The 56,495-nt window shown below is 48.0% G+C and carries 60 protein-coding genes (2 of these 60 running past the window's edge); 27 read left to right on the forward strand and 33 right to left on the reverse strand.

Annotation, left to right across the window (positions count from 1 at the left end; all coding sequences use genetic code 11):
- The 15 genes from mnmG to glmS form a co-directional block, all read left to right on the forward strand.
- On the forward strand, positions 1-1,543 hold the 3' portion of the coding sequence (gene mnmG, locus AB4875_RS01765) for a tRNA uridine-5-carboxymethylaminomethyl(34) synthesis enzyme MnmG (protein WP_368374317.1). Its footprint begins 350 nt before the window's first position; 1,543 of the gene's 1,893 nt are visible here — the last part of the coding sequence; the start codon falls outside the window, past its left edge; the stop codon is at positions 1,541-1,543.
- Positions 1,544-2,170, forward strand: coding sequence for a 16S rRNA (guanine(527)-N(7))-methyltransferase RsmG (gene rsmG, locus AB4875_RS01770; RefSeq protein ID WP_368374318.1), 627 nt, complete (start codon positions 1,544-1,546; stop codon positions 2,168-2,170).
- A gap of 36 nt (positions 2,171-2,206) precedes the next feature.
- Complete coding sequence (locus tag AB4875_RS01775) at positions 2,207-3,016, forward strand: ParA family protein (RefSeq protein ID WP_368374319.1); 810 nt, start codon at positions 2,207-2,209, stop codon at positions 3,014-3,016.
- Positions 3,009-3,935 (forward strand): ParB/RepB/Spo0J family partition protein, encoded by a 927-nt coding sequence (locus tag AB4875_RS01780; protein ID WP_368374320.1) that lies wholly within the window; start codon positions 3,009-3,011, stop codon positions 3,933-3,935. Before AB4875_RS01775 ends, AB4875_RS01780 begins: the two co-directional genes overlap by 8 nt.
- A gap of 244 nt (positions 3,936-4,179) precedes the next feature.
- Complete coding sequence (locus tag AB4875_RS01785; protein WP_368374321.1) at positions 4,180-4,599, forward strand: ATP synthase subunit I; 420 nt, start codon at positions 4,180-4,182, stop codon at positions 4,597-4,599.
- Positions 4,600-4,637: 38 nt separating this feature from the next.
- Positions 4,638-5,576, forward strand: coding sequence for a F0F1 ATP synthase subunit A (atpB, locus tag AB4875_RS01790; RefSeq protein WP_368374322.1), 939 nt, complete (start codon positions 4,638-4,640; stop codon positions 5,574-5,576).
- Between the two features lie 43 nt (positions 5,577-5,619).
- Positions 5,620-5,859: a F0F1 ATP synthase subunit C gene (gene atpE / locus AB4875_RS01795; protein WP_368374323.1), complete on the forward strand. Its 240-nt coding sequence runs from the start codon at positions 5,620-5,622 to the stop codon at positions 5,857-5,859.
- Positions 5,860-5,912: 53 nt separating this feature from the next.
- Positions 5,913-6,383: a F0F1 ATP synthase subunit B gene (locus AB4875_RS01800; protein WP_368374324.1), complete on the forward strand. Its 471-nt coding sequence runs from the start codon at positions 5,913-5,915 to the stop codon at positions 6,381-6,383.
- Between the two features lie 12 nt (positions 6,384-6,395).
- Entirely contained in the window at positions 6,396-6,932 is a 537-nt protein-coding gene (locus AB4875_RS01805; RefSeq protein WP_368374325.1) for a F0F1 ATP synthase subunit delta, read from the forward strand.
- A gap of 31 nt (positions 6,933-6,963) precedes the next feature.
- Complete coding sequence (gene atpA, locus AB4875_RS01810; RefSeq protein ID WP_368374326.1) at positions 6,964-8,508, forward strand: F0F1 ATP synthase subunit alpha; 1,545 nt, start codon at positions 6,964-6,966, stop codon at positions 8,506-8,508.
- Between the two features lie 51 nt (positions 8,509-8,559).
- A complete protein-coding gene (gene atpG, locus AB4875_RS01815; protein ID WP_368374327.1) occupies positions 8,560-9,420 on the forward strand; it encodes a F0F1 ATP synthase subunit gamma in 861 nt (286 codons plus the stop codon).
- Positions 9,421-9,484: 64 nt separating this feature from the next.
- Complete coding sequence (gene atpD / locus AB4875_RS01820; protein ID WP_368374328.1) at positions 9,485-10,882, forward strand: F0F1 ATP synthase subunit beta; 1,398 nt, start codon at positions 9,485-9,487, stop codon at positions 10,880-10,882.
- Between the two features lie 39 nt (positions 10,883-10,921).
- On the forward strand, positions 10,922-11,347 hold the full coding sequence (locus tag AB4875_RS01825) for a F0F1 ATP synthase subunit epsilon (protein ID WP_368374329.1): 426 nt from the start codon (positions 10,922-10,924) through the stop codon (positions 11,345-11,347).
- Between the two features lie 117 nt (positions 11,348-11,464).
- Positions 11,465-12,835: a bifunctional UDP-N-acetylglucosamine diphosphorylase/glucosamine-1-phosphate N-acetyltransferase GlmU gene (glmU, locus tag AB4875_RS01830; RefSeq protein WP_368374330.1), complete on the forward strand. Its 1,371-nt coding sequence runs from the start codon at positions 11,465-11,467 to the stop codon at positions 12,833-12,835.
- Between the two features lie 33 nt (positions 12,836-12,868).
- A complete protein-coding gene (gene glmS, locus AB4875_RS01835) occupies positions 12,869-14,698 on the forward strand; it encodes a glutamine--fructose-6-phosphate transaminase (isomerizing) (RefSeq protein WP_368374331.1) in 1,830 nt (609 codons plus the stop codon).
- Between the two features lie 399 nt (positions 14,699-15,097).
- Here the strand turns inward: glmS and AB4875_RS01840 are convergent, their stop codons facing one another.
- From AB4875_RS01840 to AB4875_RS01855, 4 genes are all read right to left on the reverse strand, one after another.
- Positions 15,098-15,664, reverse strand: a complete 567-nt coding sequence (locus tag AB4875_RS01840) for an isochorismatase family protein (protein WP_368374332.1) — start codon at positions 15,662-15,664, stop codon at positions 15,098-15,100.
- 498 nt (positions 15,665-16,162) lie between these two features.
- Entirely contained in the window at positions 16,163-16,453 is a 291-nt protein-coding gene (locus AB4875_RS01845) for a hypothetical protein (RefSeq protein WP_368374333.1), read from the reverse strand.
- Positions 16,454-16,541: 88 nt separating this feature from the next.
- On the reverse strand, positions 16,542-16,799 hold the full coding sequence (locus tag AB4875_RS01850; RefSeq protein ID WP_368374334.1) for a hypothetical protein: 258 nt from the start codon (positions 16,797-16,799) through the stop codon (positions 16,542-16,544).
- A 35-nt stretch (positions 16,800-16,834) separates the two neighbouring features.
- Positions 16,835-17,230, reverse strand: a complete 396-nt coding sequence (locus AB4875_RS01855) for a hypothetical protein (RefSeq protein ID WP_368374335.1) — start codon at positions 17,228-17,230, stop codon at positions 16,835-16,837.
- Between the two features lie 328 nt (positions 17,231-17,558).
- Between AB4875_RS01855 and AB4875_RS01860 the strand changes: the two genes are divergently transcribed.
- Positions 17,559-18,569, forward strand: coding sequence for an integron integrase (locus tag AB4875_RS01860; RefSeq protein WP_368374336.1), 1,011 nt, complete (start codon positions 17,559-17,561; stop codon positions 18,567-18,569).
- 196 nt (positions 18,570-18,765) lie between these two features.
- On the opposite strand, the gene AB4875_RS01865 is transcribed toward AB4875_RS01860, so the two are convergent.
- The 5 genes from AB4875_RS01865 to AB4875_RS01885 all read right to left on the reverse strand — a co-directional run bounded on the left by AB4875_RS01865 (position 18,766) and on the right by AB4875_RS01885 (position 22,899).
- On the reverse strand, positions 18,766-19,482 hold the full coding sequence (locus AB4875_RS01865; protein WP_368374337.1) for a tellurite resistance TerB family protein: 717 nt from the start codon (positions 19,480-19,482) through the stop codon (positions 18,766-18,768).
- 24 nt (positions 19,483-19,506) lie between these two features.
- The gene (locus tag AB4875_RS01870) at positions 19,507-20,181 is read right to left on the reverse strand and encodes a Bax inhibitor-1/YccA family protein (protein ID WP_368374338.1); all 675 of its coding nucleotides are present in this window, start codon (positions 20,179-20,181) and stop codon (positions 19,507-19,509) included.
- A complete protein-coding gene (locus tag AB4875_RS01875) occupies positions 20,181-20,579 on the reverse strand; it encodes an HPF/RaiA family ribosome-associated protein (protein WP_368374339.1) in 399 nt (132 codons plus the stop codon). The genes AB4875_RS01870 and AB4875_RS01875 overlap by 1 nt, the downstream gene beginning before the upstream one ends.
- Positions 20,580-21,088: 509 nt before the next feature.
- Positions 21,089-21,925: a hypothetical protein gene (locus tag AB4875_RS01880; protein WP_368374340.1), complete on the reverse strand. Its 837-nt coding sequence runs from the start codon at positions 21,923-21,925 to the stop codon at positions 21,089-21,091.
- Between the two features lie 77 nt (positions 21,926-22,002).
- Entirely contained in the window at positions 22,003-22,899 is an 897-nt protein-coding gene (locus tag AB4875_RS01885; RefSeq protein WP_368374341.1) for a LysR family transcriptional regulator, read from the reverse strand.
- Between the two features lie 117 nt (positions 22,900-23,016).
- Between AB4875_RS01885 and AB4875_RS01890 the strand changes: the two genes are divergently transcribed.
- Together AB4875_RS01890 and AB4875_RS01895 are read left to right on the forward strand one after the other, a co-directional pair.
- On the forward strand, positions 23,017-24,114 hold the full coding sequence (locus AB4875_RS01890; protein ID WP_368374342.1) for an NADH:flavin oxidoreductase: 1,098 nt from the start codon (positions 23,017-23,019) through the stop codon (positions 24,112-24,114).
- Between the two features lie 212 nt (positions 24,115-24,326).
- Positions 24,327-24,614 carry a YkgJ family cysteine cluster protein gene (locus AB4875_RS01895; RefSeq protein ID WP_368374343.1) on the forward strand — a complete coding sequence of 96 codons (288 nt, stop codon included), beginning with the start codon at positions 24,327-24,329 and terminating at the stop codon, positions 24,612-24,614.
- On the opposite strand, the gene AB4875_RS01900 is transcribed toward AB4875_RS01895, so the two are convergent.
- The 5 genes from AB4875_RS01900 to AB4875_RS01920 all read right to left on the reverse strand — a co-directional run bounded on the left by AB4875_RS01900 (position 24,611) and on the right by AB4875_RS01920 (position 28,355).
- Positions 24,611-25,228 carry a TPM domain-containing protein gene (locus tag AB4875_RS01900; RefSeq protein WP_368374344.1) on the reverse strand — a complete coding sequence of 206 codons (618 nt, stop codon included), beginning with the start codon at positions 25,226-25,228 and terminating at the stop codon, positions 24,611-24,613. The genes AB4875_RS01895 and AB4875_RS01900 overlap by 4 nt on opposite strands.
- 57 nt (positions 25,229-25,285) lie before the next feature.
- Positions 25,286-26,020, reverse strand: coding sequence for a TPM domain-containing protein (locus tag AB4875_RS01905; protein ID WP_368374345.1), 735 nt, complete (start codon positions 26,018-26,020; stop codon positions 25,286-25,288).
- Positions 26,020-26,631: a LemA family protein gene (locus AB4875_RS01910; protein WP_368374346.1), complete on the reverse strand. Its 612-nt coding sequence runs from the start codon at positions 26,629-26,631 to the stop codon at positions 26,020-26,022. Before AB4875_RS01910 ends, AB4875_RS01905 begins: the two co-directional genes overlap by 1 nt.
- A 95-nt stretch (positions 26,632-26,726) precedes the next feature.
- Positions 26,727-27,557, reverse strand: a complete 831-nt coding sequence (locus AB4875_RS01915; RefSeq protein WP_368374347.1) for an ATP-grasp domain-containing protein — start codon at positions 27,555-27,557, stop codon at positions 26,727-26,729.
- A gap of 108 nt (positions 27,558-27,665) precedes the next feature.
- Complete coding sequence (locus AB4875_RS01920; protein WP_368374348.1) at positions 27,666-28,355, reverse strand: DUF2959 domain-containing protein; 690 nt, start codon at positions 28,353-28,355, stop codon at positions 27,666-27,668.
- 121 nt (positions 28,356-28,476) lie between these two features.
- On the opposite strand from AB4875_RS01920, the gene AB4875_RS01925 reads away from it, so the two are divergent.
- Together AB4875_RS01925 and AB4875_RS01930 are read left to right on the forward strand one after the other, a co-directional pair.
- Complete coding sequence (locus AB4875_RS01925; RefSeq protein WP_368374349.1) at positions 28,477-29,064, forward strand: TetR/AcrR family transcriptional regulator; 588 nt, start codon at positions 28,477-28,479, stop codon at positions 29,062-29,064.
- A gap of 34 nt (positions 29,065-29,098) precedes the next feature.
- Positions 29,099-29,938 (forward strand): redoxin domain-containing protein, encoded by an 840-nt coding sequence (locus AB4875_RS01930; protein WP_368374350.1) that lies wholly within the window; start codon positions 29,099-29,101, stop codon positions 29,936-29,938.
- A gap of 32 nt (positions 29,939-29,970) precedes the next feature.
- Here AB4875_RS01930 and mtgA read toward each other — a convergent pair whose 3' ends face one another.
- A complete protein-coding gene (mtgA, locus tag AB4875_RS01935) occupies positions 29,971-30,666 on the reverse strand; it encodes a monofunctional biosynthetic peptidoglycan transglycosylase (RefSeq protein WP_368374351.1) in 696 nt (231 codons plus the stop codon).
- A gap of 387 nt (positions 30,667-31,053) precedes the next feature.
- Complete coding sequence (locus AB4875_RS01940; protein WP_368374352.1) at positions 31,054-31,920, reverse strand: LysR family transcriptional regulator; 867 nt, start codon at positions 31,918-31,920, stop codon at positions 31,054-31,056.
- A gap of 93 nt (positions 31,921-32,013) precedes the next feature.
- On the opposite strand from AB4875_RS01940, the gene AB4875_RS01945 reads away from it, so the two are divergent.
- From AB4875_RS01945 to AB4875_RS01960, 4 genes are all read left to right on the forward strand, one after another.
- Positions 32,014-32,514 (forward strand): lactoylglutathione lyase family protein, encoded by a 501-nt coding sequence (locus AB4875_RS01945; protein ID WP_368374353.1) that lies wholly within the window; start codon positions 32,014-32,016, stop codon positions 32,512-32,514.
- Positions 32,515-32,975: 461 nt separating this feature from the next.
- Positions 32,976-33,164 (forward strand): hypothetical protein, encoded by a 189-nt coding sequence (locus AB4875_RS01950; protein ID WP_368374354.1) that lies wholly within the window; start codon positions 32,976-32,978, stop codon positions 33,162-33,164.
- A gap of 402 nt (positions 33,165-33,566) precedes the next feature.
- Positions 33,567-35,015 (forward strand): SLC13 family permease, encoded by a 1,449-nt coding sequence (locus AB4875_RS01955; protein ID WP_368374355.1) that lies wholly within the window; start codon positions 33,567-33,569, stop codon positions 35,013-35,015.
- A gap of 108 nt (positions 35,016-35,123) precedes the next feature.
- Positions 35,124-36,872 carry a Na/Pi cotransporter family protein gene (locus AB4875_RS01960; RefSeq protein ID WP_368374356.1) on the forward strand — a complete coding sequence of 583 codons (1,749 nt, stop codon included), beginning with the start codon at positions 35,124-35,126 and terminating at the stop codon, positions 36,870-36,872.
- Between the two features lie 162 nt (positions 36,873-37,034).
- On the opposite strand, the gene AB4875_RS01965 is transcribed toward AB4875_RS01960, so the two are convergent.
- The 11 genes from AB4875_RS01965 to AB4875_RS02015 all read right to left on the reverse strand — a co-directional run bounded on the left by AB4875_RS01965 (position 37,035) and on the right by AB4875_RS02015 (position 46,857).
- Positions 37,035-37,328 (reverse strand): putative quinol monooxygenase, encoded by a 294-nt coding sequence (locus AB4875_RS01965; RefSeq protein ID WP_368374357.1) that lies wholly within the window; start codon positions 37,326-37,328, stop codon positions 37,035-37,037.
- Between the two features lie 43 nt (positions 37,329-37,371).
- A complete protein-coding gene (locus AB4875_RS01970) occupies positions 37,372-38,355 on the reverse strand; it encodes an alpha/beta hydrolase (RefSeq protein WP_368374358.1) in 984 nt (327 codons plus the stop codon).
- A gap of 166 nt (positions 38,356-38,521) precedes the next feature.
- Positions 38,522-39,637, reverse strand: coding sequence for a helix-turn-helix domain-containing protein (locus tag AB4875_RS01975; protein ID WP_368374359.1), 1,116 nt, complete (start codon positions 39,635-39,637; stop codon positions 38,522-38,524).
- Positions 39,638-39,703: 66 nt separating this feature from the next.
- A complete protein-coding gene (locus AB4875_RS01980) occupies positions 39,704-40,522 on the reverse strand; it encodes an SDR family NAD(P)-dependent oxidoreductase (protein WP_368374360.1) in 819 nt (272 codons plus the stop codon).
- Between the two features lie 142 nt (positions 40,523-40,664).
- On the reverse strand, positions 40,665-42,230 hold the full coding sequence (locus AB4875_RS01985; RefSeq protein WP_368374361.1) for a flavin-containing monooxygenase: 1,566 nt from the start codon (positions 42,228-42,230) through the stop codon (positions 40,665-40,667).
- Positions 42,231-42,279: 49 nt separating this feature from the next.
- Entirely contained in the window at positions 42,280-43,122 is an 843-nt protein-coding gene (locus tag AB4875_RS01990; protein ID WP_368374362.1) for an SDR family NAD(P)-dependent oxidoreductase, read from the reverse strand.
- Positions 43,119-44,090: a metal-dependent hydrolase gene (locus AB4875_RS01995; RefSeq protein WP_368374363.1), complete on the reverse strand. Its 972-nt coding sequence runs from the start codon at positions 44,088-44,090 to the stop codon at positions 43,119-43,121. Before AB4875_RS01995 ends, AB4875_RS01990 begins: the two co-directional genes overlap by 4 nt.
- Positions 44,091-44,578: 488 nt before the next feature.
- Positions 44,579-45,196 carry a LysE family translocator gene (locus tag AB4875_RS02000; RefSeq protein WP_368374364.1) on the reverse strand — a complete coding sequence of 206 codons (618 nt, stop codon included), beginning with the start codon at positions 45,194-45,196 and terminating at the stop codon, positions 44,579-44,581.
- A 244-nt stretch (positions 45,197-45,440) separates the two neighbouring features.
- Positions 45,441-45,827, reverse strand: a complete 387-nt coding sequence (locus tag AB4875_RS02005) for a hypothetical protein (protein ID WP_368374365.1) — start codon at positions 45,825-45,827, stop codon at positions 45,441-45,443.
- Entirely contained in the window at positions 45,814-45,984 is a 171-nt protein-coding gene (locus AB4875_RS02010) for a hypothetical protein (RefSeq protein WP_368374366.1), read from the reverse strand. Before AB4875_RS02010 ends, AB4875_RS02005 begins: the two co-directional genes overlap by 14 nt.
- Before the next feature lie 405 nt (positions 45,985-46,389).
- Entirely contained in the window at positions 46,390-46,857 is a 468-nt protein-coding gene (locus AB4875_RS02015; protein ID WP_368374367.1) for a hypothetical protein, read from the reverse strand.
- A gap of 322 nt (positions 46,858-47,179) precedes the next feature.
- Here AB4875_RS02015 and AB4875_RS02020 point away from each other — a divergent pair, with 322 nt between their 5' ends.
- Positions 47,180-48,199 (forward strand): AraC family transcriptional regulator, encoded by a 1,020-nt coding sequence (locus AB4875_RS02020; protein ID WP_368374368.1) that lies wholly within the window; start codon positions 47,180-47,182, stop codon positions 48,197-48,199.
- Positions 48,200-48,214: 15 nt separating this feature from the next.
- On the opposite strand, the gene choxAB is transcribed toward AB4875_RS02020, so the two are convergent.
- The 3 genes from choxAB to AB4875_RS02035 all read right to left on the reverse strand — a co-directional run bounded on the left by choxAB (position 48,215) and on the right by AB4875_RS02035 (position 52,265).
- Entirely contained in the window at positions 48,215-49,840 is a 1,626-nt protein-coding gene (gene choxAB, locus AB4875_RS02025; RefSeq protein WP_368374369.1) for a cholesterol oxidase, read from the reverse strand.
- Between the two features lie 10 nt (positions 49,841-49,850).
- Positions 49,851-51,350: a flavin-containing monooxygenase gene (locus tag AB4875_RS02030; RefSeq protein WP_368374370.1), complete on the reverse strand. Its 1,500-nt coding sequence runs from the start codon at positions 51,348-51,350 to the stop codon at positions 49,851-49,853.
- A gap of 183 nt (positions 51,351-51,533) precedes the next feature.
- The gene (locus AB4875_RS02035) at positions 51,534-52,265 is read right to left on the reverse strand and encodes a lipoprotein intramolecular transacylase Lit (protein ID WP_368374371.1); all 732 of its coding nucleotides are present in this window, start codon (positions 52,263-52,265) and stop codon (positions 51,534-51,536) included.
- 201 nt (positions 52,266-52,466) lie between these two features.
- On the opposite strand from AB4875_RS02035, the gene AB4875_RS02040 reads away from it, so the two are divergent.
- Both AB4875_RS02040 and AB4875_RS02045 read left to right on the forward strand, forming a co-directional pair.
- Positions 52,467-53,327: a CPBP family glutamic-type intramembrane protease gene (locus tag AB4875_RS02040; RefSeq protein ID WP_368374372.1), complete on the forward strand. Its 861-nt coding sequence runs from the start codon at positions 52,467-52,469 to the stop codon at positions 53,325-53,327.
- 228 nt (positions 53,328-53,555) lie between these two features.
- On the forward strand, positions 53,556-55,013 hold the full coding sequence (locus AB4875_RS02045; protein WP_368374373.1) for an NAD-dependent succinate-semialdehyde dehydrogenase: 1,458 nt from the start codon (positions 53,556-53,558) through the stop codon (positions 55,011-55,013).
- 30 nt (positions 55,014-55,043) lie between these two features.
- On the opposite strand, the gene AB4875_RS02050 is transcribed toward AB4875_RS02045, so the two are convergent.
- The 3 genes in view from AB4875_RS02050 to AB4875_RS02060 are tightly spaced (each overlapping or abutting the next) and all read right to left on the reverse strand, a layout consistent with a single transcriptional unit that may run on beyond the window.
- The gene (locus tag AB4875_RS02050) at positions 55,044-55,739 is read right to left on the reverse strand and encodes an LrgB family protein (RefSeq protein ID WP_368374374.1); all 696 of its coding nucleotides are present in this window, start codon (positions 55,737-55,739) and stop codon (positions 55,044-55,046) included.
- Positions 55,736-56,083 carry a CidA/LrgA family protein gene (locus AB4875_RS02055; protein ID WP_368374375.1) on the reverse strand — a complete coding sequence of 116 codons (348 nt, stop codon included), beginning with the start codon at positions 56,081-56,083 and terminating at the stop codon, positions 55,736-55,738. Before AB4875_RS02055 ends, AB4875_RS02050 begins: the two co-directional genes overlap by 4 nt.
- Positions 56,083-56,495: the 3' portion of a disulfide bond formation protein B gene (locus tag AB4875_RS02060; RefSeq protein ID WP_368374376.1), read on the reverse strand. 82 nt of this gene lie beyond the right edge of the window; the window shows 413 of its 495 coding nt (coding positions 83-495); its start codon lies off the right edge, out of view; the stop codon is at positions 56,083-56,085. The genes AB4875_RS02055 and AB4875_RS02060 overlap by 1 nt, the downstream gene beginning before the upstream one ends.

A 56,495-nucleotide genomic window follows, 5' to 3' on the forward strand; every position in this document is an offset into this window, starting at 1 on the left:
TCTAGCTATTTTCCAACAGGCTGTCGATGATCTTATTGTTGAGAACGATGAAGTTCGCGGCGTAGTAACGAATATCGGCTTGCGGTTTTATAGTAAAACTGTGGTTTTGACTGCGGGTACCTTTCTTGGCGGCAAAATTCATATAGGTTTAGACAACCACAGCGGTGGCAGGGCCGGCGATCCGCCATCATTAGCTTTAGCGCAAAGATTGCGGCAACTGCCGTTTCGGGTTGACCGACTAAAAACCGGTACTCCACCAAGAATTGACGCTAAAACTGTTAATTTTGATGGCCTGGAAGCGCAATGGGGGGATACTCCCAGACCCGTTATGTCTTATTTAGGTAATCAAGGGCAACACCCAGAACAAGTTTGTTGCTGGATTACCCATACCAACGAAGAAACCCACGCGATTATTCGTGGTGGCTTAGATCGCTCTCCCATGTATACCGGCGTTATTGAGGGAATTGGTCCACGGTATTGCCCGTCGATAGAAGACAAGGTTCACCGCTTCGCGGATAAAAATTCACACCAAATATTTATCGAACCAGAAGGCTTAAACACCCATGAGCTGTATCCAAATGGCATATCAACAAGTTTACCTTTTGATGTTCAGCTTAACTTGGTTAGATCAATAAAGGGCTTTGAAAACGCCCATATGACCCGGGCAGGCTATGCCATTGAATATGATTATTTTGAACCACGAGATCTAAAATACTCATTAGAAACAAAATTTGTTGCTGGTCTATTTTTTGCCGGCCAGATTAATGGCACCACTGGCTATGAAGAGGCGGCTGCGCAAGGTTTGTTGGCGGGGGCTAACGCCGCGCTACTCGCTCAGGGACGCGATGCTTGGTGTCCTCGTCGAGATGAAGCCTATATTGGGGTGCTGGTCGACGATTTAATTACCATGGGTACCCGCGAACCGTATCGCATGTTTACCTCTCGGGCAGAATATCGCTTGTTATTACGCGAGGATAACGCTGATTTACGTCTAACTGAAAAAGGCCGTGAGCTCGGTCTAGTCGACGATACCCGCTGGGCAGCATTCTCTGATAAGCGCGAGAATATTGAGCGTGAACGGTCTCGCTTGGCATCTTATTGGGTACAGCCGGGCAGTGCAGCCGCAGGGGCGCTAGACGCAAAAATAGAAAAACCGCTGAGCCATGAATACAATTTGTTAGAGCTCCTAAAGCGGCCTGAATTAAAATACGCCGATATAGCCGCATTAGTGGCCAGCCCCGACTCCCCTGTCTGCGATCAGGTAACAGAGCAGATTGAAATCGGGGTCAAATATGCAGGGTATATCGATAGACAAAAAGAAGAGATCGAGCGTTTGCGACGTTACGAGAACACCGGATTGCCGCTCGATTTCGATTATGCGGTTATCGAAGGGCTCTCTAATGAAGTTAAGCAAAAACTAGGTGATACCCGTCCAATGACTTTGGCGCAGGCATCTAGAATTCCCGGTGTTACCCCGGCGGCAGTATCTTTGTTATTGATTTACTTAAAAAAACGCGGATTGTTAGATAGGAAATCAGCCTGAGTGGAAGGAATTAAATCAAGGCTGCTGGCGGGAACAGCAGAATTAGGCCTAGTCGTTAGTAATCAACAATCGGAACTATTGATTAACTACCTGATTTTATTACAGAAATGGAATAAGGCCTATAATCTCACGGCCATTCGCGATCCAGATGCGATGGTCAGCAAGCATCTTCTCGATAGCTTAAGCATAGCGCCGTATCTGCAGGGCAACCGTTATTTAGACGTCGGCACGGGCGCGGGTTTACCGGGTATACCACTGGCAATTCTATATCCTGATAAACAATTTTCGCTATTGGACAGTAATGGTAAAAAAACCCGGTTTTTGATTGAGGCGCGTCAGCAACTGAAGCTTCTCAATGTTAGTATTCATTCTGAGCGTGCAGAGCTTTTTCAGCCAGAAGAACCCTACGATGGTGTTTTGTCACGAGCATTCGCCTCCTTGCTCGATATGGTTAACGGCTGTGAAAAGCACTTAGCTCCGGGTGGCCGCTTATATGCCATGAAGGGAGTTTTTCCTGATACAGAGTTGAGTCAGCTTCCAAAACACTTTATCGTCGAGCATTCATACTCGTTGTCGGTGCCAAATGTAGACGAAGATCGCCATTTGTTGGTGCTCGGCCGTTGCTAATTCATTGGCTTCAAAGTAGAAATTAAGGGAAAGCCCGTGGCCAAGGTATACGCAATTACCAATCAGAAAGGTGGTGTCGGCAAAACGACGACTAGCGTAAATTTGGCCGCCTCTTTGGCAGCAACTAAACGCCGTATTCTATTGGTTGATCTTGATCCACAGGGAAATGCCACAATGGGATGTGGTATCGACAAAAGTAGTCTTGAATATTCTGTCTACGATGTCTTGGTCGCTAGTAAGCCGGTCACAGAGTGCATTGTAGAGGCTCCGGACTTCGGTTTTTCAATACTCCCTTCAAACCAAGACCTCACAGCCGCAGAGGTAGAGTTAATCAATGAAATCGGTCGGGAATTTCGTCTTCGAGAGGCACTCGCCGTGGTTGCTGATCAATACGATTATATATTGATCGACTGTCCACCATCATTGAACATGCTCACTGTGAACGCCTTAGCGGCGTCAACCGGTGTCGTTATTCCAATGCAGTGTGAATATTATGCGCTGGAAGGCCTAAGTGCCTTAATAAATACCATTAATCGAGTCAAGCAGCTAATAAATCCAAGCTTAGAAATTATGGGGATATTGCGGACAATGTATGATGGCCGCAATAGTTTAACTAACCAAGTGACCGACGAATTACGCCGCCATTTTGGTGATAAGGTTTACAGCACGGTAATACCGCGAAACGTGAGATTGGCTGAAGCACCTAGCCACGGACTGCCCATTTTATTTTATGATAAGCAATCTAAGGGCGCTTTGGCCTATTTAGCATTAGCCGGAGAGATATTACGGCGATCGGCGGCTACTGACATTAGCGCCAATACACAGGCTGAACATATTCATGGTTAAAAAAAGAGGATTGGGGCGCGGCCTCGACGCACTGCTTGGGGCTTCAGCGACACCGGTAGCGATAAATCCGGAAGTAGATCTCGCTCAAATTGATAGCGCAAATAATGCTCAGCCTGATTCTGCAGCGCCAGCGACCGATGGAACCCTGCGTAATTTACCAATAGAGTTTATGCAGCGTGGGCGCTATCAACCGCGCCGCGATATGCAACCAGAAGCGCTGGAAGAACTCGCTAATTCAATACGCTCACAAGGCATTATGCAGCCGATAGTGGTCCGCCCGATTGAGGGTGGTCGCTATGAAATTATTGCCGGCGAACGTCGCTGGCGCGCATCTCAGTTGGCCGGCTTAGACTCAGTGCCGGCACTGATTCGGGACGTTGCAGATGAAGCTGCGGCGGCTATGGCACTAATTGAAAATTTGCAGCGTGAAGACTTAAACCCCATGGAAGAAGCACTAGCCATGGTGCGTCTGCAAAAAGAATTTGAGTTAACCCATGCTGAAATAGCTCAATTAGTGGGTAAATCCCGCACCACCATCACTAATTTATTGCGTCTTACTGGGCTTCGAGAAGAAGTCCAAAAATTATTGGAAAATGGCGATATTGAAATGGGGCACGCCCGCGCACTGCTAGGTGTGGCCCAAGAACAGCAATCTGCAGCGGCATCCATGGTTGTTAGCAAAGGCTTATCAGTGCGACAAACTGAAGCCTTGGTGAGACGGCTAGCGGAAGACAGTATTGGCGATAAACCGAAAAAGCCGAATGCCCTTGATCCCGATGTAAAACAATTACAGGAAACATTGTCCGAGCGTTTGGGTTCGCCAGTCTCAATCCAGCACAGTGCAAAAGGGCGCGGCACCCTAACAATCAAATATAGTAATCTCGATGAACTCGATGGCATCCTTAACCATATAAAATAGCTTATTTTGTGTACAAGGTGACAATGCTCACCATGATGTAGTGTTTTCAAGCAATTAATTATCTCGATATACAGTTAAATTATTGATTGCTATAGGTTAAATAGATTTGGTGAATACATGACATTAATGTCATAAGCGCTTAAATTGGTTGAACATTAACCATATAGCCCCTATAATTCGCCCCGATTTTTGGATAACAAGCACGAGCACTAAATCGGCCATATTTGGCAACAGCGGTGGCATTATGACAGCAGGAAAAGAGCGGGGAGATCCGCGGGCTGTTCATAAAATATCAACGCCACCGATACTGAAAATATACGGTTTTCAATGCGCGCTTGTGCTACTAGCCAGTGCCATACTGTTTCCCCTGGATAAGGTCATGGCCTATTCCTCAGTCATCGGGGGAATGATTTCCGTAGTGCCGAATGCGTATTTCGCGCGCCAAGTGTTTCGTTACGCTGGTGCTGCTTTTGCTCGGGAAGTCGCTCGGTCATTTTACCGAGGTGAATCCGGAAAATTTGTGTTAACGCTGGCTTTATTTGCTGCCACGTTTGCACTGGTTCAGCCCTTACAGGTATTTGTCCTATTCATGACATACCTAAGCGTTATGCTGCTGAATGCTGTAATACTTGCCCGCTATGCTTTACCGGGCAACAGAATTTAAAACTTTGGTCAACGCGTTAACATTTACGAGAGTGACACATGGCAGGTGAATCGCAATCCACCGTTGGTTATATCCAGCATCATCTTACTAATTTGACCTATGGCAAATTGCCAGCGGGCTATGAACGCCTTGACGACGAAGGTCACGTTCATGAAGTGCTAACACAAGACATATGGACCATCGCCCACAGTGGTGCGGAAGCATCAGATATGGGGTTTATGGCTATCCATGTCGATTCCATGTTGTGGTCTATTGGTCTCGGCTTTTTGTTTCTATTAATTTTTGCTCGCATCGCAAAGCGCGCCCATAGCGGTGTTCCACGCGGCGCTCAAAATTTATTAGAAATGATAGTTGGTTTTATTGATCAGACTGTTAAAGATGGATTCCACCATAAAAATGCCATGATAGCGCCTATGGCACTAACCATTTTCACATGGATTATTCTCATGAATGCCATGGATTTGGTTCCGGTTGATTGGATACCCATGTTTATGGCTTGGGTAACAGGCGACCCGCACTTCTTCTTTAAAGTGGTACCAACAACTGATCCAAATGTAACCTTGGGTATGGGTTTCACTGTCTTTGGATTGATGGTCTACTTCACCATTGCCAAAAAAGGCTTCATGGGCTTTGTTAAAGAGTTAACACTGCATCCTTTCCATAGCCCAAAATGGTACGTCAATATTTTACTAGTGCCGATTAACTTTGCACTGGAAGCCATATCTTGGATTTCTAAGCCAATCTCTCTAGGCTTGCGCTTATTCGGCAATATGTATGCCGGTGAAATGATATTTATCTTGATTGCGACGATGTTTGGTGCCGGTTTGGTACTTGGTATATTCGCTGGTGTGTTGCAGTGGGCGTGGGCGGTATTCCACATTCTTGTTATCACACTACAAGCTTTCGTCTTTATGGTGTTGACCATTGTATATATGGCAACGGCGCACCAAATTGAAGAAGAAGACCAGTTTCACTGATTAACATTTTTATTAACTTAAAGTTGAAAGTAGGAGAACTACCATGGGTTTAGCACTGATCGCTGTTGCATTGATGATTGGTTTTGGCGCACTGGGAACTGCAATTGGTTTTGCAATCCTGGGCGGTAAGTTGCTGGAAGGTTCAGCACGTCAGCCAGAATTAGCACCAATGTTGCAAGGTAAAATGTTCCTTATCGCTGGTCTGCTTGATGCAGTTCCAATGATTGGCGTTGGTATTGCAATGTACGTTCTGTTTGTTGTTGTTCCAGGTCTGCCAGTTTAATTGCCTGTAGCTAATAAACACCAACAGCAAATTCATACAGCAGAGGTATCGGCGTGAATATTAATCTCACACTGATTGGACAATCGATCAGCTTTCTGTTCTTTGTGTGGTTCTCCTACAAGTTTGTTTGGGGTGCTATTCGCACAGCGATGGATGAGCGTGAAAAGCAAATCGCTGACGGCCTGGACGCTGCAGATCGCGCCGGTCGTGATCTTGAGCTCGCTCAAGAAAAAGCGACTAAGCATTTGCGCGAAGCTAAAGTAGAAGCATCAGGCATTATTGATGCAGCTAACAAGCGCGCTAGCCAGATTGTTGAAGAAGCAAAAGACGTAGCACGAGCTGAGGGCGAACGCCTTAAAGCGGCTGCTGAAGCACAGATTGAGCAAGACGTGAATCGCGCGAAAGAACACCTGCGTTCACAAGTTTCAAAACTGGCTTTGGTTGGCGCTGAGAAAGTGCTTGAAGCATCTATCGATGAGTCTATCCATAAAGACATGGTCGACAAGCTGGCCGCAGGCCTTTAAGCGAGGTTGATCATGGCGGAATTAAGCACAACAGCTAGACCCTATGCTAAAGCGGCTTTCGAGCACGCTTTGGCGGCATCGTCGTTAGGCGAATGGTCTGTCATGCTGGCAACAGCAGCAGCCGTCGCCCAACAAGCGGAAGTGAAGAAATTTCTAAGCTCTCCGGCGATGACAACCGAACAGCAAGCCCAGATGTTTATAGATGTCTGCGCTGATACGTTTAATGCTGGCGGCAAAAATTTCATCAAGATTCTCGCAGAAAATAAGCGCTTGGAGTTACTTTCTACCATTAGCGAATTGTTTGAAGCGCAAAAGTCCATCCAAGAACGCACAGTGGATGTGGAACTGACGACAGCGTTCGCGCTGGACTCAGAGTCTGAGAAACGTCTTGTTGAAGTTTTAGGCAAAAAATTGGCACGCGAAGTCAACGTTCACACAACCATCGACCCTTTGTTACTAGGTGGTGTCATTGTGAAGGCCGGTGACTTGGTCATAGATGGCTCGGTGCGCGGTCGCTTAGCGAAACTCGCTGAAGCATTAAATTCCTGAGCGTTAAGAGAATAGGATTGAGGAACAGAGCATGCAGCAACTGAATCCATCCGAGATTAGCGATATTATCAAACAGCGCATCGACAATTTAGATGTGTCTGCTCAAGCCCAGAATGAGGGCACGGTAGTATCCGTATCTGACGGTATCGTACGTATCCACGGTTTAACCGACGTGATGTACGGTGAAATGATAGAGTTTGAAGGTGGCCGTTTTGGTATGGCCCTTAACCTTGAGCGCGATTCTGTAGGTGCCGTTGTATTAGGTGACTACCTTGGAATAGCTGAAGGTCAGACTTGTAAATGTACAAGTCGTATCTTAGAAGTACCCGTTGGTCCGGAATTGCTTGGTCGCGTTGTTGACGCACTGGGTAATCCTATCGATGGCAAGGGCCCTATTAACGCGAAGATAACCGACGCAATTGAAAAAGTTGCTCCCGGCGTAATTTGGCGTAAATCGGTAGACCAGCCTGTGCAGATCGGCTTGAAAGCCGTTGACGCGATGGTGCCAATTGGTCGTGGTCAGCGCGAGCTTATCATCGGTGACCGCCAAATCGGTAAAACCGCAATTGCGATCGATGCCATCATTAACCAGAAAACTTCTGGTATTAAATGTGTGTATGTCGCTATCGGTCAGAAAGCGTCTTCTATCGCAGCGGTTGTGCGGAAATTAGAAGAACACGGCGCTATGGACCACACTGTTGTGGTTGCAGCTACTGCGTCTGACCCAGCGTCTATGCAGTTCATCGCACCGTTCACCGGCTGTACTATTGGTGAGTACTACCGTGATCGCGGCGAAGATGCACTTATCATCTATGATGATTTGACCAAGCAAGCTTGGGCCTACCGTCAAATTTCTTTGTTGCTACGTCGCCCACCGGGCCGCGAAGCTTACCCTGGCGATGTATTTTATCTCCACTCTCGTTTGCTAGAGCGCGCAGCCCGCGTTTCAGAAGCCTACGTTGAAAAATACACCAACGGTGAAGTAAAAGGTAAAACGGGTTCATTAACGGCTCTGCCAGTTATTGAGACCCAAGCAGGTGACGTATCGGCTTTCGTACCGACTAACGTTATCTCTATTACTGATGGTCAGATCTTTGTCGAAACCGATATGTTTAACTCCGGTATTCGCCCAGCAATGAACGCGGGTGTATCAGTATCCCGAGTTGGTGGTGCGGCACAGACTAAGATTATTAAGAAATTGTCTGGTGGTATTCGTACCGCACTGGCTCAGTATCGTGAATTGGCTGCGTTTTCGCAGTTCGCCTCTGATCTTGATGAAGCGACTAAAGCTCAGCTCTCAAATGGTGAGCGCGTTACCGAGTTGATGAAGCAGAAACAGTACAGCCCCCTCAGCATTGCTGAAATGGGTCTGTCTTTGTACTGTGCTAACGAAGGTCACTTGAAAAACGTTGAAGTTGCTAAGGTTCTAGATTTTGAATCAGCAATTCTATCTTTCGCCAATAGCGAATACGCTGGGGTTATGAAAGACATCAACGAAAGCGGTAGCTGGAACGCGGAACTGGAAGGCAAGTTCAAAGAACTCGTTGAAAAGTTCAAGTCAACTCAGACTTGGTAAGACGTTAAGCTGCGCGCAAGCGCAGCTTTTCTGCTTGAGGATTGTTGAATCATGGCAGGTGCAAAAGAGATACGCACCCAGATATCCAGCATCAAGAGCACGCAAAAGATCACTAGCGCCATGGAAATGGTTGCGGCGAGTAAAATGCGTAGAGCTCAAGATCGTATGGAATTGGGTAAACCCTATTCACAGCGCATGCGCGCAGTGGTGGGCCATATCGCCAATGCTAATCCAGAGTACCGTCATCAGTATATGGTTGAACGGGAAGTTAAGCGTGTCGGCTATATTATAGTTTCTACTGACCGCGGTCTGTGTGGTGGCTTGAATACCAATGTGTTCAAAAAAGCCATTAAAGCTATGCAAGCTTGGTCGGAAGAGAATGTAGAAATTGATTTGTGCTTATTAGGCAGTAAGGCCGGCGCATTTTTCAAGAGCCACGGCGGTAATGTGGTAGCAGCGAGAAAAGACATGGGTGAAGCGCCCAGCGTTGCGGACTTGATTGGTAGCGTTAAGACCATGCTTGATGCATACGGCGAAGGCAAAATTGATCGCCTGTATCTGGTTGGTAATGAGTTTGTTAATACCATGACTCAGAGCCCATTTGTAAGCCAGTTACTGCCTCTGGAAGCAGAGCAAGATGACAGCCTAAAGCATCACTGGGATTATCTTTACGAGCCCAACCCTGAAGAATTATTGGAAGGTTTGTTGACTCGCTATGTAGAGTCGCAGGTTTATCAGACAGTGGTTGAGAACGGTGCCTGTGAACAGGCTGCACGTATGATCGCGATGAAGAGCGCGACCGACAATGCTGGCGATATTATCGACGGTTTGCAGTTGGTTTATAACAAGGCGCGTCAGGCAGCGATTACCCAGGAACTGTCAGAAATCGTGAGTGGTGCGGCAGCAGTCTAGCCGTAAATAGCTTTCACCACTGAAACAGAATTTGATTATTTAAGGTTTTGAAGAGGAACCGGACATGAGTAGCGGACGTATCGTACAAGTTATCGGCGCCGTTATCGACGTGGAATTTCCACGCGATGCGGTACCACAGATCTATGATGCACTGTTGGTTACTGACAGCGGTTTGACGCTGGAAGTGCAACAGCAATTAGGAGACGGCGTAGTTCGTACTATCGCTCTCGGTTCTTCTGAAGGATTGCGTCGTGGTCTAGATGTTAGCAATACCAACGACAAGATCTTGGTACCAGTGGGCATTGAAACCCTCGGTCGTATCATGGATGTACTTGGTAATCCTATCGATGAGTGTGGCCCTATTGGCGAAAAAGAGCGTATGCCAATTCACCGTAAGGCCCCTGCCTACGAAGAATTAGCTGCGTCATCTGAGCTGTTAGAAACGGGCATCAAGGTTATCGACCTTGTTTGTCCTTTCGCCCGTGGTGGTAAAGTTGGTCTATTCGGTGGTGCGGGTGTTGGTAAAACCGTAAACATGATGGAGCTGATCAACAACATCGCAACTGAGCACAGCGGTTTGTCCGTATTTGCTGGTGTAGGTGAGCGTACTCGTGAAGGTAATGACTTCTACCACGAAATGCAGGAAGCCGGCGTTGTAAACGTTAAGGAATTCAGCAAATCTAAAGTAGCAATGGTTTACGGTCAGATGAACGAGCCACCGGGTAACCGTTTGCGCGTAGCACTGACTGGTTTGACCATGGCGGAAAAATTCCGTGACGAAGGTCGTGACGTACTGTTATTTGTTGATAACATCTACCGTTATACTTTGGCTGGTACAGAAGTATCTGCACTATTGGGTCGTATGCCGTCAGCGGTAGGTTATCAGCCCACACTGGCTGCGGAGATGGGTGCGCTCCAAGAGCGTATCACCTCAACCAAAAGTGGTTCTATCACGTCGATCCAAGCTGTATATGTCCCCGCAGATGACTTGACTGACCCAGCGCCAGCAACCACCTTCGCTCACTTGGACTCAACCGTTACACTGAGCCGAGATATTGCTTCTAAAGGTATTTACCCAGCGGTAGATCCTTTGGATTCCACCTCACGTCAGTTGGATCCACTGATCATCGGTGTTGAGCACTATGAAGTCGCTCGTGGTGTACAGATGGTATTACAGCGTTATAAAGAGCTGAAAGATATCATCGCCATCCTAGGCATGGATGAACTGTCTGAAGAAGATAAAAAGACAGTTGAACGCGCACGTAAAATTGAGCGTTTCTTGTCACAGCCTTTCCATGTTGCTGAAATCTTCACCGGCAGCCCAGGTAAGTATGTATCTTTGAAAGATACTATTGCTGGTTTTAAAGGCATTCTCGGCGGTGATTACGATCATCTTCCAGAGCAGGCTTTCTACATGGTTGGTACTATCGACGAAGCAATCGAGAAAGCGGCTAAACTGTAAGCTCGCGCAAGCGAGCTTTATGCCTAAGAGGCTATAAATATGGCTATGACTATTCATTGTGACATCGTGAGTGCAGAAGCAGAGTTGTTCTCTGGTCGTGCCAAGCTGATTGTTGCCAACGGTACTCAGGGTGACCTGGGTGTGACCTATGGTCACGCGCCGTTGCTAACGTCCTTGGAGCCCGGTCCAATACGTATCGTTCAAGATAACGGCGAAGAGATTATTTTCTACGTCTCTGGCGGATTTCTGGAAGTACAGCCCAATGTGGTGAGTATTCTTGCAGATACTGCTATCCGTGCTGGTGACCTCGACGAGGCAGCAGCAATGGAAGCTCAGAAACATGCACAACAAGCGATGCTAGATCAGAGTGGGGATATCGACTACTCACGCGCTGCTGCTCAATTGGCAGCGGCATCGGCTCAGCTCCGGACCTTACAGCAAATTCGTAAGTCACTGAGTAAATAGTACGGTTTTCCGTATGTAAGAAAAGGGCGGCTCTGGCCGCCCTTTTTTGTTTCCGTTACTATCTCCCGTCACAGTGTCCCGATTACTAAAATACGTATCACCGCCAAGGGTTTAATAATGACATTAGACGTAGTGATTCTGGCCGCAGGCCAGGGAAGTCGTATGCGCTCCAAACTACCTAAAGTCCTGCATAAAATTGCCGGCAAAAGTATGCTTATGCACGTGCTTGAGGTGGCAGCGCAGATCGGCGCGGATAATACACATATTGTGATTGGTCACGGCGCAGATATCGTTAAAGAGAACATTGCCAACCACACAGTGAAGTGGTCGCTACAAGCAGAACAAAAAGGCACCGGTCACGCCGTTGCACAAGCGCTCCCAGCCATCGAAAATGACGCACAAGTTATTATTCTCTACGGCGATGTACCATTAATATCGGCAGAAACCCTAAGCACTCTATTAGACGATAAGGCCGCTAATGCCCTGTCTCTACTGACGGTAAAGTTGGCGGACCCAAACGGTTACGGCCGCATCATTCGAGATTCAGAAGACCAAGTTGTTGCGATTGTTGAACAGAAAGATGCCAGCGCTCAGCAGTTAGCGGTGAACGAAGTCAACACCGGTATTATGGCAACCTCAGCGAGCAACCTTAAGCGTTGGCTGCCTCTACTTAAATCAAACAATGCCCAAGGTGAATATTATCTAACGGATATCGTCGCCATGGCCGTGGCGGACAATATCCCCATAGACGTTTGTCACGCTAGCCACCCCATGGAAGTTCAGGGTGCCAATAATAGGTTGCAATTACAGCAGCTAGAGCGCTTCTATCAGCAGCAGGCAGCTATTGCACTTATGGCTAGTGGCGCAACCCTTGCTGATGCCACCCGTATCGACATTCGCGGTGTCTTACAAACGGGAGAAGACGTTTATATAGACGTCAATTGCGTATTTGAAGGCGAGGTCTCCCTAGGCGACGGCGTACGAATAGGCCCGAATTGTCATATTATCAATTCCAAAGTATCACGTCATTGCGAAGTAAAATCCAATTCGGTTATTGAAGGCGCTGTCTTGGCGGAGTCATGCACTATTGGCCCCTTTGCTCGTTTGCGCCCCGGCACAGTGTTAGCCAGAGGCGTAAAAATTGGTAATTTTGTGGAAACCAAGAAGGCGAATATCGGGATAGATAGTAAAGTCAGCCATTTAAGTTATATCGGCGACGCCGAAATAGGACGTGATGTAAATATTGGCGCTGGCACTATAACGTGCAACTATGATGGCGTTAATAAATTTAAGACTCAAATAGCGGACGGCGTTTTTATTGGCTCGAATACCGCGCTAGTAGCACCTGTTGCAGTGGGCAAGGGCGCGACGGTTGGCGCTGGCTCAACGATCACCGGAAATATTGCTGAAGGCGAATTAGCCGTTGCTCGCGCTAAACAAAGAAACATTAGTTCATGGAAGCGTCCCGTTAAAAAGCCTCAGGATTAATCTGTAACAACATTATTTATAAGGATAGTATCTATGTGTGGCATTGTGGGTGCGGTAGCACAGCGCGAAGTTTCCGGCATATTATTGGAAGGTTTGCGCCGCCTAGAATATCGTGGCTACGATTCTGCCGGTATGGCAATTATCGATCCATCAGGTGACATACAAAATCGTAAACGGGTCGGTAAAGTTCAAATACTGTCCGAGGAACTCCTTGCTAGCCCGTTGCAGGGACGGGTCGGTATTGCCCATACGCGATGGGCCACCCACGGCCAGCCCTCGGAGATAAATGCGCATCCCCATCTATCTGGTGATATCGCCCTTGTTCATAACGGTATTATAGAAAACCACGCAGAGCTACGCCTTCGTTTAGAGAAGTTGGGCTACGTATTTCTTTCTCAAACTGACACCGAAACTATCGTTCACCTAATCCATCATTATTACAAAGATCAGAAAAATATGATGGCCGCGCTTAAACTAACCATTGCTGATTTACATGGCGCTTATGGATTGGCGCTCATTAATAGCGCAGAGCCGGAAAGAATATTATGCGCTCGCAAAGGTAGCCCCCTAGTAATTGGAATTGGTATTGGTGAAAATTTTATCGCATCAGATCAATTGGCCCTAAGACAAGTTACCGATCGTTTTGTATATTTAGAAGAAGGTGATATCGCAGAAATCACACCTGACGAATATACTATTTATAACTCGGAATTTGAGCAGGTCTCTCGAGAAATAACTCAAATAGATACCGCTGCCGACTCAGCTGATAAAGGCAATTATCGGCATTTTATGTTGAAAGAAATTTACGAGCAGCCATCGGTAATCCGCCGGTCTTTGGCGGGAAGATTAGGTAGTAAAAAGATTCTAATGGAGGCAATGGGTTCGCGCGCTGCGCCGATTCTTGAAAAAATTTCCTCTGTCCAAATAGTGGCCTGTGGCACTAGCTATCACGCCGGAATGGTCGCCAAATACTGGATAGAAGGACTGGCAGGTGTTCCTTGCCGAGTAGAAGTTGCCAGTGAATTCCGCTATAGGAAATTTAAAGTTCAAGATAATACTCTCTTTGTGACTATCTCCCAGTCTGGTGAAACCGCAGATACCCTTGCCGCATTAAAGCTGGCAAAAACCCTGGGTTATTCTGCATCACTCGCGGTCTGCAATGTCGCTCAAAGTTCACTAGTACGAGAGTCCGACTTATATCTAATGACTGAAGCGGGGCCGGAAATTGGCGTTGCATCCACTAAGGCGTTTACTACCCAGTTAGTTGCGCTATTATTTTTAACTGTGGCATTGGGTCGGCACCACGATATTAGCGAAGCTCAAGAAGAAGAGATTGTTAGCGCCTTAAATTCGCTTCCTGATTTATTGACTGAAACCTTGGCATTAAATTTAGATATAAAAGAAATGGCGAATGCCTTTGCCGATAAACATCACGCCTTATTTCTTGGTCGTGGCGCCCAGTGGCCAGTTGCAATGGAGGGCGCCTTAAAACTAAAAGAAATATCATATATTCACGCTGAGAGTTACCCGGCGGGCGAGCTTAAGCATGGGCCTTTGGCACTGGTAGATGCGGATATGCCTGTTGTTGCCGTTGCGCCGAATGACCTGTTATTAGAGAAATTAAAATCAAATATCGAAGAAGTGCAGGCGCGTGGCGGGCAGCTATTTGTCTTCAGCGACAAAGCCGCCGGATTTAAAGCGGCTAAGGGCATGAATATTATCGAGCTACCGCACTCTAGTGATGTTATCGCTCCGATTATATATACCGTACCGCTCCAGCTACTGTCGTATCACGTTGCCATACTTAAAGGCACTGATGTTGATCAGCCGAGAAATTTAGCTAAATCAGTTACTGTAGAGTAGCGGGTGGTGATCAACAGAAATTGATAAAGAACAATATGGACTGTCCATTGGCAATATAAACTGTCAGATTGCCATTTAGTAACAATATAGGCGGTCCTATATTTAGGAGCTCAGCTTCAAGGCATGGTTAATCATATAAAGAATTTCAAATCCGAGATTTTTACTACACGTATGTGTATAGAAGGCAGGTAAAACTGGCCACGGTTTTGTAAAGCGGTATTTAGAGCGAAACTGAAGACAGGTATTGGTAATAAGCGTACGGATCTACAGTGCTTAAAATCCGTCAAGTGTGCGTAAATCATAAATCAAAGACTTGACCCCCGCTGTGCTTTGATAGCTACCTAACGCTTAACTCAGCGGGCGCGTTAGCGATCCGTTGGAGTTTCTTGTTATGCCAGTTTACGTTAATAATGGAAATGCAACAGCTCCAGCAGGTGAAGCCCAGTTTCCAACTAATTCCGCAACAATGGCATTCGTGCTAGTTAAATGAACGCCACCTGCTTCCATTCGACGCCAAGACATTTCTTCAGCAATCTGATTGGTTGAACCACATGCATCACATACTACTTTGACGATAAAGCCTTCTTTAACAGCACTAATCGCAGGGGCGACCATACAAACATCTGTTGTAACACCAGCCATTACAAAATTCTTTTTTCCTGTAGCGCGACACGCCGCAGCAAATGCAGGGTCATCCCAAGCATTGACAACACCATGACGTTTGATTCGTTTTTCAAATGCATCAGGAACCGCATTTTGCAGTTCAGGCATAAGTGGTCCCTGTACATCAACGTTATCTTCTTGGCTTGAGGTTAGGACGACAGGAATGTCTGTTCCTTTAGCAAATTTTGCAAGAATAAGAACATTGCGTTGAAGCAGTTCCAGGGGCGTTGTTGCGGCCCAAGTGTTGGTGCCAACTTGATGGTCGATTAAAATGAAAGCGGTGTCGTCGATGTTGAAATTCATTGGTATTTCTCCGTTTGGTTGATTGCATAACGCCTGCATTTGCGGCTTGGGTGAACTGGCGGCTTATTTGCCGCGCAGCGCAAAGAAGGTGACAGTTTACCCAAGTCCGGCAAGATGCACTGGTTATGTGTTTTTAGTTTTAAGCTTCGTAAGAACATACTTATAAATTACCGTAATTGATAGAAGCCAAACCAACGCTTTGATTAAAACAATTATTGAAAACCATATAGGCCTACTATGAAAAGAAATTAAATCAGTTGTTCTCAAGTTGAGTATTTCTAAATCTGTTGCCACGCCAATGAGTTGATGACCAAGCCAAAAGAACAAAAAAATTGATATTAAGAACCATAGTAAGCTGTTCGAAATACCCAATTCTTTAAACTGCATAATCACCCTTAATACACATAACGCCCGGCACAGGAGCGGTTTCCCCAAAGCGAAGCGGCGGGTAAACCGTCCCAGCCTCGCGGATTTTTGCGCGGCGACTGCTGCCGCTTGTTATAAGGCATTTTGTATCCACGCAAACCTGATAAAGATGCCGATAAACGCGCCCACTATCATTGCCAGACCGGATACCGCGTAAAAGCGCCTACTGCCTTCAATCTTCTCTGTGAACGTGCTCGCTATAAATGATGTGTAACTGCCTGCATTAAGCATTGCGCTAACCTGCACAAATACCAGGGACAGAAGACCAGTGACGCCATATGCGAGTGCGATACGAACATCCAGTACAGACAATGCGGCACCGAATACCGCTAGCGATCCATAAAATTTCGACGTGCTACTCATGATTTATAACGCCCAAAGCACAAGCGCGAACGTAGTGGGCGTCCAGCCCGCGCTTTTTGCGGGCGATTGTGCCTTTGCTTGTTATATTTTATTTGTGGCACGATATTGCCTGCTTGGCCTCTTTTTGTGCCGAATTATATTCTCCGTACATGCCACCGAGATCACAACAAGACCAATAACCACCACCGACATACTCAGCATCCGTTAAATCCCACTGGTACAAAGCATAAGTAAATGTGCCATCTGGCTTCTTACCTACGATAGCAATAGTGCTTCTACTCTCTGAGTAGAATCTATCTATTTCTTTGAAGCCCTCTGACTCTTCAGGGTATTCAAACTCTGTCATTGCGTACTCTTCACTCATACGGAAAAATATAACGCTCAGCGAACCTGCGAAGGTGCAACAGCGCCGGAGTCAGAGTTGCGCTGCTTGTTAGCAGTGATATGTAGCACAAATCTTAACAAATTAACAACTGCGAACAAGCCGAAAATACCCGAGGCCAATTGACTTACTTCAAGAACCACGTAATCTCTTAAATCTACCATTTCTCCTGACAAAGGAAAAACTACCGGGACAATAGCGGCTAAAATCGACAGATAGACACATACGAGCATACCGACGCCGCCAACATATTTTCGAAATGCTAATCGGTGAGAAACATATATTATTAACGCAATCGTAAAAACGTAAACGATACCAACAGATGCGTCTAGCCAAAACGGTATCATTAAAGTCTCGTAAATTTCTTGAGAAAATTCATCTGTTTGATTATTCATTTTCTTCTCGATGTGTACTGCTAACAGTGAATTCAAATGCGTTGCGCTTTATAACTCGTGTACATGGCGAGTCTAAGCCTTGAGATGATTAAGCAGGATAATTCTATTTGAATCAGGGCGATAGTAAGTCTGAAATGATTTTTTCATTTGCGTGCATCCTGCATTTGATGTGGAATCCCTTGGCTCTGATCATAATCACTTCTAAATAAAAATCAATTACTTAAGAGAACCATATCGGGATTAGTGAGCGCAATGCTGTTGAATATGGGTTTGACAGCTTTGATATTTCTAACTACTGTATATATGATCAGTGGTTTAGAGCTTTGTTATGGATGACATCAGGCACCACATACCAGAACGCCCAGCGCGTTTTATTGACCAATTACGGTACCATATTCGGAGCGTAGGGCTGTCTTACCGCACCGAGCAAACCTATGTTTATTGGGTCAAGCACTTCATTTATTTCCATAACAAACAGCACCCCAAAGACCTTGGTGCGCGGCATATCGAAGCGTTTTTAAATCATTTGGCAATAAATCGCCATTGCGCAGTGGCGACGCAGAAAGTAGCACTGAATGCACTGATATATCTATACAGGCGATTTTTCGGATTAGCCTTAGAGGACTTGGCATATACGCAAGCACGCGCTTCAAGGCGATTGCCGGTGGTCTATAGCCGTGGCGAAATAGAATCAATTCTAGTTCAGCTTCGCGGCCCCCAAAGATTAATGGTGGCGTTACTTTATGGAAGTGGCTTACGAAGTGCTGAGTTATTGGCGCTTCGCATCAAAGATATCGATTTTAGTAGCAACAACATTATCGTGCGCTCAGGTAAAGGCGATAAAGATCGATCCACCATGTTACCGCAGCAATTGATACCGGAGCTGAAGCGCCAGATTGCACGGGTCGAGTTACTGCACGAGCAAGATTTGGCAGATGGTTTTGGTGAGGTGTATTTACCAAACGCCTTAGATCGAAAATCTCCTGGCGCAGCGAAGGAAATTGCTTGGCAATACTTATTCCCCGCTAGTCGCATTGGCAAAGACCCGCGATCAGGTGTTTTTAGACGGCATCACTTGCACCCGACAGCGCTAGGAAGACATATTCGCCATGCTATACGGGCAGCGGCAATCAGGAAGCCTGCGCGGGCCCACAGCTTTAGGCATAGTTTTGCAACACACCTTTTGGAAGCGGGTTATGATCTGCGCACTATTCAGGAATTGTTAGGGCATTCTGACATTTCAACAACGGAAATTTATACTCATGTTGTAAATCGCGGTGGGAAAGGCGTTTTGAGCCCGGCAGATCGCCTATTTTCGAGCAGTCGCGTTGATGATTAGAAAGTCAGCGACTGGCCGCTATTGTGACGCTAGAGCCAAACACACCCAGTATCTAGGGGCCGCCTCCTAAACTGGTAGAAAGCGGACGGTTTAAAACATATCCAATGCTTATATCGCCGTTTCTTAAAGCACCATTGTGTTGTTTGCTTTGCGGAATCAATACCCGCGCTTTAGGCGCGGACTGAAGGAAGTGATGCTAGGCCAGACTTACAGCGGATTGTTGTTCCAGGTGTTGCGCTAAGCCGGCTGGTAATCTGAGGGCTTGTTCAAGTTGACTTAAATATTCGCGCTCACTCGGGTGGTCCACGTCGATGGCGAAGCACGAAATCAAGTAAACCTCTGTTTTTTGTTCAAGGGTATTTGTCTCTCGAACTAGCTCCTCGATGGTGGGCGGCTTGCGTAATAAATCGAATACTTGGCTTTTCATCTCTGGTGCCAACTGGATTTTATCGACGGCATCAAAAATCTTGTCTTGCTCTTTCGAATCAATCTCTGAATCTGCCCTAGCTGCCGCTATCATTGCCTTGATTAGAGTTAGCTGAAAGTTGTCATTGATCGCTGCGGTAGCTTCAAAGCTGCTTTGACTAATAGACGCCAGTGCTTGGGGGGCGCTATGTGTTTGACTAGAAGACTGTTTCCAGTTCTTAAACGCGCTGTAGGCTACTCCGCCCAGTAATGCTGCGCCACCTACAGTTGCAGCTTTGCCGGCAAATTTTCGGGCCTTTTTATTCCCCACTAAAAGAGCGACCAAGCCCCCGGCAGCGGCGCCGCCGGCAAGGCCTCCGGGTAAACCGGAGGCGAGTTGACCAATGCCTTCTTTAGCCTGACCTAGGGGACTACCCTGGCCGAATGATGTCGGCTCTTGCGCTTGACCGGGTCCCATAAATTGCTGCAGTAATGTCTGTAAATTCATCGTTATTACCTCGCTAGAATAGGCCTATTCGTCGTTCATAAAACCCATAAGGTGAAGCAGACTGGTGAATAAATTAAATATTGCGACGAAAAGTGTGGTCGTTGCCATGATGTAATTGGTTTCACCGCCGTTGATGATATTGCTAGTTTCATACAGAATAAGACCAGACATTAGCAGCACAAACATCGCCGATACCGCTAAAGATAATGCCGCTATTTCAAAGAAATAAGCGCCTATCGCCGCGAGGAAGCCCACCAGGATCCCAACAGCCAGAAAGCCGCCCATAAAGCTGAAGTCTTTCTTGGTAGTTAGAACGTAGCTAGAGAGTCCAAGGAAGATAAGCCCGGTTGCTCCCATTGCGTTCATGATGATCTGACCGCCGTTTGCTAAACTCATATAGGCATTTAGTATCGGCCCGAGCGTGAAACCCATAAAGCCGGTCAGTGCGAATACGCAGACAATGCCCAAGCCGCTGTTGCGGAACTTTGAGGTTGCGTACAACAGACCAAAGTAGCCCACCAGAGTCAGAATTAGACCGGGATGTGGTAGGTTTAGTGCCATAGAAAGACCGGCGACAGCGCCGCTGAATAACAGCGTCATCGAAAGCAATATATAGGTGTTTCTAAGCACTGCGTTCTGGGCGTATGTAGAGCTCGGATTACCGGTCTTAGCCGCCTCATAAATCATTTTGTTGTCCATTAGTGTTCTCCTGCTGCATATAGATAATCTTCGGATTCAGCTTCAATTGAAGTATCCTGCCAATTATTGAATCGGTCGCTGGGCCGATTATTTTTGCTACGCGATTTAGCCAGACGTCTTGTCAATGTTCTGTTGGCGCGACTTGCTGCTTTATCGATAGCTACTTGCCAATTGTCTTGAACATCATCTATGACAATGTCGCGCTGGCCTGCGATCATGATTCGTACTTGGCAGCGTTTGTCTTCACCCCCTCGCGGGCCATTTATATCCGACAGCGTGACATCGATTTGATGTGTCTGTGGGTATCTAGTCGCCAGGGCGAAATCCATCCGCCGCCGCACGTACTCTTCCAGGCCCTGATTAATAGAGACATGGCGAAGCTTCAAATTAATTCTCATCTTGCTCTCCTGTATCCTCGTAAGAATATTTTGAGTTTGAAGAGTTATTCTAGAACCAGAAAACAATAAGGTATATTCGAATTATTGGTTCGAATAAGTCGTAAAAACCGAGTTATCACACAAGCTAAAATGGATGCATATGGGGGTTTCTGCCTTGGGAATAAGCCGAGCTTGTTTAGTGAGCGCAGTTCCTTGCTGCGGATCTTAGATGTGATTAATCGTCTGTAGGGATAAAATCCGGAGGTCCCTTGAATGCTTGATGAATGGAGTTCAGAGTACGCTGAAACGGCTGACTTTTGCGGCGAAAGCTGCCGAGCTATATTATACCGTTAGTTATTATGCCCGCCACTACCTTGAGGCGCGTGGGCGTGGTAGTGATTGTATCTTCATCTATCACATAGTCGACCTTACTAAGCGAGTACCTTCTGTTTTAAATAAGATGACTTTTTGCTAAGAAAAATTAACAGAATACTATCAGTACCTCTTGCTGGAATAGAATCACTGATCAGTCATTCCGTTACAGCCCGTGTACCCGATTCCCGCCAGTATTTAAAAGCCAATATCGCTAAGTAGACTTCAAAGAGTTCGACAACCGCATGAACAAAGGGCAGTGGCGCTAAGTAAAACATAGGGAGCATAAATGGCCACTGGATAATGAAAAATGTCGCGACCAAGGTTCGTGCAATACATTTTTTAGCGGGATTTAAAATGAGGGTTTCAAATACTAATAACTTAAGCGCGAAGTGAATACCGGATTGCGCTTGAAAGCCCGTTAAAATATCGTCCAAACGATTCTCGCCGGCGTTATAGTGGGTCCAGTATGTGATCTGAGGAAAAAAAATCATCGCGCCTACAATAACAAGATAGCCCAGAGCTATTTGGTTTGATCGATTGGCGTTTCTAAAATACTTCATCGCGTATTCTGGATAATGACGAAGATGCTTTAGCAGCGGGCCATATCTTTTAAGCAGCAAGCCGCTGTGCAGAAGCCTCAGGCCAAGCAGAACAATACTGATCAAGGTGACAGCAGGCATTCCGTTATCCAGACCTTTGCTCGCCAGCGCCACGACCAACAGTAGTAAAGAGAGACTGCCGATGAAACGAAAAAGATTAAACCAGTGACGTTTGTCCGCTGGCAGAAATAGCCCGGTAATATCGCTGATCGCGACAAAACTTATATAGTGGGCGACAAGTAACTGACCAGAGATGCCGTAGTCTCGCCAAAACAGGCTGGTGTACACCAGAATATCTAGAATAACGGTGAATATGAAGTTGCGGTTTTCGCGAATTTCTACACTAGAAATTCGCGACGCAGACGACGCGATGTATGACCTTTCTCCACTCACTGCTGTGCTCCAATTATTATATTAGCCACTCTAGCACGAAGGCCTTATGTCAGGTTTTAAGCGATTCGCCAGTACCATTAGAGGTGTTGCTTAAAATAGTCGACCGCCACCTTTATTTTGGGAATGGTGTATTGCGGTTGCTGATATAGCATATAGATGCTGCTGGTGGGGTTGCTAGCGATGATGGATAGGGTTTCTTGCATAGGCACCCACCGCAGTCGGCCATCGGCTATTTCTTCTTCAATACTCCAGGTCGGCAACATCGCCATGCCCTGATCTGCTAAGAGACCCTGCCGAATAACACGTAAGCTATTGCTAATTTGCGCGGTGTTGATATTAATGCGCTCCCACGTTCCGTGAGACTTCACGTGCCAATGTAATACTTGCACGGGGCTGCGATACAGCAAAGCGCGATGATGGCTTAGCTCGGCAATGGTTTGTGGTGTACCAAATTTATTGATGTAGGATGTTGATGCGCACAGACGATGAGTATTGTCTTCTAATCGTTGCGCAATAACCCTGCCTTTGGGTTTACTGCCGCCGCGAATCGCGATGTCGGCGCCATCGCGATGGAGCTCAGTGGCTTGATTAGAAAGCTCGAGATCAAGCACTATTTTCGGGTAACGAGATTGAAACTCTTCCAAGAGTGGCAGCAGGCGGAATTCGGCATAGGACGGCAGGGCGCTGATACGCAGCACTCCAGATGGCGCATTTTGGTAGCTTCCTACTCTACCCTCGGCTCTATCGATAGCGGCCAGTATGTCTTTCGATTCATTGAGATAAATCTTGCCAATTTCAGTCAGGGCCACATGGCGAGTGCTGCGCTTTAATAGCTCGGCACCGAGCTCGGACTCAAGCGCTTGAATACTGCGGGAGACGGTCGACACCGGCGCGTTTGCCAGCTTGGCAGCCGCACTGAAACTCCCGGTCTCGGCGATACAGCAAAGGTGATACATCGCTTTAAGTTTGTTCATTATTGCAATTCCCGCAAAAGTATTTCGTAATATTAGCTGATTGCCTTCTGTTTTGATAAAAGTATACTGAGGGGCGATTTTTAGAACGCGTTAATAGTCTTCTCTTGAGGTAGCCACATGAACGCCAGTGCTTTATTCACGCCCTTCGAAATAGGCAAACTTAAGCTTGCTAACCGTACTGTGATGGCCCCAATGACCCGGGGCTTTTCACCTAACGGTATTCCCACTGATGATGTTGCGGAATACTATCGCAAGCGCGCCGAAGGCGGAGTTGGCTTAATCATTACCGAAGGCACGCTTATTAATCATCCTGCAGCGACCGACAACACGAGCTATCCGTCGTTTTTTGGTGAAGAGGCCTTGGCTGGCTGGAAAAAAGTGGTTGATGCGGTGCATTCTGTTGGCGGTAAAATCATGCCGCAAATCTGGCATGTGGGTGCAGTTCGCCGCCCCGGTACAGGCCCCTTTCCTGAGGCGCTGTCGGCATCGCCGTCAGGCCTAGTGTCAAAAGATAAGAAGGTGTTTGAGGCGCTGACCATTGAAGAAGTTGAAGGTTTGGTCGCCGATTATGCCGAAGCCGCTTTCGAGGCGAAAAAAATCGGCTTTGATGGCGTTGAGATTCACGGCGCTCACGGTTATCTAATAGATCAGTTTTTCTGGGCGGACACCAATGTGCGCACCGACAGATACGGCGGTAGTTTAGCTGCGCGCAGCCAATTTGCCATCGAGATTGTGAAGGCCGTGCGCGAGCGCTGTGGTGAGGATTTCCCTATCGTGTTCCGTTGGTCGCAATGGAAGCAACAAGATTACGACGCGCGCCTAACCAATACACCGGAAGAGCTAGCTGAATTTTTAAAACCCTTAAGTGATGCCGGCGTCGATATATTTCACTGCAGCCAGCGTCGTTTCTGGGAGCCTGAGTTCGAAGGCTCTGATATGAATTTAGCGGGCTGGACAAAAAAGATTACCGGCAAACCGACTATCAGCGTTGGTAGTGTTGGTCTGAATCAAGAGTTTCTTAGCTCGTTTCGCGGTGAGGGAGCGGAGGTTGTCAATATCGACAAGCTACTTGAAAAAATGAACAATGATGAATTCGACTTAATTGCGATTGGACGTACCTTGCTCTCCAATCCTGACTGGGTGAACAAGGTAAGAGACGGCTTGATAGATCAACTCAAGCCATTTACACAAGATGATATTGGTCGCTTACTGTAATTTACAGCCCATGTATCTTTGCCCTTAGCATGCTAGCAATACTATTTGGGAAGTAGATATTTCCTGATTTACAGTGTCTTTGCTTCTATACTCTCCGTCCTGATCACGGGCGGGGTGTTCCACGTCTATCATGGTTTTGCGCGAGGTCTTGTTGGCAGTGGTATTTTGCTGGCGGTGCGCAGCGCCATCTGCGCTAATAGGCGGTTACCTAGATGAAGATTGCGGCCACAATAATTGAAGACAGCAGCGTGACCTGCGACCGTTGTCGCGCTTCGTGCTGTCGTTTAGAAGTGATGCTGATAAGCGAAACTGGCGTTCCCGAAAAATATATACAGCGTGATGAGTGGGGTGGTGGGGTGATGGCGCGTCTGGAAGATGGCTGGTGCGCGGCACTAGACCGCGACACCATGTTGTGTACAATTTATGAAAATAGACCGTTTATCTGCGGTGATTTTGCCGCCGGTTCCTATGAGTGTTTAGAAGAGCACGAACCGCGTTAATCTAAAATAATCAGATGATTCGGCAACTCATTTTTCTCTCCGCTGGCAGGTATTTGCCGCTGTAATTCTTCCCCGCAGGACGCTATACACTCTATAAAGCCTTGCGCGGTTTCATTTTGAGCAACTCTTGCGGTAAATCGATTCACGATGGTCTCCCAAAAGACATCTGGAATTTTCGCCGATATCCCGCGATCAACTAATATTTCAACGTAGCGCTCGGCTTCCGAGACAAAAATTAGCATCCCGGTTTCGCCCTTGGTGTGATGCAGGTTTTGTTCTAAAAACTGTCGTCTTGCCAAATTACTTGCCCGCCAGTGACGCACCGCGCGAGGAATCAACCGCGTCTGAATTTGCGGTAGTCGGAAAAGTATCGCCAGGGCAATAAATCCTCCCCACTGACTTAAAATAAGCTGATGTATATCAGCCCATTGGCCGAAGTAATTTACTGCGCCCGGCAGCAGTAGCGCCAAGATACTAGCCCAAAGCAATGGAATGTAGGTGTAGTCGTCTGCCTGAGGCGCGAGTACCGTCACTAACTCCGCGTCGGTAATGCGCTCAACATTGGCTATGGCCTCCGCGACCTGCGCCTGTTCCTGTTGGTTCAATAAAGCCATAAATCACTCTGTATATTTGAATAGTGGAGGAGATGAATAAGTAGATGAGGTGAAGCTTTACCAGCCGCCGGAGGCACCTCCACCGCCAAAACCGCCGCCACCGCCGCCGAAGCCTCCGCCTCCAAAACCGCCACCGCCGAAGCCGCCACTACCACCGCGACCCAGGGCCGAACCCAGCAGTAAACCGCCTAGTAGGCCACTTCGGCCGCGACCACGACCGCCGCCCATCATCATAAATATAATGGCGATGAACATCAGGAAGCCTAGTGCGGGTGGCGACTCCTTGTTTGAGCTCTGTTTTTTGGGCACGGCCACTGCCTTGCCATCTATAAGCGAAATCATTGCTTCAACCGCACGAGTAACGCCGCCATTAAAGTCACCGGTTTTAAATGCAGGGCTCAGAATTTGTTGGATGATTTGCGCGCTGCGGGCGTCGGTCAGCTTGCCTTCTAAACCGTAGCCAACCTCAATACGCATTTTGCGTTCTTGCTTGGCTATGATCAGCAGCGCGCCGTTATTGGTGTCCTTTTGGCCAATACCCCAATGCCGACCTAGCTGAAAGCCAAAGTCAGCAATATCGTAGCCTTGCAGATCGTTGAGGGTCACGACGACAAGCTGATTGCCGGTGCGTTGCTCCTGGGCTGCAAGTTGCTTATTGAGGTTTTGGGTCGTCGCTGCGGATAGCAGCTGGGCATTATCCACCACCCGGCCGCTAAGTTTGGGAAACTCCGGTTCGGCAGCAAAGGCCGATAGACCGAACATAAGACAGCAGAGTAATAGCAAATATCTCATTAAAACGTAACCTGCGGGGCTTGTTCAGCATCTGGTGTGGTTGCCGTAAAGGGCTCCCGTTGTTTCAGGTCGCTATACATTATGCTGTGCCAAATCTTGCCGGGAAAGGTACGAATCTCGGTGTTGTAGCGGCTAACGGCAAGGATAAAATCGCGTCGAGCGACGCTGATTCGGTTTTCAGTGCCCTCTAGCTGCGACTGCAGAGCTAAGAAATTTTGATTGGACTTTAAGTCTGGGTAACGCTCAGACACCATCATCAAACGGCTGAGTGCGCCGCTAAGCTGGGACTGTGCCGCTTCAAATTTCTTTAATTGTTCAGGGTTGTCGAGGGTGTTGGCATCTACCTGGATCGACGTCGCCTTGGAGCGCGCCTCAATTACCGCTGTCAGGGTTTCCTGCTCCTGAGCGGCAAAACCCTTCACAGTAGATACTAAGTTGGGGATAAGGTCAGCGCGGCGCTGGTACTGGTTCTCCACTTGAGCCCAGGCAGCTTTAGCCTCTTCATCCATGCGTGGAATATTGTTAATACCGCAGCCGGACAGCAGCAAGGTGGCGAATAGTAAAATGAATAGGGTGTAGTTGCGGCGAGCAAAGGACGTTGCAGCGTGCATAAAATGATGGCCTCAATAAACAATCTGGCCATTATGGTACACCTTAGGCATCGGCCTGTAGAGGGCGAAGGTGCTTTAGCTCTGTAAGAGGCGGCTTACGCGACCCGTGGCAGGGGCTTGTCTTTGTTGGCTGGGGCTTTGGGGAAGTTCGGGCGGGTTGGCTGCTGTTGGCGGTTGAGATAGTCAATAATCGCATCACGAATTTTCTTGTCGCCGCCTTCAAGGCCTTGATTGCCGAACAGGCGATTAAATTCAAAAACATAGGGATGATCACCCACCATGGCAATATCAAAGCCAGCGTGATTTATGTCCAGGCTGGTGGCCAAATGCAGTGCTAAATTAATCGCTTGGGCAGGTATAGGGCTATGATCAATTACGCCGCCCTTGGCGACGTTATTATAAAAACCCTGATCAGATTGTAAGCGCCAGTAGGCAGAAATGACTTGGTCGCCAATAATCTCAACGCGGATATCACGATTAATGGGCAGGTATTCCTGCACATACAAAATATCGCTGCGCTGCAAATAGGCTTTCCAATCGCTGCGAGTTTGGATTAACCACACACCACTGCCCTGTGTGGCCTTGGGGAGTTTGGCAACAAAGGGGTGAAGCATCAGCTCCCATAACTCGTCGGCATTGCTGGGGGTGTTGGCGCGAATTTCAGTGTGGGGAATATTGGCCGGTGCCACCACTTCAAAGGCGCGGGTCATTTCAATTTTATTGTGGCCCAATAGGTAGCTGGCCTGGCTGGGAAACACTTTGGCTTTCAGCCCGTAAATTAAGGCGTTGAGTTGCCAGTACTGAGGAAATAAAACCCAGTCGGCACTGCTGATATCATCTTTATGATTAAAAATTTGTTCGGGCTTTAGCTGCAGGGTATCGCCAAAACCCAAGGTGCGAAAAATGTCGAAAGATATCCACGCCATAATTGCATACACCAAATTGAAGTGGCCCTTTTTAAGCCTTAAAGGCGCTGCGGTCAATAGCGTGTGACTGGCATTTATTGGCTATGGAGTTTACTTGAAACCCTGACGCTATTTTAGCTGCTTAATAAAGGCGTCAGATTCATTGATGGCAGTCTCCATCGCGCTGAGCAATTGCTGCACATTGCGGTCGATACCGGCCAATTCGCCCTTCAGTGCGCCAATCGCCGAGGCGTTGAGATTATGTTTGAGATACAGCACATTATCGCGCAGCGCGTTCAATACCGGGTCAACACTCTTCTCGGCGCGGCGCATAGACTTAATCAAACTAGCGTACTGGCGCTTGGTGGCTTGGAGCTTAGTGGCGCTGTCGCTGCGCAGGCGGTCATTGCTGTAAAGCTTGAGTTCGTCTTGCCACTCATCGAACAAGGCCTCAGCCACTGACTCTACCTTATCAATTCGGCTAGTGAGATCCTTAGCAGCGGCTTCGCTGTCTTCAAATTCACTATTCAATCGATTGTAATGACTCTCTAAATCGCCGCCGTCAAAACTCACCACTGACCGAAACTCGCTTAGCGCATCTTTAAATTGCTTCTGAGCATCTTGTTGGGATTCCTTGGCCTCACCAACCCTGTCCACCAATATATCGCGCTTATGCACGCCCACTTTCTCCATGGCATTGTAATAAGTGGATTCACAGCCGCTTATTGAAATCGTGGCGGTTATGGCAACTAGCAGCATCAAAAAGCGCATCGGGTGTCCTAGGTCATTATTGATTTTGATCTTAATGGTAGCTTGCATGGCGTGGTGCGGCAAATACCCAAAGGCAGTGTCTTAGGCCATGGGGTGATCTTTACTGAGACATGATTGTTGACCGATCATTCCAAAACGACTAGGGTAGCGAACAAACTAGGAGTAAACGATGGCCAGACCGCTACAGTTCGACCGTCAACAGGCACTGAATGCCGCCATGCAGGTTTTCTGGTTGCAGGGCTATTCCGCAAGCTCAATGCAGCTATTGCTCGACGCTATGCACATAAATCGCGGCAGCCTTTATGCAGCCTTCGGTGATAAAGCCGGGCTATTTAAAGAAGTGATCGATCACTATCAGCGTGATATGCAGGGCATAGTGTTTGAAATTTTGGCCAATAAAGATAATCCAGCGCAGGGCATTCGTGACGTATTTGAAATAACCCTATTTATGCTAAATCATGACGAGATGGCAATGGGCTGTTTACTGGTTAATACCGTTAACGAACTCTCGGCTATCGATGCTGACTTAAGGGATTACGCTTCAGAAAAACTAAGCTTAGTCGAGGGGGCCTTTATCAAGGCCTGCGAGCGCGCCCAGACACAGAAGCAAATGAACACGACGATAAGCGCAGACGAGGCCGGAAAAATGCTAATGACCTGCATGATTGGCCTGCGCGTGCAGAGCCGACGAGGGGTAGCAGAATCGCATTTGCGTCAGAGTATTGCCCCGCTACTTGATCTGTTGATGCCCGCCTAACATAACAGCTAAATATTAAATCTAGGAACAAGCTATGAACCGTTTAAAGTCACTATTTATATCCGCATGGATGACCCTACTTTTTGCAGGAGCGGTGCGCAGCGGATGGGAGCTTTACAACCATCCCAGCAGTATTACTTGGTACTGGGTATTGCTCAGCATGGCCACTCCGCTGGTGTTTTTTGGCTGGGTTTTTACCGGCAATGTGGCTCGCACCCAAACGGCCACTAAAGTAATTTTTGGGGTCACAGTGCTTTGCTTGCTTGGGGCGGCGCTATCCCCCAGCCCCACACTAGAAGCCCTAGCCTGGATTTTAAGCATTGGGGTGATAGGAAGCGCCATGTATGAATGGTGGTATTCCAGTTTTGGTGACCGAAGCAACGAAATACTCAGCGTTGGGCAAACATTACCGGCCTTAGAATTTATCGCCGCCGATGGCAGCGCCATTAGAACCCAAGAACTCAATAAGCCGATGCTGATGATTTTCTATCGCGGCAACTGGTGTCCGCTGTGTATGGCCCAAATTAAAGAGATCGCGGGGCAGTATCGGGAGCTGGCCGCTAAAGGTGTGGAAATAATGCTTATCAGTCCGCAGCCGCAAAGCCACACCGCTTCGCTGGCACAGCGCTTTGATGCGCCAATGTCCTTCTTAGTAGATAAAGATAATGCCATGGCTAAACGCTTGGGTATCGTCGCACTCAATGGTTTACCGGCGGGCTTGGAGGTCTTGGGTTATGAAAGCGACACCGTCTTGCCCACCGTCATTATGACGAATGTTAGCGGCAAGATATTATTTGCGGATCTTACCGATAATTATCGCGTAAGACCGGAGCCAGAAACCTTTTTAGAAGTGTTTGCCCAAGCGGGTATTTGATACCGGCATGAAGCTGCCGCGGTGGCCGGTTGTCATTTCAATGCAGCTAACCAAGCGTGGCCACCCAACATACGCTGTTGCCTCAGATTCCAATTGGCGCGCTCAATCAAATACTGTCCCGGCGAGGCAGGATTGTAATTGATAGGGCTGGGCAAGCTAGAAGCCAGCAGTGCTGACTGCCAGGGAGATAACTGCGCTGCGGGAATGCCAAAGTAATAGCGACTGGCGGCCTCTAAACCAAACACGCCGTCACCCCACTCGGCGATATTCAAATAGATTTCTAGAATTCGTTGCTTCGGCCAGCACAACTCCACCAAAGCAGTGAACCAAACTTCTAAGCCCTTGCGAAACCAGCTACGACCTGTCCACAAATACATATTGCGAGCAACTTGCTGGCTGATGGTACTGGCGCCGCGCAAGCTTCCCCGGCGCTCGCGTTCCGCAAAAGCCTTTTTAATAGCTTTAATATCAAAGCCATAGTGATTAGGAAAATTCTGATCCTCAGACACTACTGCTGCCAATGCAGCATAGCGCGGAATTCCATTCCAGTTCAGCCACTGTTTCTTTATCTTAAAATCAGCGCCACCTCGCTGCCAGTTGCGGTCGATCATCACCATACTGATGGGCGGATCAAACCAGCGAAATGGCAGCACGACCGCGACGCTGAGCACCAGCAGGAGCAATAGAGTACGCCAAAGCAAGCGCGCTATTCTTGTTTTTCCGGCCATGACCTATTCCACTATGGTGTGTCCTTGCCTCCTAAGCGGCGGGAAAGGGCAGGGACGCTTTATCGAATATTATGAGGACGTTTTCACCTCATATTGTAGCCGCGATTTTGCGAAAGTAGATCCATAAAAATACAGGTCGTTAAAAGCTATGCGAGGCGACTACCAATCATTAACGTAAAAGCAGCTTGCTCTAGTTCAAAGTACCACCGGCATGTGTCCAAAGGTTGTTTTAGAAAAAATAGGAAAACATATTTATTAATTATGCTCAAAGATTATATGGAAAGATTCTGCATCAACTGGCTACGTAAACGATAGCTTGTCTTGGTCGGCACCACGTCACACCGGACTGCGCCCCAGTTGAAGTAAGACGAAGCCAATGAGCGTAGTTTAAAGCCATTTCTTTATTTCATTGATTACCGTGGTCACCCGTTTGGCGATGGGTTTATCACGCCTAACAGCAAGGTAAATAATCTCGCTCACCGGGCGGGAAAGTCGATGGGTTTTAATAAGCTCCGGTCTTGGAAAGGCCGCTACCGCATGGGCAGGCAAAACCGTGAATCCCAGGCCTCGACAGACGGGCTCCAGAATCAGGCTGATCTGATTTGAGAAGCCTTTCTTGGTAAGTAAATTACTGTGTTGAAATTCAGAGTAATTGGCGGCGAGTAGCGACGCGGCGTGATAGGCGCCGTCGGGGTGATCTATAAATCCGAGGGTCATTAAATCAATCCAGCTTGGCTCAGAAACTGTAGCCGGGGTAACTAACAGTAGCGCTTCTTCGGCAATAGCCTGACAGTCAAGCTCCGCCAGCATTGAGGATTTCGTCATTAGGCCAATATCAATATCACGATCGGCAATGGCGCTCTCAATATCTGCATTCGGCGCAAATCGGTAATCAATAACAAGCTTGCTACGTTCTTGTAAGTCCAGCAGGTTGCCGTAAAGCTTAAGGCCCACGCTCCCGGGAGACATCACTCTTACCTCGCCTTCATAGGCTGGGTCGTCACCTACGCGCTGCTCCAAATTCGATAAAGACTCAATAATCACCCGCGCCTCAGCGTAGAGACGCTCACCTGCATCCGTCAGTGAGAACTGCTTGCCTTGACGGTCGAGCAAAGCCAAGCCCAGCTGCTCCTCAAGTTTACTGATGTGCTGGCTTACGCCGGATTGAGTCATGTGCAGGCGTTCAGCGGTGCGGGTGAAATGCCCTATCTCGACGAGCTGGCAAAAACTCCGCAGCCAAATAACGTTTATCATTACAATATGTGATCCTATTCATGATAAATGATAATTATACGTAATCGCTAGGTCTTTGTATGCTACTCCAACGTCAACGGAGGAGAATCGCAAATGAGCAATGTATACCCTAGAAATTTTTCCCACATCGGTATTTCAGTACCCGACTTGGACAAGGCCGTCGAATTCTATACTCAGGTCATGGGTTGGTATTTGATTATGAAACCCACCGAAATAGTTGAGGACGACAGCGCCATTGGTGAAATGTGCAGCGATGTGTTCGGGGCTGGCTGGGGTAGCTTTCGTATAGCCCATCTATCCACGGGCGACCGCATTGGTGTCGAGCTTTTTCAATTCAAAAATCAGAGTAATCCCAAAGATAACTTTGAGTATTGGAAAACAGGTGTCTTCCACTTCTGTGTGCAGGACCCAAACTTAGAAGATCTGGCCGAACGCATAGTGGCCGCGGGTGGTAAACAAAGAATGTCGAAACCGCGCTACTACTATCCCGGTGAAAAACCCTATCGCATGATCTATATGGAAGATCCTTTTGGCAATATTGTAGAGATATACAGTCATAGCTACGAGCTGGTGTATGGCGCAGGTGCCTACTGATCTAGAAATAGTATGATAAATTTAGTCTATAAAGGTGGGCGGTATCTCGTTATGGTGACGATAGTTCACCATTTCGCTGCCCGTATATTAGCCTTGCATGAGCGTATGTAAGTTCTAGATCGGCGGCTGCAACTAGACACCCCCACGGTTCAGTACGGTAACTAATTGAATAAGTGACGCTTTTCAGCTTAATTGCTTTGTTATAACAACAACAAAGGGATCTTTGAGGACGGCGGCGGAGGGGTGTTCATGGTTTGGCGGCAAGAAATAGTCATACATAAATTACACTCTATAAATCCGAACACAAAAGTCCACCGTAGAAGTAGAGACTATGTTAACTAATAAGAGTAACGACCATGAAAAATATCGGACTTTGGATGTACGACTCGTATAAGTATATTTTTGACTCTAGCAAAAATCCCCTACGGCATATTCCTGATCCAACCTCCAGGTTGTACATTATGATCATCTTGGCGATGATGTGGAGTGGTACCTTTGCTTTCTATATTGGTAGCATCTATTACTTTGGTATAAGTTTAGCCGCGCACATTGGACTGCTACTGATGTTCTTCTTTACGGTCGCTGTCTTCTATGACGCAGAAAAGAATCAAAGTTCATGGTTACTCAAGATGCGACGTGAGCAGCGTTAAAATATTGGGATCTCAAGCTATTTATCTGGATTTTTTGTCGGCTCGGCAAACAAATATTTTTGCCAAGCCGATTACTTAATACAGATCTAGCGCTATTAATAGAGTGAATATCCTAAAATATCTTGGTTCTATTAATTTGAATTTATTAAACGTAATATTTATATAATATTTTTTTAAAAAAATCCTAATCCAATATACGGAAAAATATTTAAATAGTTAGGTATCCTGCACTTCGCAAGCGACTTACCTTTTACTGCCTTAATATTCGACCGTTAAAAACGGCCCTGCCACCCCTTACCTTTTCACCTTACACCGTGTTCGCTAGCCATAATGGTAAATTCTCATCTGGTCTATAATGCAGGCTCGCTACCGTCATTTTCCAGATAAAGACATCAGGCCAGCATGAATACTAAGTCAAAAATACATACCGCCTCGCCGCCAACACTCGCCCTTATTATCGGCCCAGCTCTATTGCTTCTAACATTGCTATTCCCCGCACCGGCGGGCATGAATCACCAGGCCTGGTTGGCGCTTGGTGCCGCTTTATGGATGGCAATTTGGTGGGCGACAGAGGCGGTGCCCATTCCTGTCACGTCGCTGCTGCCCTTGATCTTGGTACCGGTGTTGGGTATAGCCGAGGTGGCTGATCTCGCTGATGCCTATGCTAATGGCATTATCTTTTTATTCTTGGGTGGCTTTTTGTTGGGTTTGGCCATGCAGCGTTGGGAGCTACATCGCCGTATTGCCCTGAATATCTTGCTCGCTGTTGGTCAGCAGCCGCGTCGGCAGATTGCGGGATTTATGATTGCCACGGCTTTTTTGAGCATGTGGGTAAGCAATACTGCCACCAGTATTATGATGCTACCCATCAGCTTGTCGGTAATCGGATTTTTGCCCCAAGGTGATGACGGGGAACGCCGGCGTTTTTCAGTGGCCCTGCTGCTAGCAATTGCTTACAGCGCCAGTATTGGGGGCATCGCTACCTTAATTGGCACGCCCCCAAATGCCATGCTGGCGGCTTATTTACATGATAATCATGATATTAGTATTGGCTTTGGTCAGTGGATGATAATCGGCCTGCCGGTGGCCTTGAGCATGTTGTTGTTCACGTGGTGGTGGCTGTGTCGCAAGGGTTTTGGCGGTTTGGAAACCGTGGGTAGTCGCGACCTGATAGACGCTGAATTAAAAAAGCTGGGACCACTAAGTGGCGCTGAGGCGCGGGTACTGCTAATTTTCTTGGCTACCGCAGCGGCCTGGGTCTTCCGGCCCCTGATAAATGATTATCTACCCGGCGTGAGCGACACGGTGATCGCGATGACGGCAGGGTTGCTGTTATTTACAGTGCGATCCGGCGGTACAGAGTCCACGGCCCTGCTGGACTGGCAAACCGCCGAAAAATTACCCTGGGGTGTATTGCTGCTTTTTGGAGGCGGACTGGCCTTGGCGACTATGATCAAAAGCTCGGGCCTCGCCGAGTGGTTGGCGCAGAATTTCTCCCTACTAAATGCCTGGCCGATGTTTGCGGTGGTGTTGGTGATAGTGGCGGTGACTATTTTCTTAACCGAAATTACCAGTAACACGGCCACTACAGCTACCTTCCTACCCTTGCTTGGGGCTTTGGCGGTGGCGCAGTCGGTGTCACCTATGCTGTTTGTCATTCCCGCGGCGATCGCGGCCTCATGTGCCTTTATGATGCCGGTGGCTACGCCGCCGAATGCAGTAATTTTCGGCAGTGGTGAGCTGCGCATAAAAGACATGATGCATGCAGGACTCTTACTGAACCTATTCGGCATCGTGGCGGTCACTGGTTTAGGCTATCTTATTGTTGTGATGATGTTTTTACCAAGCTGAAGTTAATACCCTGTCTAGTGGAGTCGCTCCTTGTCAGTGTATTTGCTCGACACATCAGTATCTCGACTAAGCTAGACACTAGCGGTCCGTGTCGATAAAGAGGCAAGCATGTCAGAAAGTTATACAGTTATTGCAACATTACTGGGTGGTCTTGGCCTATTTTTGGTCGCTATGGAATTAATGACCGATGGCCTGACACTTGCTGCCGGACAATCCCTGCGGCGCTTGCTGGCAAACTGGACTAACACCCTGCCTCGCGGGGTGTTTTCTGGCATGCTAATGACCGCTATTGTCCAATCATCAAGCGCGGTCACCGTGGCGTCGCTGGGATTTGTTAATGCCGAGCTGATCAAAATGCGCCAGGCGCTGGGTATCATCTACGGCGCTAATATTGGCACCACAATGACGGCGTGGCTGGTTGCCATCATTGGTTTTAAGCTGGATGTTCATGCCTTTGCGCTTCCGGCGATCGGCATTGGTGCGTTTATCATGCTGGCCAAAAGCAAAGGACCCCGCTTGGGTATAGGCCGAGCAATGGTTGGTTTTGGTCTGTTCTTTCTTGGTATTTCAACACTTCAGCAGGCGTTTGAAGGTATTGTCGCCAACTTCGATCTTAGCACCATCACCCTAGAGGGCAACGCCGAGGTCATAGGCTATTTGTGTATTGGCGTTGTGATGACCATTCTCACCCAGTCTTCCAGCGCCGCCATTGCGATTACTATTTCAGCAGCCTCTGCGAATATGATTGGTATCTACGCAGCGGCAGCTATGGTGATTGGCGCCAATGTAGGTACCACCTCCACGGCGGTTCTGGCCGCTATTGGCGCCACGCCAAACGCTAAAAGACTGGCCACGGCTCAGGTAATATTTAATATTGGCACTGCCATTGTCGCTTTACTCTTGTTGCCGGTATTATTTTACGCCGTGGAAGCGATGCGTGAGTTAATGAAGCTGACGCCAAATGTCGGTGTCTCTTTGGCCTTGTTCCATACCGTCTTTAACTGCCTTGGTGTGTTACTAGCCATGCCACTCAATAATAGGCTGGTGCAGTTCTTAGAAAAACGTTTTGTGACGGTGGAGGAGTCCCTGTCTAAGCCTAAGTATTTAGATAAAACCACGGCTGGCGCGCCGGTGATGGCGGTCAACGCTCTGGTTTTAGAATTGCAGCGCACGGCTAGCCACATTGGTAGCGCAGCTAAGCAAACTTTAGACACTAATATTTCCAATGTTGATTTGGACAAAAAGATCAACGCCATTTACCAGCTATCTAGCTCGGTCTCTAATTTCATTGTTAATCTTGAGCGCGCCTCGTTAAGCGAGGAAGTCACTAAGCAACTGTCTGATTTGATGCGAGTAGACCAGTATTTTATGACTTGCGCGGCGATACTGTCGACGGCGCTAGAAACTCGAATCAAGCTTGGTCGTTTGAGCAACACAGTGTTGGAGCGAGAGATTGAAATGTTCCGTAATAATTCCTGCGTCTTTCTTAATTCGGTGCCGGTATCTGATTCGGAGCTTTACTTTGAAGAGCTAGAAAATAGCTATCATGGGCTTAAAAGCGACCGCGACATATTAAAGGAAAACTTGCTGATTACCGGCACTAAGGGGCAGATCACCTTAGCTCAAATGATAAATGCCATCGACTTTATTACCGAAATTAAGCAACTTAACGAGCAGTGGTATAAAGCGATTAAAATGTTGGCGCAGCTAGAAAGTGATACTCGCGGCGAAACCCAGATCGAAATACAAGACGAAAACTCGGCAACGGAAAGCGAAGATCAAAACACTCAAGACGCCGCTGAATTGCAAGACGGAGAAGATCTTCAAAGTAGCGCTGAAGAAACAAAAAAATATTAAGTTACTGTGACTAATTTTGGTGTGTAAGGTCAATCAATGGGTCTAGGAGGTGGAGTCACATCAGATCAGCTATAGAAAGCTCTCATTGCCAGCGCCAATTTTCCCCAGCCCCAGCAGGGATGCAGATTTCCTGCATCCCGCTAGCACCACTTGTTATAAGCCTTAAATATCCAATTCGTCAAAATATCGAATGCTGGGTGCTTTCGATAACATGGAGCCAAGGGCCTCTAATGAACCGGATTCGGCTCTCCAAGTTAGGTATTTTTCATAGTGCTTTCTGGTTTCCCAGGTCTCTAAAAGAACTATATTCAAGGGATCGTCTTGGTTGCCAATAACTTGAAGGTTAATACATCCCTCATAGCTTCGAGTATCTGGAAGCGTACTTTCAAAAGTAGCTTTCAAATCGTCAATGCACTCTGGCTTAGATTGCACTTCTAGCATTACCTTTACGCTCATAACTCTCGTCCTCTTATAAAATGTATTTTCTAACCCAATGTTTTTAGGCAGCATTTCTACCGGAAGCCACCCCTTTTATAAAACTGTCCGTCTGCAAATGAGTCCGCATAAACCGAGAGATTTCAGCAATATCTTTGCGCGCCTCAGGTAGTATGCTGTAGAGAACTGGCCATGCATGTGGAACATCGTCACGGCTAAGTATTTCTACCCGCACGCCCTCTTTCCTAGCGCAGTGCGCAAACCGGTAGACATCATCTCGCATCGCTTCAATGTCGCTGACGGCCATCATGATGGGTGGTAGGCCTTGAAGGACGCCGTAAACCGGCGAGACATAGGGATCGCGGGGATCATGTCCGTTTAGATACATCTCACCCGCAAATTGTATAATCTGAGGTGTTAACACGCAGTCGGATTTAGCATTCGCTTTTCTCGAAGGCAGTTCGCTAGCAAAGTCGGTGATCGGCGACATGGCCACGACACAAGCCGGTAGGCGTAGACTTGAATCACACTCACCCGACGCAACGGTATCTCGCACGCGCAATAGGGTGCCCAGCGCTAAGTTGCCACCTGCGGAATCACCAATAATAGCCAATGGCTGCTTCGGGTAATCTGTAGCAAGTGCGCTATAAGCGTTAAAAACATCATCCAGGGGAGCGGGGTATGGCATCTCGGGGGCAAGGCGATAGTCTACCCAAAACACCCGCGCGTTTAGTCGTTTCGCCAGCTGGCCACAGATATTTGCATAGGTGGAAAACACACCACAAATAAATGCGCCACCGTGTACGTATAAAACCGTCGATGTGGGATTTTTGGTGCTCACACAATAGGCGGGACTTCCAGGCGGAACCCCTGGTGTATTGGCAATTGTGGTCTTGCGAACAGTCACACCGCTAGGCAGCATTGCAGGTGGCCGCACAAATTTAATGAGCCTGCGAGTTTGTTTAACCAGCTTATCATGGGTACTTAGGTCCCGAACCATCAATGCCCGAAAGGCCAGATCTAGGGTTTTCGCTGCTAGTGAAGACATAAGGATTTCCTGAAAAATTTACTTTAAACACAAGGATGCTAAACGATTTATTATTTAGTGAAAGCGGTATATTTAGTAAGCGCCCATAATCAATGTCTGGCCGCAGCCCACTTACTATTGAAAAATATATAATTTATTTTTTTAATTTTTACTAATACGTTTTATCTTAACAGTCCCGCTTATAGTCTCGCGGTGAGACGCCCGTCCAACGTCGAAAGGCGCGACTGAAATTACTCGGCCCATCAAAACCTAAGCTATAGGCAATTTGGCTGATATTCTTTTTATTCTCTTGTAAATGCTGTATCGCCAAGGTCTTTTTAATGCGTGCAACAATATCGCTAAAATTTTGCTTATGATCGCTTAAATTTTTCTTGAGTGAGCGCTCGCTGGTGCCAAGCTTCTTGGCAACATCCGTTAACTTGTACTCTGTACCGTTGGCAATACCTTCAATTATCAATCGCTCGCAGCGATGAACAAGGTCGCTCTGTTCGATTTCTGCCAAATACTCCACTATTTGCTGGTCATTCACGCGTGCCAGCTGTGGGTTGGCACCAGGTAGTCGCTTTGTAAATACATCTTTGCTAAAGATCGCGCTTAAATAATCACCGCCAGTCTCCACAGGACATTGGGTAGCTTCTTCAAACGCTGCAACTACTTTTGGGTGGGGGTGACCCGGTAAATAAAGTCTCAGTATCGGCAGCGACTCACCGTAAGCTTCTCTCATCATACTTAGGGCCGAGTAACCACCACATTCCAATAGCAGCTGCGCATTGGGCACGTTTTTGAGTTGCTCTTCATAAACGGTGGGGTTCCAGCCACCACTAATTCTGTAGTGGTCATCGAATTCTTGGTAGTCAAACGCAAAGGCCGAGCTAACGTATTGAGTAAACCGACATGCGCGCTCTAAAAAATCTTGCAAATTACTACTGCAGGAAAGTGCAAAACCTAATACATTAAGGTGTGATAACTTCATGTGCCCATAGAGTTTTAAGGCTGCGCAGGGGTCGTCACTGCCACGCTGGATCTCCTCCAAGGCTTGAATAATAGTAATGACTGGCACCCGGTCAACAGGATCATTTCTCGAGGGTGTAGTAATGCCGAGCTTGGCGAGAATCGTCCTGGGGTCTTTACCCTGTCTTTCAAGCACCCAAGCTAACAAGTTTAGGTGATTACTAGACACGTCGCTGATTCTTAAACCATTGCCAACTTTATTATTTTGTCGCTGGCGACCTGTCAGCTTGCTGCTCATTGGCGCTACCTGATAGAAAAGATTAATCGCCATTATACATAGTTCCCTCAACTTTATTAGAGTGCCGGAAGTCGGCTAATTCGCATCGCCAGAATCTGTTTAAAGCGTCATATGCCGGGTGATTAAACCCTCGATAGGACGGGGCAGCAGCGGTATTGCGCGGTAGAGTACCGAGGCTTCAATGCCTACTGGCACTTGCTCTTGGTTCTTCTGAATTGATTTAACAATCGCCTTAGCCACCAAGTCTGGTGAATGACCGAGTTTTTCAAAGATACCCGCGGTACGTTTTAGCTGTTCTTCGGTGCGGCCCACCATCCGGGTATTCGTTTTATATAGAGGGGTATTAATAACACCGGGGCAAATGACGCTTACGCCCACACCTTGGTCAGCCCAGTCTGAACGCAGACAGCGCGACATAGCCACTACCGCTGCCTTAGAAGCGCAATAAGCCGCTGCGCTGCGGCTCATCATATAAGCGGCTCCTGAGGCCACGTTGACCACGTGGCCACGACCGCGTTTTACCATGGCGGGGCCAAAGGCGTAGCAGCCATAACTTACACCATTTAAGTTGATACCCATTAACCAGTCCCAATCTTCAATAGACAAGTCTAAAAAGGGCCCACCACTACCCACACCCGCATTGTTGACTAAGATATCGACAGGCCCGCGTTCGGTCTCAACGATTTCGGCCAGTGCGAGCTGCGCTTTAGCATCGGCCACGTCACATTTGTAGGCCTGCGCCTTTGCGCCGAGCTTGCGACATTGTGCGGCGGTGTTTTCTGCAGCATCTAGCTCTATGTCTACACAAACAATATCTGCTGCTCCCATGCCGGCAAAGCGTAGCGCTGTTGCCTCGCCAATGCCGCTGCCAGCGCCGGTAATAACGGCACGTCCGCCTTTTATCAAATTAGTTGTCATAGTAAACGATGCCTTTTTGTCTAAAGTAATTATTAAAGAAAGTAGGGCTAGGGTGGATAACCCCCTGTCACTTTCAGCTAGTAGCAATTCTATTATTTATTCTTATATTCATTTTCATAACATGATTTTGACAATAGCCACTCTAACGATTTCCCCGAATAAACCGATAGTTATCCATCGATAAATACTTGGCTCTTAGTAGCATTTCCATCGACGTTGACGGCCTAGCAAGCGGCGCGTCACCGTGGTGATCAAAGTAATAACTGCTAGAATCGCCACAATTATTATTTAAAAATACAGTGCTTTGCTGGCGCTTTTGAATTTCTTCAAAGTATCTGTCGTGTACTTCCTGTTTTACCTCCACCACCTCGGCTCCGCGCTTGCGGGCTTCTTCAACACAGCGGGCCATATGGACGGCGTTGCCTTCGGCCATTACAAAGTACGAGGTCGCCGTCAGCGCATACGGTCCCATAAACATATAAAAATTCGGGTAGCCGGGCACCGTTAGACCTTCAAATGCCTGATAGCGGTTTGTATACCAATATTCACGCAGATCAATACCACCGCGCCCTAGAACCGGATAAGTGGGAAAGCTTTTTTTGCCGAATACCTCAAAACCAGTAGCCAATATTAAGACGTCAATTTCTCGTTCTTTGCCGTCTTTGGTTTTAATTCCGCTGGCGGTAATGCAGTCAATGGAATCTGTCACAAGCTCTACATTGTCGCGGCTAAAGGTTTTAAAATATTCATTGGAGAATGTAGGTCGTTTGCACCCAAAGCCATATTTTGGTGTGAGCTTCTTCCAAAGATCTGGCTGCTCCGGCAACTGCTTATGCAAGTTTTTGAGACAAACGTTTTCAAGCATTCGCACCAGCCACGGCATCTGCTTGAAATAAGTGACGCCAACAACCATGACCAGCTCGGTCAGGGCGTGGGTGCTCAGACGCATGCCTTTTTGTGCTGTGCTAGAAAGACGAAACAAGGTGCGCAGCCAAAAAGGCGTGCGTGCATCTGGTTTAGGAATAATCCAAATAGGCGTACGCTGGTAAACATCTAAGTGTTCAACTTGCTCAGCTATCTCGGGCACCACTTGCACACCAGTGGCGCCAGTGCCAATCAAGGCAACTCGCTTACCTGTTAAATCATAGTCTTGGTCCCAGCGGGCGGTGTGCATACACTTGCCCTGAAAGTCGTCAATCCCGCGTATGGTTGGTTTTTTTGGCTCTACCAAACTACCAACCGCAGACGTCAAATGGCGAGCTGTGAAAAACCCTTGATTAGTGTTTACTCGCCATAGCGATTTACTTTCGTCAAATTCTGCGCTATTTACCACAACACCAAAACGCGTAGACCGGTATAAGCCGTATTTACACGCCACTTTGCGCATATAGCGTTTTAACTCGGCTCCGGGCGCATACAGCCTAGACCAATCTGGGTTTTGCTCAAAAGAATAGGTGTAGACAAAAGACATAATGTCTACCGCAATGCCTGGGTAGTTATTATCGCGCCAAGTACCGCCAACGTCGTCTGCCCGCTCAAGTATTTGAAAGGATTCTATACCCCGACGTTTAAGCTCAATGGCGGCAGCCATACCCGATATTCCAGCGCCAATAATGAGCACTTCATAGTCGGGAATGCTCGTTGATACCGACTCCGGTTTAAGCTTCGTGAGCTTGGCGTCTTTAATATGTTGCTCTGCAGCACCCATGGTTCATCCTAGAATATTTGCGTGTAAATGTGATGTCCTAGCTTAGGTGCTATGCCGAATTTGATTTATACACTTCGCCAATAATCTTGGCGTATGTGCGCGGAGCAAACCGTTTAAGCCGCCACAATAAACGGCTGTCGAATTGCGGCATGATATACATATCACGTCTGTCTAAGGCATTTAGTGAAGTCCGCGCGACTTGTTCCGGCGTCTCAGAAAAAACCGAGGTACCAATAACCTTATTGGCCATCTTACTCGTGCGTTCTGACAATCTGCCATTGGCTACAACATTAGTTTTTACCGCGGATGGGCATAAGGCAGTAACCTGAATATCAGTGCCCGTTAGTTCGGCTGCCAATGTTTCTGACAGTGACATTACCGCAGATTTTGTAACGTTATATGTGGTAAATGATGGTACTGCCGTAAAGCCAGCTATAGAGGCGACATTAATAATGCCGCCGTAGCCAAGCTCTTTAAACTTAGGCGTGAAAAAGTGGCAGCCATGAATGACGCCCCACAGATTTACATCTAAACACCAGCGCCAGTCTTCCAGTGACACCTTGCCCATTGGCCCGCCAACCCACACGCCGGCGTTATTGATAAGCAAGGTAACGGGCCTACCAAGGAGTTCGTCTGCTTTATTGGCAAGGGTTTCCATTTGTGCGGCATCTGATACATCACACTGGTAGCCAATCGCCCGGCCTTCACCCAAAGATGACAATTCTTCAGCAACTGCCTTAGCACCTTGCTCGTCTACGTCTACACAAATTACAGAGCCGCCGCGGCGAACTATTTCATAGGCAAAGCCACGGCCAATCCCGCTGGCGGCGCCAGTAACAACGGCGGCGGCACCTTGCGAGGGTTTATAGGTCTTCCGTTTACGGCCAATCATGCTATTGCCTGCACATTAGTTTTTGCAGCTACTTTTTCAGAGCCACGGTTGGGGGAGTAGGTGCTGCCGTTTTGCGCCGCATGCCATTGGCGAAAGGCGTGATACGCTTGGACCGGATCACCGGTTTCATCATACTTTTCCTTCCATACATTTATCATAAAGCGGTTGTCGTTATCCCAGGGGTGAAATTTCGGTGAGAGAAAAGGGACGACCTCAGAGACGAAGGTCTTAGTGAAAATACCGGGACTAAAGAGCAGCTTTTTGGCGGTCTTAGCGGCTGAGCGAACATTGGTGATCTGTTTGTCTTTAACTAGTAAATAAATCCAGCTCAGGTGGGCTGCGGTAAATAGGGTACTGACACCCAAACCCAGCGTGGCCATGAGTACCGCATAGCTGTAAGCGCCTTCACCGCAGGTGTCTTTATAGACGTCGAAGCTTACCGACTTATGTTCAACTTCTTCAACAAAATGCCAAAAGGCCAGCGCCGCAACATCTTCTGGTGTGTCATCCCACAGCTCGGGGTTTTCTAGCATAGCGGCAGACAGTGTTGCCGTAAAATGCTCGCCGGTCGCCGCAAAAGCGAATTTCATAACGTCGGGCAAATAGCGATCATAGGCGGAGAAAATGGCATCAACCATCATCCCTGCATTTTTTATCGGCAAGCCCTGCGACGCCAATACTTTGTTCAGGCCATCGTGGGCCTTGGCGTGACTGCCCTCTTGCCTAATAAAAGCGATAGCTGCCTTGCGAATGGAGGGGTCACTAATTTTATCAAGCTGCTTGGTGGTAGCCTTCATTACAAAGCGCTCGCCACGGGGCACATTGCAGAAAATAGCGTTCATATAATGAGTGAGCCAAGGGTCTTTATCCAACCAGTAACGTGGAATCTTGGCTTCGTCCAAATTAAACGCAACATTGCGATGCTGAACAACATCGTTGTAGTCAATTTTTTGTCTAGCCGAAGTCATCTTCTTGCTCCATTTTTATCGTTTTTATCTGTGTACAGACGTTAGCACCTTGCCTGCTGGCGAATTAGTCATTTTGGGCACCATTGAAGTCCGCTTTGGCGGATTATGATTGCTATACACCCAGCGACGACCCTATTACTCAAACAGTAACGATTGTGCTCGGTGAGTCGGCACTTAAGCTCAAATTATTTTAGGCACTATCAAGCCAATAGGGCCGTCGCCGATACCATCTAAAGGCTTGCGCATATTGATTAAGTCAGCAAGATATTGGCACAGCTGGAAGGCGATACTAGAAGGGAAAAAGCCTAGATCGAAAAGCGATATGCCAAGCGGACTTGCAAGATAGTAAGGTGGTTGATAAGTATAGTTGAAGGAGCGTTATCACCTTTTAGCCGGCATCCTGCTTGAGCCGACATTAAGAGTGACATTCACGAAAGTGCTTGTTCAGAGTAAAAGTATTTTTATGGCTGCAACGATTTGTTGGCAGTTCATGCTTTTGTGAGAAGTACTGAGCCACAGCCAATCATTAGGGTTCCACCCAGCTTTCTTGGCAAGTCCGACGCCACCCTATGCCGCAGCTTAGCAACGATTCGCGATGCAAATACCGCATAGGCCAACTTCACGCCACCAACGGTCACAATGGTAATCATTGCTACCGCTAATACGTCACCAGCGCCGATCTGATCCATTTCAATCAAGCTGGGAAAAAGGCTGGCATAAAATAATATTGCTTTAACGTCGCCTAGTGTCAGAAATAGCCCCGCCAGAAAATCTGTAAAATAGGAGGCTTTAGTAACAGGCGTACTCTGAAATTCCAGAGATGATTTGGATCTGAGAATGGTCAGTCCCAGCCAAATTAAATAAATGCCACCACAATATTTAGCCACAGAAAACAGGGCGCCGAGCCACTCCGCCAAAACGCTCATGCCCGCCAGCGCCATTGCGACGAATATCAAATCACCCGCCACCACGCCTAGCGCGGTGAAAGCCCCACTCATTCGCCCGGAGCTGACAGATCTGGCCACTACCAAAGCGACACTCGAGCTTGGCATTGCAGCCAATGGCAGCATCACTAAGAAAAGCGTTATTGCTTCAAACATAGCCATGCCTGATTGAAACTCCTTTTTTACGCAGCAAGTATAGAAATGATCAGCATAGCGGCATCATTCGTTGTTGATTTATTATGAGTGAATTTTTCGCGCAATAATGAAAACATTCATACCATGATGTCATTTCCTGCTGATGAAAAAGCCGAAGTCTTGAATTTCAGTTGCTAGCTGTTCTTTCGTTACCATAAAAATGTCGGGTATAAACCCAAGTAGCTTTCCGAGTGGCTGCTCTGGTAAAAATCTATTTTAATTTAGAGTCCAAGTAGTCAAATATTGAATCCGACCAATCTGGTGCAAATACATTTGTTTCCATCGATTTCTTGGATACGATTTCTACGCGACATTGCTGATTCTCGTAATCTTCTACGAAAATTGCTACATTTTCTCCGTAGCTAAAAGCGGTTATTCCTCTTTGAGCCAAAATCATGTTTGAGGACTCATTCGCGGTCACCAGTTGTAATCCTACGGAATTAACGGCCTCTACAGCTACAGGCCATACTTCTGATTTCGATTTTTCATAAATTCTATGTGGCCCGGTCCCCTTCGCTGCTATCGAATCAGCCATAGTAGTGCAGCCGGATACAAAAATAATGGCAACAAATAAAGATATAAGTCTAATCATTTTCATTGAAATCTCCGTAGTTGGGTTTAATATTAACGCCTAGCGCACGGGCAATTATGATGATAGCTACTCCCCAAAAGATATTTTGCTTAAACGCGACAATGAGAAGGCCCAACCCGCCAATAATGAAAATGATAAGGCCAAAAAAAGAAATGGTTCCCATGCATTACTTCTCCGTTAATTCTCAATACCAGCCCGGCTGACACATAACAGTTCGTTACAGAGAGTAGGGCTACTTATCAAAGGGAGGGTCTCAACGGAAGTTAAACATTATTGGGGAATTCAAGGAGGTAGTCGCAACGGTATTAGCACGCCGTGGACAAATGAAGATTAATTCCCTTTATTCCTGCCTAACATCCCTTTTCCTTGATCATATACCCACGTAAGTATAATTCAATAACTTAGGGATTTAATTTACGAAAGAATAGCTTCTGTCTCTTAATCATGGAATTTTGGCTGCGTCGATCTGGCGGTTTTACCACGAATTAAGCGTATCATACTGGAGAGGGAGAGTTACTAGAGTCTAAGTTACGAACCATCCTAGCCTTGGGGTTTAACTCTTATATTCTCACTTTGGCGTGGCTTGCAGCGGGCTTAGATTCTGGCGTGGTTTGGCTTGGGTGTTTAGGTGGTTTTGATAGGTATAGTTCGGTTGCGCCGAGACAATGTCACTCATTAAGCGCCCAACTATAACGGTGAGTACCGCTCCCATGGAGCTTAAGAACCAGGCGAGTGCGGCAAGTTCGCGAAGTGGGTATAGGCTGAGCACGATCACTAGCTTATAGGCGAAGATAAAGGCGACAGGGGGCGATAGTAGTGCTGCGCTTAATACGCCATAAAAGCTTTTAGGGCGATGATGCTTGCCACTGTGGAGTTGATAGAGGACGAGGCCGAGTATACCGCCAATAGCCGCAAGCAGGGCCGCGCTTACATAGGGTGTGATCGCCAGCAGCACTGGCGTTGGGAGCCAGACCCACAGAGAAAAGCTGGTAATAAACCAAATCGGCAAGCCGAATTGGGCTAGTTTAATCAGCACGTAGTACCTCGTAATAGGAATCAATCAAAGTTAGTTAGCGGGTTTACGTAGAAAATCACTAGGTTGATTTTGAAGGTTTTTGTGAAGTAGGTCGGATGTCGTCCGCTTACCGGCTTTATATCAGTGAGATGCAGAGGTCGATCTTGTTGTTGTTAAGGCCCTGCTCAGCGCAGGGGTGCGGGAGTCCGGGTGCGAAAAGTATTATACGAGCCACCGGGTAATTGCTAAGCTATGTTGAATTTCGGACATGGCTGGCGGCGGGCGAATGTACTCCTCGCCGGTTTCTTTGACACCACTCACCTGCAAACCAGCGGGGACAAGAATGAAAAGTTGGGATTTCTGCCGAAGTGTTACCAGCGTCCAAATCTTGGTGGCGCTGGGCTTGGAATATGGCGCAAGCTTGTCGGCTTTACTCCGCGATACCGGACTTGACCGGGCGAGCATCGATAACCCGGAAACGGTGGTTGAGGCCAGCAGTGAAATGGCGGTTGTCCGTAATTTACTTGCTGAATTGCCGAGCGTAGCGGGTTTAGGTCTATTGGCTGGTGCTCGCTACCACCTTTCTGCCTATGGTATTTGGGGCTTTGCGCTGGCCAGCAGCCCAACCACCCGCAAGGCGATGGAGTTGTCGCAAAATTATCAGGAGCTCACCTTTGTCTTTTCGGGTTTTACCGTAAAGGAGGAGGGCGAGCACGCCAGTTTGATGTTTGATAGTTCTGATGTCCCTAGGGATATTACCTTGTTCTCGATAGAGCGGGAAATTCATGCCGCGATGATTATTATGCGCGAGATCGGCGGACCAAAATTAGGGTCAGAGTGGGTGCGGTTTCAGCATGCCCGGCCTCCACATGCTGAGCTTTACGAAACCTTCTTTGGTGGCCGCGTGGATTTTTCGGCGCCGCGCAATGAATTGATATTTCCCCGTACCTTGTTAGATGAGCCCCGTGTAGTGGGTAACAACGCAACCGCCAGTTTATTAGATAAGCAGTGCTCCGAGTTGGTCGCCAAGCGCATGGCAAGGCAGGGGGTGTCAGGGAAGGTTCGCGATATCTTATTGCGACAGCGACCTATGAGTATGGATATGGAGTTAGTGGCGGAATCACTGTGTATGACGTCGCGAACCCTACGCAGAAAGCTCGCCGCCGAGAGCACCTCCTTCCGCCAATTAGTGGATGAGATACGCATGACGCTGGCTGAAGAAATGCTCACCGGAACCCGGCTTAGCGTAGAACAAATTGCCGAGCGACTTTGCTACGCAGACGCTTCCAGTTTCTCACAAGCCTTTAAACGTATGAGCGGCCAAACCCCAGGGGTATTGCGCAAGCAGGGCCGCAGGGTTTAGACCTCGGGAATATCACTAGGCGCTAGCTATCGTATCCTTCGATGGGATAAAACTCATGGCGCGCTCAGTTAGGGCGGTGATGGTCAGGCTGGGATTAACGCCAAGATTGGCGCCGAGCATAGAGCCGTCGCAGACATAGGCATTTTTATAGCCAAACAAACGATTCTGGCTGTCGATTACCCCGTCATTGCTAGACTCTCCCATACCGCAGCCACCCATGCAGTGCGCCGTGGTGGGAACATTAAAAAATAATTCTGATACCACACTGGCACCTGTGCCGTTCATTTGCTCGGCACTGTCGGCGACAAATTTATTAGCTGCTGGAATAAACGAAGGAATGGGATCACCCTCCGTTTGCAGAACCTTGTTGAAGGGGAAATACCAAGGACGGCGGTAACGCATATTCAAGTGGCCGTCGACGGTTTGCATGCACAGAAAAATAATAGTCTCTTTGGCAAAGCCGACTGGATTACAGGCGCGGGCCATTTTAATAGGGTGACGCAAAAAGGAAGACAGCAGCGTGAAAAGCCATAAAAGTGGGCGGCCGATACCGGGTTTACCGCCGGTTAAGGGCGTAAATAGCAGGCTGAGTAAATCGTGGCCCTCGCCGTAACGGGTGGCTTCAATATGGGTGTGTTCGTCAAGATAGAATCCCGAGCCAATAGCCACGCCTTTAGACATATCTTCAGCACCGGAGAATCGCAACGCTAACAAGGATTCGGAATTGGTGCGGACGCGCTTGCCCAGTTCATCAGAAATATTTGGCATGGAGCCAGATTGTTTCAACTTAAATAATAGCTCTTGGGTACCTAAAGAACTTGCTGAGAAAATAACTTTCTTGGCGGTAAAGCGCCGTTTATTTTTCCCGAATGGTGATGTGCCGTGAGCGGTAAAAATTTCGTAGCCATGTTCGCCATCAGCATTTTCTAATGGTTTGACATTAGTGACACGCGTCTCCTCAAAAACCTTGGCGCCCTTTTTCTCGGCAAGATACAGATAATTTTTATCTAGCGAGTTTTTCGCGTCATGGATGCAGCCGGTCATGCAACTGCCGCAGCCTATGCAGCTATAGCGGTCGGGGCCTTCGCCGTCAAAATACGGATCAGCATAGCGCTTGCCACCGGTGGTATCGTCGTCATCACCAAAGAAAACACCGACTTCGGTTTTATAATAGGTGTCGTGTCTTTTCTGGGCGATCGCCATTTTCTCTAGGGCAAAATCTGCGGCGGCGGGGCGTTTGTTGGTATTTACACCCAGCATACGCTGGGCGGTTGCGTAGTGATCTGGCATTACCGCTTGCCAATTATCTAAACCTGCCCAGCTGCCGTCAGTCCAAACAGAATTGGGTGGAACCAGCAAGGTATTGGCATAGGTTACTGACCCGCCCCCCACGGCGTTGCCGTGTAAGACCATAACGTGCTTGAAAAAACGTAAGCTAAAAAATCCGCGCAGACCAAGCAGTGGCCGCCACATAAAATTCCAAATCTTCCAGTTTGTCGATGGCATATTGGACGCGTCCCAGCGCCGGCCCATTTCCATTATGCCAACCGAATAGCCCTTCTCGCTAAGGCGTAAAGCCGAAACGCTGCCGCCAAACCCTGAGCCAATAATGATTACGTCGAAATCGTATTTTGCGGTCATGAAATATTGCCTAACTGTTATTAGCTAGCGAATCAAAATGATAATCTGATAGCTTAAAGTCTTGGTTCCGGCGCCGGAATGTAAAGGTAAAGCCCGGCCATAATTGGGTGATCTTGCCGGTGCGATGCTTATACCAGCTGTCGCAGCCGGTCGCCCATATCGAGCCGCCTAATAATTTTTGTAGGCCTTCATTATACTCTTGCTGCACGGCTAATTTCACTTCGACAGTTGCTGAGCTATTTTCTTCCATGGTCTGGAGCACGCGGCTAATCGCATTCACTTGGGTTTCGATCATATACACCATGGAGCTGTGACCAAGGGTGACATTGGGGCCAACAATAAAGAAGAAATTAGGGAAGCCGTGAACGCTGGCACCTAAATAGGCCTCCTCACCGTCTTTCCATGCCTCTGCCAGTTGCAGACCATCGCGGCCGTAGATTTTCCCTGCGATGGGATTGTCGGTGGCGTAAAAGCCGGTGCCGAAAATAATGCAGTCGACTTCACGTTCGACATTGTCATTAGTGACAATGCTGTGTTCGCGAATCTCTTTTATACCGTCGGTAACAAGATCTACATTGGGTTTTTGTAGGGCCGGATACCAGCCATTGGAAATAAGAATACGCTTGCAACCCACCGGGAAGTTGGGCGTGAGTTTTGGCCACATCGCCGGGTCTGTCACCTGACGCTGCATGTGGTTTGTGGCTGCGCGTCGAAATAATTTCATCAGTGCGGGATGAAGTACCATACCCAGTACACGGGTTTCGTTTTGGCAATAAATCTTGGCGCGAACGATTTTTTGAACGAAGGGGATATGCTTAAAAATCCACTTCTCGAATCGGCTATAGGGCCGGTCGCCACGGGGGATTATCCAGTTGGGTGTGCGCTGAAAAACCGATAGTTGCTTAGGTACACCGGCAATCTCTGGCACAAACTGAATAGCTGATGCGCCGGTGCCGATAACCGCGACCCGTTTGCCCGGCAGCGCGTAGTCGTGATCCCAGTTTGCCGAGTGAAAGTGATGACCGGTGAAGGTCTCTACGCCCGGAATGTCGGGGAGCTTTGGCTCAGCTAAACCACCGTTGCCGCTGATAACAAAGCGCGCTTTAAAATTGCCGCCGCTGGTGTTGACCAACCACTGGCCGCTAATTTCGTCATAGGTGGCTTTGCTGAGGCTGTGATCAAAGCAGATATGTGAGCGCAGCTGATATTTGTCGGTGACTTTTTGCAAATAGCTTTCTAGCTCGGGCTGGCTGGGATAGACCCGTGACCATTCGGCGTTCGGCTCAAAGGAAAAGGAATACAGATGGGATGGCACATCGCAAGCGGCCCCCGGGTAGTGATTATCACGCCAGGTGCCGCCGACATCGTTGGCGCGCTCGATGATGGTGAAGTCATTGATACCCATCTCTTTTAGGCGGATGGCCATGCCTAGACCGGCGAAGCCGGTGCCCACTATCAGTATTTTTGTCTCGGTATAGTTTGCGCTGTCGCCAGAATCTAGATTAGCCATAAAATGTTCCTATTATTGTCATGAGCGCGGAAAATACAGCGTGTAATCATATAGTGAAATTCGCCAATTTATAGGAGGGAAGCGGACATTCACTGTAGAATTTCGGACATGCGGTGGCGTTCGCTGAGCGCGGAATATATCCGGCGCTATATGTTCGAAGGCAGTGCTGCGCCGGCTGGGTCTTTAACTGGCGGCCATCTTCTTTTGGATGAAGTGTAGGCCCGCATGTATCAGCCCAAAAAAAGCAGCAGCCAAAAGGCCCATGCTAATTCCAATGTATAAAAATAGATCCGGCGCCTTCATCATCATCGACATCAGCGATTCTTGATAGAAAAAGAACCACTGATGATCATCGGGAAATATCCAGCGGTGCGCCGCGTAAAAAACCTCTACCCACCCCACTGATATGACGGCAATAGCGACACCTCCCAGCAGTACTGAATTCACGGCGAGTAATTGCTTATAGCTGGGCAGCGGCCATGAGCGGATCATGAATAGCGTCACTAGCCCAAGCCACAGTGCCAGCATATAGGGCTCTAATTTTTGGGTGAGGGTGATTAGGTTTGACACGTCTTGCAGATGCACTATCTCGGCATGATGTAGCAACGGTATTTTGACATTGGCTTTAGGCGAATAGTAAATATCTTGTAAGCCATGCCCCTGTTGGGTAACGGCTTGGCAAATCTGCTGGAATATCGCAATGCGCTGCGCGCGGTCAGTGTCTTCAAAGCCGCTGCGATAGCGGTTTTGCGGGCCGGTTTCAGCGATGGTTTCAGCAATACCAATATTGTCATGCCAAAAACCATAGAAAAAATCGACGCTGAATAAGACATGCCAGCTTAGGTACAGGCACAGAATGAGGCTCAATGTGCTGTATACAAGGTTTCTTAGGGGCAATATAGATTTCTTAAACATGAAACATAGCGTGTTTGGGTGCCTTCGTAGCTATCTATATAATGTCGGCGGTAACTATAGCATCATAGAAATATCTTGAGCATCATAGAAATAGCTTGGTCTTCACGGCCTTAGTCAGCCCCAGAATTTGCGTCGCTGTTTGTCACACCATGCAGATAAAATTTCTGGTAACTGTTCAGACAAATCTACCTAGAGTGACGAATGAAACCTGCCGCCCCAGCTACATTCCCCCAGACATTGCATCCACGGCGCATTCTGCAGATTTTAGATGACATTGATGCTTCGCCGCCAAGTTATACATTGAATCGGCCGCAGGCCCTGAGACGGGTGTTTGCGGTGCTGGCTTGCGTATCATTATGTCTGTTGCTCATTCACTACCTTAAGTATTCCAGTGTATTTTTAGACCTGCTGCGGCTTTTCAGTGAGGCGACCGAAAACGCGCCCAATTATTGGTATTTGAAAATCCGTCAAACCGGTTTTTTAGAGTTGGCGACCTACGCCTGGTGGACCTCGTGGCATATTGTCGGTTATGTGCTTATTCCAGCCTTGATGATTAAATATCTATTTCGCGACCGCCTCGTAAATTTCGGCTGGCGTTGGAACGAGACCTCACAGCACTGGCGAGCCTATGCATTGCTGCTGTCACCGATCCTGGTGTTTATTGTGATCGCGTCGTTTAATCGCGAATTCTTGGCCCACTACCCTTTTTATAAACAGGCCGGACGCAGCTGGTTCGATTTTATTGCCTGGGAGACGCTATATTTAACGCAATTTATTTGCTTGGAGTTTTTCTTTCGCGGCTTTTTCTTACAGGCATTGCGCCCTGCGGTGGGCGCAAATGCGGTGTGGATAATGTGTGTGCCGTATTTGATGATTCATTTTCCTAAGCTGTGGCCAGAGGCTTTTGGTGCAATTTCCTTTGGCTTGTTTTTGGGGATTTTAGCTCTGCGCTCTAGATCAATATGGGGCGGATTTTTTGTTCACGCTGGTGTTGCGGTGGGAATGGATGTGGCGTCATTATTTCAGCAGGGCCGTATACCAAAGGTATTTTGGCCGTTTTAGAAGACCTTAGCTGTGCTATTGTCGGTATAGAAGATTAGTTGCTCTAGGCCTTGCTGAGCTGCGATTTTAGCTAGGTTTTGGAAATAATAATTTAGTTTGATATTTTGTAAGCTTGCGCGGCATCGCTAAGATCAACAAAGCCATGCATCCGCTATATTCAAGGTCATGCCCTAATATTTTGGGATGACGCATTTTAGGCCACTAGCTTTTTCTACTCGGGTTCAAATTATGTTAACGCTCAACAGACCGGAATTATTTCGCCAGCAAGCCTATATCAATGGCCTGTGGCTTAACGCAGCATCTGGCGAAACCACCTCGGTGTATAACCCTGCGAATGGCGAGTTACTGGGCACAATTCCCCGTCTCAGCGACCTTGAAACTCGCGCTGCAATCGACTCTGCCGAATTGGCTTGGAGCCCGTGGCGCAAGCTGACAGCCAAAGAGCGCAGCATTTTTTTACGGCGCTGGTTTAATTTGATTCAAGCCAACGCCGAAGACATCGCCCAGATTATGACCGCAGAGCAGGGCAAGCCCCTGGCCGAGGCGCGGGGCGAAGTTCAGTATGCGGCGTCTTTTATTGAGTGGTTTTCTGAAGAAGCTAAGCGGACCTACGGCGATGTTATTCCCAGCCCAGCCAGTGATAAACGCCTGATAGTGGTCAAGGAGCCGGTGGGTGTGTGTGCAGCCATTACACCGTGGAATTTCCCCGCCGCCATGATTACTAGAAAAGTGGCGCCGGCCTTAGCGGCGGGTTGTACGATGTTAGTCAGGCCCGCTGATTCCACTCCGTTTACGGCATTGGCATTGGCGGCCTTGGCTGAAGAGGCGGGTATACCCGCTGGGGTTTTTAATGTTCTCACCGGCAAGTCGCGGGTCATTGGTGCGGAGTTCACATCCAGCCCTAAAGTGCGCAAGTTGTCCTTCACCGGATCTACTGAAGTGGGTCGAAAATTAATGGAGCAGTGTGCGCCGACCTTAAAGAAACTGTCTTTAGAGCTGGGCGGCAATGCACCATTTATTGTGTTCGAGGATGCTGACTTAGATGCCGCGGTTGAGGGCGCAATGGTGTCTAAATTCCGCAATACTGGTCAGACCTGTGTGTGTACCAATCGCTTTTATGTTCACGATAAAGTCTATGCGAGTTTTACTGAAAAACTGGCTAAGGCAGTGGCTGCGCTTAAAGTAGGTAATGGCGTTGACGAGGGTGTGTCGCAGGGACCGCTGATTGACGAGGCTGCGGTGTTAAAGGTCGAGCAGCATATTGAAAACGCCTTAGGTTTGGGGGCCAAGATTTTAAGTGGCGGTAAGCGCCATGCTCTTGGGGGAAGTTTCTTTGAGCCAACAGTGCTTACTGAAGTAAGCCAAGAGATGCTGATTGTTCATGAGGAAACCTTTGGGCCGGTTGCGCCGATACTGCGTTTCCACAGTGATGATGAGGTTATTCGACTCGCCAATGATACTGAGTTTGGTTTGGCGAGTTACTTTTACAGCCGCGATATTGCTCGGGTGTGGAAGGTGGCTGAGGCGCTAGAGTACGGCATGGTGGGCATTAACACCGGCTTAATTTCAAATGAAGTGGCGCCCTTCGGTGGTGTAAAACAATCTGGTTTTGGTCGTGAAGGTTCGCACTACGGTATTGATGAATACCAAATTGTGAAATACATGTGCATGGGTGGTCTTGAGTAGACGCCGACGCCAAAGCTAATACTGGCTGGTTTATAAAAACCAGCCCGCCGCGAAGGGCACGAACACGGCCGTAAAGGTGCCGGTTAGGCACAGGGCCAAGCTGGAGAATGCACCCGCCACTGGGCTGCGTTCAAAGGCCCGCGAGGTGCCGATGGCATGGGCAGAAAGGCCGAGACAAAAACCCCACAAACGGTCGTCTTGAATATCTAACTTATTGAATAGCCAGGTAATGGTGGTGATGCCCACCACGCCGGTGAGAATCACCGATGCCACTGCGATGGTGGTTATACCGCCGAGATCTTCGGTCACGGTGATGGCGATGGGGGTGGTGATCGATTTAGTGGTGAGTGATAACAGGGTGTCTCGATTGGCGCCAAAAAACCAGGCGATGATCAGCGCCGATGTTGACGCGAAAATGGCGCCAGTGGTGACGGTAATCAGTAAGGTGCTGGCCATATTCCGCAGCAAATGCAGCTGCCGGTAAAGCGGCACGGCGAGGGCGACGGTGGCGGGGCCTAGTAAAAAGGTCAGCCAATTTACATCTTTATAATAGGCGTGATAATCCTGCTGCATCAGCAGCAATGCCAGCGCTATTAAGGTGGCTCCGCTAATAGTGGGGTGCAAAATGGCGGTGCGACCACTTTTGTTATACAGAAACATCGCCCCTTGATATGCCAGTAGTGTGAGGGTGATGGCGAACAGGGGGCCGTAAATTATGTCGTTCATGACGGCGTGTTCCGGCTGTGTAGAAAACGGATTAATAAGCCGCAAAACACGATAGTACTCACAGTGCCAAGGGTGACGGCGGCAATAAACGCCGGCCACTGATCAGCAAAGCCGGCCCCCAGAAAAAATACCCCAGCGGCCGGTGCCATCAAAAGCATAGGCAGTAATTCTATTAAGCGCTGACTGCCGGTTTCTAAATCTTTTGGCACCTTGCCGTGAATGCACAGGCCAATAAATAGTAGCAACATGCCTATAACCGGGCCGGGCAGCGGCAGGTCCAAGGCGCGCTGTATAAACTCGCCCAGTAGTTGGCAGCCAAGCAGAGTCAGAAAGCCAGCTAGCATTAGCGTTTTAACATCGGCAGTGCGCTGACGATGGCGGCAGCACCTAGGCCGATAAAGGCGAATAGCGACCAGTTGGGCATACTGAAGCCAAACAGCGTCCAGACGATTTCTGCGCAGTTGCCATCGCCCAACATTAGGGTGCGAAAGGCTTCGCCAAAGGGTAGATTGCTAAACATATATTCTAGGCTGGGGCCGCAGGCAGGCACCTGATCTGGTGGCAGACTTTGCAGCCACACTTGGCGATAGGCCACTGAGCCGCCGGCAATGGTGGTTACCAGCATCAGCCCGGCGCTGACATAGCGGCCGTTTTGGTGGGGGTTGGTGATTAAGGCGATTAAGGCGACGAGGGCGGTCAGAACAAAAAAGGCGCGCTGGGTAATGCACAGTGGGCAGGGGTGTAGACCGTCAAAAT

The organism is Zhongshania sp. R06B22 (genome assembly GCF_040892595.1).
Classification (GTDB): domain Bacteria; phylum Pseudomonadota; class Gammaproteobacteria; order Pseudomonadales; family Spongiibacteraceae; genus Spongiibacter; species Spongiibacter arctica.

What these genes read in the sequence shown, in the direction of transcription:
- AB4875_RS02045 (WP_368374373.1), top strand. Translation starts at nt 53,556, where the DNA reads ATGTTAACGCTCAACAGACCGGAATTATTTCGCCAGCAAGCCTATATC.
- AB4875_RS01990 (WP_368374362.1), bottom strand. Translation starts at nt 43,122, where the DNA reads ATGATTGGCCGTAAACGGAAGACCTATAAACCCTCGCAAGGTGCCGCC.
- AB4875_RS01925 (WP_368374349.1), top strand. Translation starts at nt 28,477, where the DNA reads ATGGCCAGACCGCTACAGTTCGACCGTCAACAGGCACTGAATGCCGCC.
- AB4875_RS01915 (WP_368374347.1), bottom strand. Translation starts at nt 27,557, where the DNA reads ATGGCGTGGATATCTTTCGACATTTTTCGCACCTTGGGTTTTGGCGAT.
- AB4875_RS01945 (WP_368374353.1), top strand. Translation starts at nt 32,014, where the DNA reads ATGAGCAATGTATACCCTAGAAATTTTTCCCACATCGGTATTTCAGTA.
- AB4875_RS01845 (WP_368374333.1), bottom strand. Translation starts at nt 16,453, where the DNA reads ATGAGTAGCACGTCGAAATTTTATGGATCGCTAGCGGTATTCGGTGCC.
- atpB (WP_368374322.1), top strand. Translation starts at nt 4,638, where the DNA reads ATGGCAGGTGAATCGCAATCCACCGTTGGTTATATCCAGCATCATCTT.
- AB4875_RS02035 (WP_368374371.1), bottom strand. Translation starts at nt 52,265, where the DNA reads ATGTTTAAGAAATCTATATTGCCCCTAAGAAACCTTGTATACAGCACA.
- AB4875_RS01860 (WP_368374336.1), top strand. Translation starts at nt 17,559, where the DNA reads ATGGATGACATCAGGCACCACATACCAGAACGCCCAGCGCGTTTTATT.
- AB4875_RS02055 (WP_368374375.1), bottom strand. Translation starts at nt 56,083, where the DNA reads ATGCTAGCTGGCTTTCTGACTCTGCTTGGCTGCCAACTACTGGGCGAG.
- atpA (WP_368374326.1), top strand. Translation starts at nt 6,964, where the DNA reads ATGCAGCAACTGAATCCATCCGAGATTAGCGATATTATCAAACAGCGC.
- atpD (WP_368374328.1), top strand. Translation starts at nt 9,485, where the DNA reads ATGAGTAGCGGACGTATCGTACAAGTTATCGGCGCCGTTATCGACGTG.
- AB4875_RS01955 (WP_368374355.1), top strand. Translation starts at nt 33,567, where the DNA reads ATGAATACTAAGTCAAAAATACATACCGCCTCGCCGCCAACACTCGCC.
- AB4875_RS01895 (WP_368374343.1), top strand. Translation starts at nt 24,327, where the DNA reads ATGAAGATTGCGGCCACAATAATTGAAGACAGCAGCGTGACCTGCGAC.
- glmS (WP_368374331.1), top strand. Translation starts at nt 12,869, where the DNA reads ATGTGTGGCATTGTGGGTGCGGTAGCACAGCGCGAAGTTTCCGGCATA.
- choxAB (WP_368374369.1), bottom strand. Translation starts at nt 49,840, where the DNA reads ATGACCGCAAAATACGATTTCGACGTAATCATTATTGGCTCAGGGTTT.
- AB4875_RS01890 (WP_368374342.1), top strand. Translation starts at nt 23,017, where the DNA reads ATGAACGCCAGTGCTTTATTCACGCCCTTCGAAATAGGCAAACTTAAG.
- AB4875_RS01870 (WP_368374338.1), bottom strand. Translation starts at nt 20,181, where the DNA reads ATGGACAACAAAATGATTTATGAGGCGGCTAAGACCGGTAATCCGAGC.
- AB4875_RS01850 (WP_368374334.1), bottom strand. Translation starts at nt 16,799, where the DNA reads ATGACAGAGTTTGAATACCCTGAAGAGTCAGAGGGCTTCAAAGAAATA.
- AB4875_RS01865 (WP_368374337.1), bottom strand. Translation starts at nt 19,482, where the DNA reads ATGAATTTACAGACATTACTGCAGCAATTTATGGGACCCGGTCAAGCG.
- AB4875_RS01900 (WP_368374344.1), bottom strand. Translation starts at nt 25,228, where the DNA reads ATGGCTTTATTGAACCAACAGGAACAGGCGCAGGTCGCGGAGGCCATA.
- AB4875_RS01930 (WP_368374350.1), top strand. Translation starts at nt 29,099, where the DNA reads ATGAACCGTTTAAAGTCACTATTTATATCCGCATGGATGACCCTACTT.
- atpE (WP_368374323.1), top strand. Translation starts at nt 5,620, where the DNA reads ATGGGTTTAGCACTGATCGCTGTTGCATTGATGATTGGTTTTGGCGCA.
- AB4875_RS01805 (WP_368374325.1), top strand. Translation starts at nt 6,396, where the DNA reads ATGGCGGAATTAAGCACAACAGCTAGACCCTATGCTAAAGCGGCTTTC.
- AB4875_RS01975 (WP_368374359.1), bottom strand. Translation starts at nt 39,637, where the DNA reads ATGGCGATTAATCTTTTCTATCAGGTAGCGCCAATGAGCAGCAAGCTG.
- mtgA (WP_368374351.1), bottom strand. Translation starts at nt 30,666, where the DNA reads ATGGCCGGAAAAACAAGAATAGCGCGCTTGCTTTGGCGTACTCTATTG.
- AB4875_RS01785 (WP_368374321.1), top strand. Translation starts at nt 4,180, where the DNA reads ATGACAGCAGGAAAAGAGCGGGGAGATCCGCGGGCTGTTCATAAAATA.
- AB4875_RS02010 (WP_368374366.1), bottom strand. Translation starts at nt 45,984, where the DNA reads ATGGGAACCATTTCTTTTTTTGGCCTTATCATTTTCATTATTGGCGGG.
- AB4875_RS01980 (WP_368374360.1), bottom strand. Translation starts at nt 40,522, where the DNA reads ATGACAACTAATTTGATAAAAGGCGGACGTGCCGTTATTACCGGCGCT.
- AB4875_RS01920 (WP_368374348.1), bottom strand. Translation starts at nt 28,355, where the DNA reads ATGCAAGCTACCATTAAGATCAAAATCAATAATGACCTAGGACACCCG.
- AB4875_RS02005 (WP_368374365.1), bottom strand. Translation starts at nt 45,827, where the DNA reads ATGAAAATGATTAGACTTATATCTTTATTTGTTGCCATTATTTTTGTA.
- AB4875_RS01825 (WP_368374329.1), top strand. Translation starts at nt 10,922, where the DNA reads ATGGCTATGACTATTCATTGTGACATCGTGAGTGCAGAAGCAGAGTTG.
- AB4875_RS02050 (WP_368374374.1), bottom strand. Translation starts at nt 55,739, where the DNA reads ATGAACGACATAATTTACGGCCCCCTGTTCGCCATCACCCTCACACTA.
- AB4875_RS02030 (WP_368374370.1), bottom strand. Translation starts at nt 51,350, where the DNA reads ATGGCTAATCTAGATTCTGGCGACAGCGCAAACTATACCGAGACAAAA.
- AB4875_RS01885 (WP_368374341.1), bottom strand. Translation starts at nt 22,899, where the DNA reads ATGAACAAACTTAAAGCGATGTATCACCTTTGCTGTATCGCCGAGACC.
- AB4875_RS01985 (WP_368374361.1), bottom strand. Translation starts at nt 42,230, where the DNA reads ATGGGTGCTGCAGAGCAACATATTAAAGACGCCAAGCTCACGAAGCTT.
- AB4875_RS01940 (WP_368374352.1), bottom strand. Translation starts at nt 31,920, where the DNA reads ATGATAAACGTTATTTGGCTGCGGAGTTTTTGCCAGCTCGTCGAGATA.
- AB4875_RS01960 (WP_368374356.1), top strand. Translation starts at nt 35,124, where the DNA reads ATGTCAGAAAGTTATACAGTTATTGCAACATTACTGGGTGGTCTTGGC.
- atpG (WP_368374327.1), top strand. Translation starts at nt 8,560, where the DNA reads ATGGCAGGTGCAAAAGAGATACGCACCCAGATATCCAGCATCAAGAGC.
- AB4875_RS01875 (WP_368374339.1), bottom strand. Translation starts at nt 20,579, where the DNA reads ATGAGAATTAATTTGAAGCTTCGCCATGTCTCTATTAATCAGGGCCTG.
- AB4875_RS02000 (WP_368374364.1), bottom strand. Translation starts at nt 45,196, where the DNA reads ATGGCTATGTTTGAAGCAATAACGCTTTTCTTAGTGATGCTGCCATTG.
- AB4875_RS01855 (WP_368374335.1), bottom strand. Translation starts at nt 17,230, where the DNA reads ATGAATAATCAAACAGATGAATTTTCTCAAGAAATTTACGAGACTTTA.
- AB4875_RS01840 (WP_368374332.1), bottom strand. Translation starts at nt 15,664, where the DNA reads ATGAATTTCAACATCGACGACACCGCTTTCATTTTAATCGACCATCAA.
- AB4875_RS02020 (WP_368374368.1), top strand. Translation starts at nt 47,180, where the DNA reads ATGAAAAGTTGGGATTTCTGCCGAAGTGTTACCAGCGTCCAAATCTTG.
- glmU (WP_368374330.1), top strand. Translation starts at nt 11,465, where the DNA reads ATGACATTAGACGTAGTGATTCTGGCCGCAGGCCAGGGAAGTCGTATG.
- AB4875_RS01950 (WP_368374354.1), top strand. Translation starts at nt 32,976, where the DNA reads ATGATCATCTTGGCGATGATGTGGAGTGGTACCTTTGCTTTCTATATT.
- AB4875_RS01970 (WP_368374358.1), bottom strand. Translation starts at nt 38,355, where the DNA reads ATGTCTTCACTAGCAGCGAAAACCCTAGATCTGGCCTTTCGGGCATTG.
- AB4875_RS01910 (WP_368374346.1), bottom strand. Translation starts at nt 26,631, where the DNA reads ATGCACGCTGCAACGTCCTTTGCTCGCCGCAACTACACCCTATTCATT.
- AB4875_RS01780 (WP_368374320.1), top strand. Translation starts at nt 3,009, where the DNA reads ATGGTTAAAAAAAGAGGATTGGGGCGCGGCCTCGACGCACTGCTTGGG.
- AB4875_RS01905 (WP_368374345.1), bottom strand. Translation starts at nt 26,020, where the DNA reads ATGAGATATTTGCTATTACTCTGCTGTCTTATGTTCGGTCTATCGGCC.
- AB4875_RS01995 (WP_368374363.1), bottom strand. Translation starts at nt 44,090, where the DNA reads ATGACTTCGGCTAGACAAAAAATTGACTACAACGATGTTGTTCAGCAT.
- AB4875_RS02040 (WP_368374372.1), top strand. Translation starts at nt 52,467, where the DNA reads ATGAAACCTGCCGCCCCAGCTACATTCCCCCAGACATTGCATCCACGG.
- AB4875_RS01965 (WP_368374357.1), bottom strand. Translation starts at nt 37,328, where the DNA reads ATGAGCGTAAAGGTAATGCTAGAAGTGCAATCTAAGCCAGAGTGCATT.